This is a genomic window from Brucella tritici, from assembly GCF_008932285.1.
GTDB classification, from domain to species: domain Bacteria; phylum Pseudomonadota; class Alphaproteobacteria; order Rhizobiales; family Rhizobiaceae; genus Brucella; species Brucella tritici.
Window position 1 is genome coordinate 1 of sequence record NZ_WBVY01000007.1, and the last position, 57,671, is coordinate 57,671.

The window sequence follows — 57,671 nt, forward strand, 5'->3', positions numbered from 1 at the left end:
ATGCCGTCGATCCGCTCGACTGGCTATCCCAAACCCTGAACCGTATCGCTCAAGGTTGGCCTGTAACCGAAATCGAAACTCTGATGCCTTGGAACTTCAAGTCTAACGCCATCGGCTGACCGCTTACTCTATATGGCTTCGGTCATTGTTTTAGGTATGGCTGCATCATCCTTCGCGGCTTCGAATGTATCAATCGACGGCGAATGGACACATTCTTACAAGGTCGCAAAGAGTACCTATGAGCATTCGATGGTTCTGAAAGAAGCCAACGGTAAAGTTTCCGCAGACGAATGGATGACGGAATATTCGGGCGGCAAAAACGGCCGCAAGAATTCGGAAATAAGAATACCTAAAGAGCAATGGAACGGGGCGCGAGATGGGGACACGATCTCAAATGCGAGAGCAAACGTCACCTATACAATCATTGATGCAAATACGCTGAAAGAAGGCTCCGGAGACCTCTGGAAGCGTCAGTAAGGTCACAAATTCCTTTGGATTCTTATTAACTGGGCCATTGAAACGCCTATGGCCCAGTTAGCAAAATGCATCCCAGAGGGCCGAACGTCGACTCGTCTGTATTATGTATTCGATTGTCGCAATGTAGCACCCGCATTCTTAGTAGGATCTCAGCTACATGTTGATGCGGCTGATGCCTTCGCCTCGTTGGCGGCTTGGTCATGGACGATGGCTTGCTGGAGCGATTGTTCGCGTTCGCTACCGGATAGAATTGATGCGCAGTAACGTGATCTTTTTGCACCCTCGCGATTAATCAGCTCAGCTCCTCGTGAATTCAGGCAAGCTCCGCCAGAACTGGCCTTAGCCTGGACATTTTCAATCCATCGATTGAACGGCGTGTTGGAATTCCCTTCACAATCGGCGCGGTCGTCCGGTGGCACTGGGGGGAATTGTGAAAACGACGAGGATGGCGAATAGGTGTCGTAAGATCTCGATCCGCCGACGTTGTTCTTACCAACCTCAGTGAGCTGTTCGTTTTGCGCCCGTTGAGCGAGCAATTCTTTCAGTCGAGCTTGTTCCTCAGGGGTATGATGAGAGGGGTCTACCCCGAATGCGTTGTCCATTAGCAAATTGTTGTCGGAAAGCATTTCTCTTTTTACGCATCCGACAATTGTTAAAGACGCACACAGGCTTAAGACGACGCCAAGCTTGCCCATTTTCATTCCTCTTATCCCCAACGCTTATTATCGCTTCCAGACTAGAAATCGTTGGCATTTTTTCCCTCCCCCAATTGGGTGAGGTGCGTGATTACCGATTTTCATATATTCTGTACGACGGGGCATTACGGGCTGGGGAACCGTCAGAATGGATATCGACATTGTAAAATTGGATAGCGCCCTCGACAGAGCACTTGAAGCTGCCTTCGATACGTCGTTGTGGAAGGAAGTCATTGGTGGAATAGCGGATGCCACGGGATCGTTTGGTGCGAATATCATTCCAGCATCAAAGCGGAATCCCGATCTGGTGATACATACGGAATCCCTGTCGGCGGCTTTCGAAGACTATTTCAATGATGGCTGGTATGCGAATGAATGGCGGTTGCGGGCTTTGCCGTTTTTGAAGAGGGGAGGGACAGCCTGCGATCAGCAATACACGCCAAGGGATGTCTTTGAGAAAAGTGCATATTACAAATTCCAAGCGAAGTATGGCATTGGTCGCACATGCATGATTGGCTGGAATGCTGCTCCAGATGACCTCCTGGTTTTGACATTGCATAGACGGCTCGATCTGGATTTCTACGACGAAGACGAAGTCGCCATTTTCACACGGATGCGGGAGCGATTGATGATGTCAGCGGATCTCATGCGTCAATTACATGAAAGCCGACTTGGCGGCATGGCCGATGCATATGAGATGGCTGGAGTGGCGGCAATCTTCTTTGACCGTTTTGGCAAAGTCACTCAGGTGACATCGGATGCCGAAGCAATGCTGGGCGTCGACCTCTCTGTCTCAAACCGGGAATTGAAATCCCAACGCCACAACGAAACATCCCGGATACGCGAACTAATGCAATCCGTCGTCGACGAGAAATGGCTTTTACCGGATCCGAAGCATATGGGTCCGGTCTTGATCGAGCGGGAAGGCAAAAGCCCGTTGATGCTGCGTATTCAACGCCTCGGTGGAAATTTGCCCGACTTCTTCGCGAATGCCATCGGAGTAATTCTGCTGGACGATCCCGATAACGATAAGGTGGCATCGCCTGAAACGCTCAGAACTGTTTTCAAGTTGACGCCCAAGGAAGCCGACATCGTTAACAAGCTGTGCAAGGGGATGTCGCTGAAGGAGATTGCTGAAAGCTCTTTCCTGTCATACGAAACCGTACGCACGCATTTGAAATCGGCGTTTGCAAAGACGAAAACGAACAGGCAATCTGAGCTGGTCGCCCTGGGAAGCAAGATCCGGTCTCCTGATTAGATGGCCGTCAGGAGAGTTCTGTACCGACGACGGACATCCTACAGGCATTGAACCTGTTGAGGTAGATGGAATACGGTTCCAGCGACCGTTTTGATCGCAGCGCCTTCGAGATCGAGCTCGCATCCCGATACGTCGTCATCTCGGCAATGCAGCTGTCGAAGGTTGGCGCTATGGTATCGTCGTCCTTCGCTTTCTGGAGCAGATACTCCTCGCAATAAGACGCTGCGCATTGTTCTATACGTGTACGCATTTCTTTGGAGAGAGGAGCCGCCCGAGTGTCCTGGATTGCGTATGCGATGCACTGCACACCGGAGACCATTTTAGGCCGCGACCGTGAATTCTTCGGAATTCGAACGGTATGCGGGTCGTCTGACGGCAGCCTGGTGAAATAAGAATATCTGTCCACCTTATAATCGACAATTGCGCAGGTGGCGTCGGATTTTAGTTCGATAGTCGAAACGTTTTTGGTCGATTTCGATCTCAGGATTCGCGCTTTGGCATCGCAGTTTCCAACTGATTTCGAATAATCGCATTCGGACGACTGAGCCGGATACGAGCATGCGACGGCTGCTGCTATGAGAACAGGCCATTTGAAGTTGGACGCCATTTTCTTGTCCTCTGCCCCAAGAAGTTAGACATCAATCAAACTCCGATTAGACGGCTGACGCCTCACCCAATCGGGGCAGAGAAATGAAAAAAGAGGGATTGTTAGCATTCGTGACAAAGCGTTCCATTGCCCACAGCGTCGCAGTTCAAGGCGTCAAACGCAATTAAGGTAGAAAGTTATATAGCAATGGCATATTTCGCGAGCGCAAGTAGTTATATGGATATATATATATATCCGTATTAAGGTCATGGAGGGCGACATGATCGTGACATTGCATGCAAGCGAACGGATGCAGCAGAGGGCAATACCTCGGCGGGTAGTCGAAGCCATCATTCAATATGGGGCAGGGAAAATCGTCCGTGGGGCCGAGAGCATCATGTTGGACAGGAATTCGCTGAAGATGGTTGCAGAAACCGATAGCCGACTGGCTCTCCATCGCGAAGGCAATCAACAGGTCTGTTATTCCCCGTTCGATTATGTTGAGACGTCCGCACGTCTCGCAATCGTCGGCATCACGCCCGGCATGACGCAGGCTTTAAATGCCCTGAATGCCTCAGTGATGCAAAGCTGGCAGTCAGATCCATCGTGGAGCCCTCCGTACCGCAAAAATGACGGCCAGCTTTAGCGGAGCTATGCGCTCCAACCTGGTCGAGATGCTCGATTACATAAGCGTTGCTAATCTCTTGCACACTCCATCGACCGCTTCGCTGTTTGAATTTGGTTCCACAGACATGCACTTCACGTCTGCTCTGCAGTATCCAGTTTTCGTTGACGGCAACAATCACGCTGGCAAGCCGTCTATGCTCAAGACACCGCTGCTTCGGAGCATGGTTGAAACCCAGTTGGCTGAGGAAGCCAGACTGCTCTCTAATGCCATCTGGTTGCCGCTTGGACCACTGGCTGAGGAAGCAGTTCTTCATCTCGCAGGTAAAGGTATGCTGAAGCGGAACAACATTCTTAGATGAATATCCAGCAAGACGGTTTGAATATCCGGAAACTTTCACTTCTATCAGGGATGACCGAAGCAGTTTGTCGGGCGTCCTTAAGCAAAGAAGGCTTTAAGCTGGATGGCAGCCAGTTTGATGCTACCGATTCCCTTCTATGGCTTTCAAAACGTCGCAGCTTTATTCCCAACAGAGGGATCGCCGCCGAAGGGGAAAAGAAAGCAATTACGGAAGCATTGCTTTCCGACCACTCAATGGTTTTCAGTGATGTCATTACTGACCTTAACAGGCGGTTTTCAGCGGACATCAATGCGTTTACTCAATAGATGTCAGACAATGACAGAGACTAGATATACAAGCTTCTAAACGGTGTTAAGGTCGTCATCAACATCGATCTGCTGAAAGCCATCGCAGAGGAATTGGGAGCCCAGGAAGCTGTGTTCGTCGGCCGCGCTGTTACGCACCTGCTTTCGTTTGAGTGAAATCGAGGGCGGAGCGGATCTTTGTCTGATCTGCTCCGTTGAATTTCTGGCGACCAGCCGCATGCGGTGGTTTACCCCTTCGGCAACAAGCACAATTTGCTATGGTTTTTCACGCCTGACATGTTGCAGACGACGTATTTGACCTTCCACAGCGGTGTGCGCGTGTCACTCACAGATGCTATCTTGCCGCCCGGCTGTATACGACCTGGACTTCCCCATGCTCCGGTATTCGAAAACGTACATTTATTCTCGGCACCTTTATCATAGTAGCAGGCAATAACTTCGATTGGGAATTTGCATGTATTTGTGATTGCAACGCTGTCCCAGTCAATTTTTCCTCGATTGGCACGTGGCTTAATTTGTGCACACTTGGAATCCGCGTAAGGTGCACGACCGGTATCTGTGTCTTTCTTCGGAGCATTTCGGTTCTGTGCCCAAGGATTTGCAAATGAAGAGCCCGAAGTGTTCTTCTCTATAGAGGCCGCCCTACGGTCGGCACGATTGATTTTCTCACGATACTCACGAGCATTTTTTTTGATGTCCGCTTCTATATCGACTTCTGTGTTAGGGATGGATTGAAGAATGATTCCTAAACCATTTGCAATGGCGGCCGCAGATGCGCCCTTCCTATTAGTTTGATTCCCTCTGATAGAACAACTACTGCAACCATTGCTCTCGACCCCTTTTGTGCTCGTATCTGCTATAGATTGATCGATACCAATATATGCACTAGCAAAAAGTGTTATGATGATGAGGGATGAGCTGTGGATTGACCGCATCACTTTGCCCTTTCGGCTGTTACAAGATTGTTTCGGTCACTAGAGACGAGACTATCAAGAAACATAATGTATTGTTCGGGGTATCCACGTCGCTTGGCCTGAGCCAGGGCATTCTTTGAAAGTTCTAATTGTAGAGCAACGTTTTTATTATATTGTTTAACTGTCTTCGCTATTTGCAACCATCTTTCACTATAGGGAGTGGATATTTCCTTATCAAACCTGACCAAAGTTGTAGCCTCGTTGGACGGAAGAAAAGAATTAGATGATTGGATGTAATCATTTCGAGATAATGGAATCCCACTGATTGAAGAATAGCTGCTGCTATTATTGAAAAAAGTAAAACAGAGGTATCCGCTTACATATTGTTCTCTGGTGAGCACCTTGTGTCTGTTTAATCTATTGTTAATTATAGCGTATATCGTCCATTTATTCAATTGAAATGGTATACGGTGCGTCTTGTCATAGTAGTAATATTCCTCACAAAGTGGTGATGAAAAGTATTGAGGTAATGCATAGTTATTTACATAATACAGCGCTTGTTTGTAATCCTTAAGATGGAGAGAAGAAAAGATCGCACCCGAAGTGTCATGATAACATTGAGATGAATTCTTGTTGTTTGAGTGACATTGCCGTTTCAACAGTGCTGCGGAGCGATCCAATTGTGTCTTGGCTTCTGAGGCCGTCCAAGTTGGTAGTTTCCTTTCCGCTGCCGAGGAAAATGATGGCAACGAACAAACAGTCAGACCAACGGATATAACCGCTAACAAGGATTTGATATCTTTAAAGAGCGCCACTTCCTGCATTTTACTCTCTCATAATAGGCCGCATTTGGATTGGGCAGAGAATAAAGGCCACATGCAGACAAAATCTCCTCCCAAACGGGGAGAGTTGACCACATGGGTCTTCTTCTATACTCACGAAGCGGTACGGTGTTAAAAACGTGACGGCGAACAGGACTGGCCTTGGCACGACGAATATCGATAGCTGCCACGCATTTTTGTGATCGATGATCTGCCACCTGGACGAACGCTATCCATGCAACCACTGTTACAAGATCCGCTGTCACGCCAATAGACGGTGATGGGTACGTTGCAAATGTTGATAAGAAAGTCAGCAAGGTTGTTGCTAACGTGGTCAATTGTTAAGCAGTGGTTTGCACCTTGGGCGTTGGCATTTTGAGGTAGTACTGGAACTGCAACGCTACCCAATAGCATAGTTGCTGCAAACGATAACGTTAGCTTCCCCAAGTAAAGGTTTCGAAGAATTCTATTTGTTTTCGTGTTCATGGCTTCCTCCCTTTCCCGCACAGGATAGATGCAGAGCCAACTAGTTTACCTGCCCCAATTGGGGGAGTTATACTTAAGCGGTAGATATTGCACTGTCAGCATAAATGCCTGTGATCCGTCCGGTTTGAAAGAAAAAGGGAGCCGAAGCCCCCTGGAAAATTCGCTTACGATTATCAAGAACAGGCCGCTTTTGCCTGGGCCTGAGCTTGTTGAAGTGTGTTTACATACCGTGATCTCAACTGCATGAGGTCGGGCATGTGCCGACAGTTATCGATAAGTGCAATGCTCTTTTTCATTAACTTGATTTGAGCACGAGCAGTTGGGCAAATGCCAACCGCGTTTTGCGCCAGGTTTGCCTCATTCCGAATAGCGGAAGCCATGTACTCGTCAGAACAGACGTCCTTCGCATTGGACAGTGTCGGGATGCTAAGAATGCCAACGGTAGCAAGAATCACGATAGTTTTATTCATTTCATTTCTCCCCAGTTATAGGGAGATCATCTCTTTCGCACACATAATTTCCGCCCCCAATTGGGGTAGACGTGAATCTCAATGTTCTGGAAACTGGATGTCAGTGAGCTTGAGTTGCACAAACCATATCAATCTCCGCCCTCACATGCATCTGAAGCATTCTTGCACGACCAGCCTTCGACCAGTTCATGTCTCGCATCCCACATTCCCGGCTCTTTTAGCTTCTGGATCATTTGCTTTGGCGATACGAACTGACGGGGATGTTTGACACTTTTTTTGCACACAAGCGGGGAACTGGAGCAGAGTTCCGCAATGAATTGATACTCTCTACCGTTATTTCTATTCACAGCGGACGGCGAGGTTTTTGCATAGACGTTGCCGAGATCCTTCAGAAGCGGTTTTCCGTCGAAATTTGATAATCTGATATCCAGCGGAAATATATCGCCTTCGCCGACGCAGTCGACATCGGGATCAGCATTCATACCCTTCAACTGCGTTGCTACAATTGCATCTATTCGGCGGCCGTGTTTTTTTCTGTAACCTGCGATGCGCGCCTCTGCACCTGATGTAAGCGTGAAGCGCTTTGGACACGCTTCGATGAGAGCGTCGGCGTAACCGATTGCACTTAGACGATCTTGGTCTTCGCTTGAAATCTTAGCCGCGTTGGTGGGAGATGCAAAGGCAATCAATACCGTAAATGCAATCGCGCAAGGTATTCTGGTCTGCTTCGAAGTCAACTTTATGCTCCTCTCGTGCCGAGTATCATTCTGTCACTATTCCCAAAAACTTGGACATGGATGCCATTATCCCTGAGTTTCTTGTCGTGGCCGTTGGCAATAAATGAAACGCCTTTTGGGCCTCTGACATCAATGAGATAGCGAACGTCGGCATCGAGGGTGAGTGGGGCTTGAGGGTTCGTCCCTATTTCAACGATGCTTCTGTGAAGGGGCGCGATATCAGTATTTCCAGCGTATTTGGCAAGTGCATGCAGTTGCACCAGATATCTGCAACTCGCGCGACAACCCTCGATAAACGCTTCCGCATTTCCATGTTCTCTAAACCAGGCACTGTATGTCGCGTGTTGTGCCATCGTGGCCGGAACCTCCAACGCTCTCGCACCACTGTTCTCCGCGAGTTTTGCTTCCCAAAGCGCTATGCGCCATCCATCGGCATCGGGTTCCAGCGACGCGGCATCTAAACGATACGCTGAGGGCCTAACCTTGCCTGGGAGCAGAAAGGAAAGAGCAAGTTCTAGATCGAAGATTCCGGGGTTCAACCCAACGACTTCATCGACGAAGTCCTTCTCACCACCCTGCTTATAAAACGACCCAGAGATGCGTTTCGTGAGCAGTTCTTCTGCCGCGTTAGCACTGGGTGGAGATACGCGAATGTGGCTATTCGTACCCTGTTTGGGCAGGTCTAGATATTTATGGTGAGTTTCTTCGTAGAATGAACGGTAGGTGCATCCGACTTTAGCTATCTGATTTCCTGCGCAATAAAATGATAAATAGCCATCACGCACGGCAAGGCGAAGGGATGCAAATTTTCCGGCTGCTGTTCTCTCAGATGGCACTCCAGACGGCCGCCAACGTAGCAGCAGTTCGCGAAACCAGTGGTGTTCGTCAACGGTGGCAGATGTTAGTCGCGATGGGTCGACCCGACGTTTAAATTTGGACATAGATCATCTCGTTACTGGAATTATTTGGAAGACATGGGTTTTCGTTTACACTTCCATCCATTCACCGTCCTTTGAGGGAACGACATTGTCGAAGAGTTCGGAAAACCGCTCCGGGAAGAACGTATGAATGGGAACCAGCCTCTTCGGGGCTACGGCATTTGCGTATCGTTGTAAGTCCAGAATATCGGCATGGCCCGATGTATGGATTGTCTCCATAGGAACACCTAATGCTTCGCAAGTGGCGATAAACTTCAAACCGGATTCCTCCTGCAGGTATCCGTCCCATTGCGACCAGATAGCTCTCGCCCCTTCCAGAGCGCCGATCTGAGAAAGTTCTGTCATCATCCACGGACGAACGATCATTACTGAGCTCGAAGCGATATTCGTCAGCCCTTCGGGATAAATCCGGCGACCTTTGTAGCCGTCGACCAAATGGGCGATCCCGTTGCGAACAAGATGGCGTCGTTGAAATTGCGGAATGAAAACCTTCACATCGTCCCAGCCATCTGATGGCTTGGGAATAGACGCGGTCTCTGTCGCCTTTAGAACTTCGGCTCCGTATGCATCAACCAGTAGCTGACGACCATTGCGTTTGGCTGCTCGATAGACGCTCACCACGCGGTCGATATTCTGGACTGAACACGCAACCAACAGCATCCCGGACGTTCTCGTAATCGCTTCTCGCAGGCGCTCCTCAATCTCCGCTTCGGTTTCAAATCTTTCAGATGCGGTCAATCGACCAAGGCTGGACCCTTCCATCAGCATCACGTCAATGGCTTCAGGAGGATTGCCGATGAAACCTTCAAACATCCTGGCTTTCCGACCATGTCCGCGCACATCGCCTGAATATAGAACGCGTTTTCCAGCTGCTTCTATAACCAGGCTGTAGGCATCAAAACCCGAGTGATCCATGAGATGCGGCGTGATCTGGAATGGCCCAATTTCAAAGGTTCTTTTATGTGAATAGGTGATGGCATTCGGCGGGGCATAGCCGCCTGGCACAAATGGTTCTGCAGCCTTTAAAATGGATAGGGTTTTCTGCCCCAGATAGACAGGAATCTGCTTATCTACCTTTGGCAACAATCCCCAATGATCCCGATGCCCATGACTGAGAACGACGCCCTGAACGTTTTGAATATCGGATATGGCAGGTAGTTCGGCGTCCTCATATTCGACATCGAGCGGTTGCCCCAGATCAACGAGAATTCTTGCTCCGTCGTACTCCAGCTCGACGCAAGAGCCGCCAATTTGATCGCTTCCGCGATGAATGCAGATTTTCATATTTCCCCCAATAGCCCTGCTATATCGATCATCTGTTTCGATTGTCAGTCAAGCCAAGTTTTCAACACTTCGATAATGCGGGTCGCCATCAACTGTAACTTGCTCTTCGGGCAGCTTGAACGCACCCTTTATTAAGGACAACAAATCTTCACGCATGATCTTCCCATCGCACAGAAGGAGAAATCTGCGCGTGTTTCGGCAATATGAGACGCGGCCGCGTGGCCATTCCTCATATTCGAAGGCGTTAGCAATGCCTCGTTCTAATGGCGCTGCCTTGGATTTTCGCCAGCGGTTCCAGGTAGTATAATGCCCGGTGCCGTAGGTGATCATATCGCCATATGGCTCGCCTTCTGCAATCGGGCAGGACGCTGACAAAAGCCTGATACTGCCCTTCCACTGCACAAACCAGAAGATCCCCACTTTGCCGACGTTCATTTCATCCATGCTGAATTCCCCTTTCAGGCTGTAGATGTTCTTGCGGCACTGGGACGGGATTAATCCATTCGATCTCGCCCAACGTCCGGAAGTGACGGATGGCGTTTTCAATCACTCTGCGGTCGATGGAAGGTTCGTCGACAACGATGTCCAAGCCGACCTCGTTGGGAAAGCTTTGGTCGATCTTGAAATACTCGTAGATTTCGGAAGTATCGAAACGTTCCGACTGTTCAGCATCGAGAAACGCGGCACGGGCGGTAATAATGAAGGCATTCCAAACGGTTTGACCGTCAGTGCCAACAAATAGAAAATCGAACCAATCCGAGCTGTCATCCTGCTCATCTAATTGCAATTGGCTAGTGAACAGTCCGCCATAAATCGGGGTGTCCTTTAAAATCCGCCATCGCCAGCGAATGAAGGCATCGCGGCGCTTGGGATAGGGCAGGCTTATGAAAGGGCGTTTGATACGATCCAAATATGGATACTCCTGATCGAAATCGCGGGCAGGATCGCTCGCCCATGTAGATACATTTCAAACGCCGAGATATTTACACCTTTTTGTCAAAAAGATTCCGTGTGGCGGAAGTGCAACAGTTTTGGATGGGTTTGGGCGTCGTCTTTGACGAGTGTTCGAAATCCATGAAATGCTCTTTCAGTTCCGAACCACTCGATCAGACAACGCCCGTATACGACGTCATCCTGCCGTCCTCATCGAGATCGATGAAAGCACGTTTGCCGCGTTTCCCAACAGCCATGAAGACGAGCTTACCCGGATGGGCTTCCAGAAACCGCAATGCTTGGCCATCCGGTGCGTAATGCGTGATGTCCTTGCCATCAGTCTCGGTGAACCCGTTATCGCTCAGAAAACGCACGTTATGGCGATTGACGGCGAATGCACGGAGCCGCCTGGGTCGCTGATACAATCCAGTCAGCATGCCAATTCCCGTAAGAAATGCGGTGACTGCAGCGCCAATCATCACAGCCAGCATGATTGTGCCACCCGCTTCGCTTTCTTTTGAGGTGACGGCAAGGCCTTCAAATGCGAGAATTGAAGCGGCAATGAAGCCAATCGCAATCAACAAGATGCTGCCGATATAAGTCAGAAAGAGGGTGCCCAGGACACCACGATCATGTCCTCTTACAAGTCCGCGACCGCCAATGAAAGGGCAAAAGATGACAGCGAGCAATAGCAACAGGTTGCCGCCATTCTTTTTCGTGCCTTTGTAAATATCGCGTCCCAGCGAAAGCCCGAAGCCAGCAACGGCGGCTCCCCCGACACCAGTTGCAATTAATGCCAAGGTCGATTTATTTTTACCGAACTTCATGTTGATCCTGCAATTTTGTTATCATTTATTGCGAAATTGACGAGGGCTTGCTTGCAGTTCCGGTATGGTTCTCTTTTATTACATCCGTAATATTTACTACAGAAGCTCTATCGCTGTTTTTATTAACTTCCAGCTCCATCGACTTAAATTTTGTAATAAGTTCTTTATTTAGATGCCGCTTTTTCAAATTTAATAGTTTTTTGCATTCTTTAAGGTTTTTATTATCTTTTATATTGGAAATCTGGGTGTCGCTTAAAAATACACTATGAAGCCCCAGTATGTTTTTCCCGTTTAAAAGCACGCGATAACGCCGAAGGCTTTTATACGAAAAAACAAATAATATTATGGCTGCTATAAGAAGTATGGAAGTGGCTGTTCCATAATAGGATGGATTGTAATTTAATGTATGGGTTACGACGGAGCCAAATACCAAAAATATGCATATGCGGAAAAGCGAAATTAAAAAAGACGTAACTATGTTAAATCGACGAATAGTTATAGCATGATTTTTGTTCTTAATGAAATTGCAGGCAGCCTCCATCTCTATTTGCAACGAAATATGCTTAGAAATTCTATCGATAGTTGATAGTGCGTCATTGATCGCCTGTTGTTTACTGATATTTTTTAGAGAGGCACGTAATGCCTCATTCTTTTCCTTCTTTGACTTTTCAGAAATTAGATCTTCAAGATAAGGTACGACCTTCGTGTTGATTTGGTTCAAAGTATAGCCATAGCGATCCATAAATTTGATCGCATCGTCCACCCATTCTTCGCTGATATCAGCAGCTTCCAAACGTCGGCAGACAGCCTTCCAACGTTCGTTAGCTTTGATTTTCTTCTGCTTTTTTCGATGTGAATCCACACTGGAATTGTGAAGTGAAGTCATCACGATGTCTGCAGGATCCAAAGATCGCAAAGTGCGATAACGTTTAGCCATCTAATACCCCCTCATATCGTCTTTAATGACCGTGCGCTAATTGGTCATTGCAGTCCACGCCGTCTTGTTACGAGATTACCAATTCCCTTAGTCATCGAGTATGCCAGCCACGCAGACCACAAAACCCACCCCAGAACGCCAATCATAAGGGCTGCTAGCCAGTATGCCAGTTTGCCCAGTTTGATAGCCGATTTGCCCAGTATTTTGACGACAGCAGACGTCTTTTCTCCAAACCTGGATGTCAGCTTAGTAAACCGCGAAAGATCCTTGGCATCGTCGGCATGCTCCAGCACCCGAAAGGTTGTCTTCACTCCGCCGACCTTGGTGATCACAGTGGCATTGCTGACAAGTGTTCCCACTTCGGAAGCGACATTCGGCTTAATTGCACCCTTGAAGCTCATTTTGGCAGCGCTGACGTCAATGGGCATCATACTCTTAATCAGGGCACCGAAACCCGAGAAGTCGCCCTTCATGACGTCAGACCATTTTAAATTCGAAATGGTTGATCGGACTTCACGGATGGCTGGTGTTCGGAAGGTTGGCAGCTTGACTTCAGAAAGCCCCTTCCGGAGCGCGGTCACATCAACCATCTCCGATGCCAGCTTCCCAACGTGGTTTCGCAGCGGCTTCGAAAGCTTGCCCGCCTTGTTAGCCGTTTTCACTACGGATGCGCCTATGTCGACAGCGCCCGTACCTGGAATGACAGTCGCCAATCCGACGAGCGAGAGGCCGAGCGTAATCTTGTCGTAATCCTGACCTTGAATAAGATAGCCACCTTGGATGACGGCGTCACGGACATCGCCCACCCCGACATAATCGGCTGCCAGTGCTCCGCCAATGGCCGTCGCAGACGTAGCTTCACCGGTTGTCGCGCCGTTGATGAAATCCTTTATATTGCGTAGTCCATACTGGAATACGGACTCCTTGCTCTTTTCCACGAGTTCAGAAGGGATTTCATGGCCGCGTTCTAGGGCAAGGGCAACAAGGTTGCCAGCCTCAGCGATATCTTCTTCCGCGAGTGAGGCTTCGATTTCGGTAATGAAGTCGTTGGTCGACAGCTGGTTCAAGCGAAATTCTGTTATCGCCAGCGGATCCCAATAGTTGAATGCCAGCTTTACAGCGGCAAACTGCGAAGACGAATAAAAGGCCAGTGCTGACGCAACCAAGCAGATTCCGCTCGTAACTCGATATCCGTTTCGAATATTTCGCAGTATCGCCATCTGAAACCCCAACCCCTGAGATTTCGATAGCGCTAATTCAGACAGGCTTCAACGAAAATTGTTTTAGCAGTTCGTCGATCAGTTATGGCCGTCGTGTAAACATTGAAATCATTGTTCTAAAACCCCGTCAGCGTAGTCGCGACCAAACCGGATATAGCTTTCATCGCCTTCGGTGTGGACAGCAAGAATGGCAGAAGCTGGTAGTGCGGTCTTAATCGAAAGATCGAAACCGAGCCTGTCGGTTTGGAAGCCATGCCTTCGAGCGAAACCGTTCACGATGTCTTTGGCGGCAGAATAACAACCGAAAATTGGCTGACCATTTCCATCCGTAAGAGGAACGGCAATTTCGAAGATGCGTCCATGGCCGATAGATTGCACGCGTGTCAGCAGATCAGGATCTTGGCTCTCGTCTATCCAGAAATACCCGACCTCGCCGCCCCAGTTGTCCAAGAGCAGGCGGACTGAATTGTCCTCGGGACGGAAAGCGCCAGTGGTCATCCAGAAACCCTGTCGAGCACGCAATTGCTCGGGATCATTCAGCGGTGAAGATGAGAATATGCGATCACCTTCTTGGATAGTCAGATGTCCAGCACTTACAAGACGTCCAACCCGTTCCGACAAGCGAACAAATGAGTCTTCTGTGGTAGGCGCATAAAACCCGTTCGTAAAAACATCCTCGACCTCGAAGTCGACCATGCGGGTGAAATGGAACGCACGGATAGTTTTCGCTGCCATCAAATCCGAAAGGCTTTCTACAGTTCGATTGTAGGAGTCGGAGAAGGGGTTGCGAGGGCGGAGTCGCCATTCTTGAAGACGTTCTGTTTCTTCGTCGGTCTGCTGCTCGATGCGGTGGTACCTGATAATCGTTTCGGCGTGTTCTTTCAGGAATGCATGGATGTCCTCAGTGAAGGTCTTCGCGTTCCATGTGGAGATAATTTCTGTCTTCATGATTTACTCTGTCGGGTGTCTGATCGTTTGATTAGATGTCGGTGATTTGCCTGTCGGTGTCGATGGGTATTAATAGGTGTCGGTGATGATATTTTTTGACATCGGTGATGGTCGTTTTTGATGTCGATTTTGATGAAGTTTGATGTCCGATATTTTCTCCATGATTTCCCATGAGATTCATATCGACATCGGGGTTGAAATGGATGGATGCCCCGTTTGGGGCTTGGACTTTACACAGGACGCGACTGCGACGTGCCTGTGTCGCCTGCGGCGGGCTTTTGGGGTCGAAAACCCAGACTTTGTGGTCGAAAACTTAGTGTTAACACCTTGACTTTCTTGCCGCCGGTGGCCAACATTAAGAATATAAGCGTTAAATACTTATTGGTATCCGGTTTCAACCTCATTTTATTTATATAAAATTGTTCAACCTGATGTCCAACTGTAGCGCATCAGGAGACGAATATTATGGCTAAACAAATTTCGACTAAGGAGGATAAGTGGTCAACGCTTGGTTTGAAGCTGAGACCTGACGATAAAGAGATCGCCGACGAATATCTTTCCAACTGGGGTGCCCTACGTGGCGTCAGTAAGGGCGATGCGTTTATGCATTTGATCCGCAATGCTCAACGTAACGTAGACGAAACCGATAGCATGCGGTCCCGCATCCATGAACTGTCAGATTCCATGTTTTCGGTCGAGCAGTCGGTATCCGAGATTAAAACAGTGCTGAAGCTGATAGCATTCCGTGGCGATCCTGATGCGGTCATTCGTTACTACAATGAGGCCAACGGTTCCGCTTCTCATCAGAATTCGATTTCAACCCGTGAAGATACCGATCCCGTTGATGATCTGAGTCTGATCTCGATGTTTTCCCAGATCAAGACCTCAATTGATGATGATACGAGTTCGCAAACAGGTCTACACCATCGCGGAATTGGAACCGTTGCAGGTTCAAAACGGGTTGAACGCAATTTCATGAAGAAGCGGCATTCTGCCAACTAATTGATACATAATTGTAAAAAATCGAGTTTTAAAAGGAGATAATAATGATCACGATCTATAACAGAAACAGCAATACTGATACGCCTGAATGGGTTGCCGTCTTTTCTAATAGTGGAAGCTATTATGAGCGCTATCGGAGAGCGCAACTCGTCAATGTCGTCGTCGCAGAAATCCTGAAACAGGATTTCACTGATGCTGCATTCGAGACGCTTTATGCCGCCACACCGGAAGGCACAAGTTTCGAAATGGTCGAATTCAAGAATGACTCACTCTTCGAAATCCGATTTCGTATAGACGCAACGCTTGCGAAAGATCTGGAGGATTCCGGCACATATTTATTGGCCACCGAGTTGTTCGATAGCTGCCTTGAATTGGCACTGGAAGCGGTCGACAAGCGCAAGAAAACTCGGAGTCGCTAATATGGCAGTTGGGGTTAATCCGGTAAACTTCATTGGTTATCTGACCAAAAATCCCAGCGAGGAGACCGATGTCACGCGCGCGGATGAAGTGATTGATTTTAATTCGGAAACTGTAATCATTGAACAGGACATCGAGGCACTTAAAAAGTCGGATTCGCGCAATCAGACAGGCAGTGATTACTATTCTGCTGGTACATCGGACACCTATGGCGGCACGTTCTTCAGACCTGCTTTAACCGAACAGGCATTAGCCAGTGTCATGAAAGTCAAGGAAGGCACCAAAGCGAAGGTCGGCAACGGCTTGCGTATATTGGATGGCGTGCAATCGGGTTCTAAATTGTCATCTGCTGTTGTTCGTAGGCTGGCAGAAGGCCGTGATCCAGTCACCAATGAAATCCTGGCACCCAAGACCGCCAAGTATTTCGATGACCTTCGTCGACATCCAGAGAAGATGGTCGATAAAGATGGCAATCCTAAAAAACTGCCACGCGTCGGCGAGGACCTGACATTCAGCATCGACAAGCCGATTTCAGTGCTCTGGTCTTGGGCGCGTCTTAAGGGCAATCAGGAGCTTACCAAAAAGATCGAGAACGTCATCGAACAGTCAGCGGCGAAGTCTCTCCAGGCAATGTACGATGCCGGACAAATTCAGACGCGACGTGTGATCAAGAAGCCAATGTTCGACACGAATGGCCAGCCTGTCATCAATGAGAAGACAGGAAAGCAGAAGACGGAAAATATAGAATGGATGGAGCCTGTTAAGGACTTTACGGCAGCGCTCTATCTCCATCAGACGGCCAGACCTACAGGCGACGGTACATCACGTGGCGACCCTAATTTGCACGTGCATGCCTTGATCATGAAATCGTCAATAAGACAGGATGGCACGATTGGTGCTATAGAGAATAACGCTCTTGTACTCATGCGCCCAGTTATGGACGGCCTCTTTAAGACTGCGGTCATCGAAGGCCTACAGAAGATGGATGAGTTCCGCGATCTGGACTTCGAAATGGGCGAGAAGGGCCTCAAGATCAAGGCTAGCGATCAGGCTCTCTTTGACAGCGTCGTCGACAATTTTAGCAATCGCAAACGTGAAATCGACGCCGCTTTGGAAGAGCGAGGCCTAGACCGTTCAAACCGGGAGGCCGCAGAAATAGCCGCAAAGAGTACCAGAGGCTCGAAAGACGATCAGCCACCAATCGAGGAGCTCGAAGGCGATTGGAAGCGGGATTTTAACAGGCTGTTGGGCGATAACGATTTAATGTCGATCCTGTCTAAAAAAGAAGTCCGACAGGAAACGCGTGAGGAGAAAATCGAACGTGTCGCTCAGAATGCGATAGCGCGTCTTGGTGGGCATCGAACAATCGTCTCAGAGGTTGACGTGCTAGCCGAGACGGCTCGTGCGTGTGTGTCAGAATTCAAATTCGAGGAAGTCCAAGAAGTCGTTCGCTATGTGAAAGAGAAGCATCTCTATATCGCCGAACCGGATGCCGATCAGCGTATCCAGTGGGCGGTCAAGCACCTGGCTGAGAAGGAAACCCAGTTCCTGCTCGACATCAAGAACTCTCCAGAGATGAAACCGATGCGTTCAGATCAGGAAATCGAAGATGCATTGGCTGAAATGCAGGCCAAGCATGATGCCGATCCGAAGACCAATAAGATGCTCAATGAAGAGCAGGTTGGCATGTATAAATATGTGCTGTCGTGTAAACAGCAGGTGGTCTGCGTAGAAGGCAGTGCAGGCACTGGCAAGACGTTTTCGATGTCCACAGTCCACGAAGCTGTGAAAACCGCTGGAAGACGCATGCTTGGGCTCAGTCCGTCATGGAAGGCCGCGAGCATTTTGCGTGATGACATCTCACTTGGCAATGATGCATTTTTTGCGACCGCTAAGTTTATTGCAGAACACCGGGCTGGCAAGGTCATGATCGATGCAAACACCGTCATCGTTGTCGACGAAGCAGGTATGATGGGTATCGAAGACGCCCAGTACATTCTGGAAGCAGTTAAAGCTGTTGGTGGCCGTCTTATTCTTCAAGGTGATACCAAGCAGCTGGCACCAGTCTCAGCTGGAGATCCTTTATCGCTCGCTATCAGAATGAACGGCGGGTACCGCCTCAATAATATTGTCCGCCAGAATGACAATACCAATGAGGAGACTAAACGTCTGACCGCCCGCATGCGCGAGGCATCCGGCGAGTTCGTAAAGTCCGGCCTCGAAGGTCTTAATAACAAGAATCCAGAAGGTTCCAGGGACAACGCTGACGATCCAAATAAGAAGCCTGCGAAACACAAAGGCGACCCCCATATCGCCAAAGCTCTCGGTATCTATCAGGAAGAGGGCCGCATAATATTCGCCAAGACGGCGGGGGATGCCTATACGGAAGTCGCGCAGCGCTATCTGCGGAATGCACAATTGGAAAAGGGCAATCTTAAAGAATGCCTTGTCGTCACAAATCGAAACAAGGACGTCCATGCGCTGAATCAGAATATCCGCCGTGCCATGATCAAGGCAGGCCACTTTGGGGATGTGGAAGTCGAGTTTGATGCCTATCGACGCGATGAGAAAGAGGACACAGTCGGCCACAAGCTGAGGCTAAGGGCAGGGGAGCGGGTTATTTTCGGCGGCAAGCAATTTACTGTGAATGCGGCGAGCGGGCTGATGGTCAACAACTCTGACATGGCGACAGTTGAACGTGTGACCCCGCGCAAGGGTCAGGAACCACTTATCACACTGCGTTTCGATAAGACCCAAAAGCATCCAGAAATTCTTACAACTGTGACCCCATCACAATTGGCAGCCGAAGACCGTTTTGCAGATCGCAAGCCACTACCAGTATTGCAGCATGCATATTGCGTCACCGTGCATGCCGCTCAGGGAACAACGGTCAATAGATGTCTCGTCGCTAATATCAATGGCATTGATTATCGTCTCGCATATGTGGGCCTCACCCGTCATCGTCATGATGCTGAGATGGTCGTCAACGTCGGCCGCATGGAGGTCAACGCCATGGTGCGCGATGCCCTGATTATTCGGGATGAAGATGGCAAACTGATCATTCCACATCCAGAGGACAAGGAAGACGTCGTCCTCAACGAGGAGGATTATAAACTCACCGAAGAAGACTACATGAATCGTCTGATCTTCGAAGCGTCTACATCTGAGAGCAAATCGAACTTTTCTGACCTCAGTTTCTACAAGACCAAAGACGGCCTTGATGCTTTTCTGGCAGACGGGAACCGCTTTCAGACCCATATCGAAAAGTTGCGCGAGGAGGGCAGGCTGACCGAAGCCGATCTGGAACGCCGTATTATCGACAATAAAGCCCGTCTTGACAGCATGAGAAGTGCTGCATCGGTGTCAGGTACTTTGTCTCAATACGATATCCAGAATTTGACGAACGGCAAACCACAGTCTTCAAGCGATAACGCTAACCAGAATTATTCAAAATCATTTGTCAATGGTGTTGCTTCCAGCAATGCTAAAAACACGAATTCAATCACTATCAATCAGCGAACCATGGAGGAGCTGAACGACATCAAGAGGAGATACAACGTGACTGAGCAGACCTTAGAGAAAATGAGAATGGACATCCCGGCGTCGGGCGTGAAATGGGATGTCGATCTGGAAACCAGATATCGGAATGAACTGGAAATGTTCATGATTGAACATGGTGCGGTTCCAAATCCTAAGCAGAAATCGACGGCGATGTCACTGGCCTTCTGCGATGGCGTAACGAACGGGAAACCCAACAATGTCTGGAATATGTCCCGCATGAAGGATGGAAACTGGATCTACAACCAGTGGAATGATTCCGGTCAGAGTGGTCGTCTGGAAACCTGGCTGATCAAAAAAGGCGTCGTAAAAGATTACTTGGCCGCCGAGGCTCTGCTCTCAGAGAAATTCCCACTTCATGCTGTTCGTAATGGCCAGATGCAGAGTGAAGCGCTTGCTATGCGCATCGTCCAGGACCCCAAGCCCAAGGAAATTTGGGCGGCTTATGAGCATTCGATCAAGCAGCAAACATCGGTTTCGTCATTCAAGGCTGGGTACGGAGGTTTGGACGGCCTTGATAAGCTTCAGCAGGCAATAGAGGAGGGTAAGCTGTCAGGTGCCTTTGGCGATGTCGAGAAGAGGGCCAAGATTGCAGAAAAGTGGAACAGAGTACTGGTTGCAGGGCAGAAACCTGATGCCACGGAAAAAGAGATCAAGCGTGCGGATGCAGCCCTTGAGGTAATCAATGCTGGCAAGACGATGTTTGAATACGAATGGAAACACGTCCTCGAAGAGTCCCGTATCACCGATAAATACCCGAAAGAGCGCGCTCTCGACCGCACCACGATGTTGGTTTTCAAAAACGATGTTCGTCGATCTGCTTTCTACGACCACAGTTCCAAAGACTGGAAAGACGGGCTGTCTTTCGCTCATAGAGACGTCATCCGCTACGGCACGGTGACGGGCATAGAGACAAAACTTCCTCCGGCTACCACTCGTAGTGGCAATGACGCCATGACTTCAAGCTTCTCACAATTTGGCGGGAAGGGTGTCGCAATGATGGGATTTAAGAAGTCGCCTGATATCGAGCATGTAGTCATCTGCGAGTCCGGTGTTGATTCCTTATCTCATTGGCAGAAGAATAATTTGCCTGCAGAAGCCAAGGACTGGACAATCAAAGAGAGAAATCAGTTCTCCGATGGCTGGTGTGAGAAGAACAAGACCTTATACCTGTCAGTATCGGGTGGAATGTCCAATGTTGCCGAGGAAGCCATTGAAATCTTGGCGAAAAAGAATCCGAATGCGAAGTTCACGGTGGCAATGGATAATGACATCGCCGGATATGGTTTCCGTGACAAAGCCATGGCGGCCATCCAACGTGGAAACCCACAGGCAGAAGCCAAAGACGCATCTCTTCCAATTTTCTACAAGGATTGGAATGATGTTGTGAAGGCCGATGCTGGTAAGCTCAACGGCACCGTTCGTTGGCCAGCTGATATCGACAAAGACATCGTGCAGAAGGTCATGACGATGGCAACGGATCGGCCTCATGAGCTCCTGAAGGTGTCGGATACCGATCTCGAACGTTATAAGACGGAGAACATCGTCGCCGCCGCCAAGGAATTCAAGGCAGCACACCCACACTTCGACGATATGCGGAACGCCGCTTACGAGAAGGTCGGTATTGCGAAAGAAAATATCCGTCAATGGGAGCCTGAAGCTTTCAGGGATACCGGATTCAGCGACAAGCAGATTGCTTATATCCAGACTCGTCGTCAGGAAGTCTTGGATAAGCAGAAAGAGGCAGTTGCGGATCAGCGCAGGCTAGTCGAGGCCATAAGGAATTCGGAAAAGAAGTCAGTTCAGACGCCTGCTTTCACCAAGCCTGATTTCAAGAAACCTGCAGAGGTAGACGTCTCTAAGCCGACAACTCCGACGCCTGTTAGAGCATTCACGCGCCCAGAGCCAGAGAAGCGCCGTCCAGATGCCGCCAGACCATTTGGACGTCCGGCTGGCACGATTGAAAACAAAGTTCGTGAAGCTGACGCCAAGGCGCGAGAGAAGGCGGCCGCTGAACGGGAACGCCTGCGCAGAGAGGCCGAACGCGCTGCCGAGAAGGAGAAGCCAGCGGTGGCCAAATTTTAATTGAAGGGGAGATTGGTTTATCTCCTTTCAAATGGGGAAAGTTTCAATGACTATTGGTGATGATGGCGAGGTTATACATAGCAATTACAACTGCAATCGGACGTATATAAAACCCCTTCCAGGCAATAAGTTACCGAGGTTTGCGCCCAATATCGACGATTAAGTCTGCAAAGATATTGCCCCGTTCTCGGTATGAAACCTTGTAGACAGCCCCGCTATCTTCCAGGACCGCATCGGCACCATCGCTAGATCGCCCGAATTTCACTCTGTCACCGTAACGAGTGTAAAGGTCCCTGAATAATTTAAGGGCGACACTTCTTGTTTCAGCTGCCACAGCTGGGGTCACAGTCTTGTCGTCCTTGGCATAAGATAAAGAGATCCCACTCAAGAATGCAGTTTCGAGCACGCGTTTACCCATCCAAGGATGGATGATTACCGGATCACCACGCTTAATCCTGTTAATCGCGAACGAAAATGGCTCCATTTCCTGATTGAACTGGAACCGACCGTAAAACTTGACGCCTTCCCAATCGATATCAGCGGCTTCAATTACTGGAACGACAGTGCCAGTGAAAACGTTCTTGGGGCCACCTTGGACGTAATAGTCGAGTGATTGCCCTCGGAAATTGAAATTTTCACGATATGGAACATGTTCGACTTTGGAGCTCTTCGCCAGTTTGCCAGCGGATGCCCAGAATGAGTTCACTATTTCCTGATAGGTCCGTTTTCCAATTGTGACCGGTCTGGGTTCCAACATTCGGTAATTGTTGATGTCGAACGTTACTGTGCCGTTTGCATAGCCAGATTCACGAAGTTTACAAACCACCTCGTGTGGCCCGTCCGCAAAGGCGATCTTTCCAAAAAGGACGGGAGGCGTCGAAACGCGCTGTTCGGAGCAAGAAGCATTGGAAGCGTCAAACTGACCAGCTGATGCGCCAGATGAGAGAATGGCTGCCAGCATCAACAAATATGGAGAAAGCTTAGCCATTGGTCATCTCCTTAAGCAATGCGTTTCTGCACGCCTTAGCTTCTTTTTCGCCAGCAATTGCAACGCATCTGTCTTCATGCCTCTCACACATATCGAAGAGAGATTTCAACGGTTGCTTATTTGGGAAGATTGAAAAGAAATATTGCTGAGGAACCGTTTGGCCCGCTGCTGGGTTGCCCCATACTGTGCGAAGGCTATAACGGATTTCATCAAAATCTGACCATTTCGCGGGAACAAAATCGCGTTTTTTGAACGCTAGATCGGTTATACTGGCGTTATTTTTCTGAGCTGCTTTTCTAATTTGGTCAGGCAGCGATACGTCCTTTTGCTGACAGAAGGGGGAATTCGGTGCATATCCGGGGCCGCTCTGACAGAAGCCAATTCCCCAGTTGTTCGGATTGAACCCGATCAAGGTAAAAGTGCGCCCGAAAGACTGAGCGCCGCCATTAAACACCTCGTTGTCCGGGAATCCTGGTGGGGAGGGCAAAAAGCGGGTTTTGACCTCTGCCATATGCGTCGCAGCATTCGGAATATTCAGTTCATTTATAGCGTCTGTTCGATCAGTTGCGGAAAACAGAATCTGCTTCTTCGACGCATCGCACGATAGGGCAACCTCGATAGACGCTCCCTCGTAATCAAATATTTTCCTCGCAAACCGTGTGGTTGCCCCAGTTAATGGTTCAGGTTTCTCTGTAACGTCCCAACCGGTATCGGGTTCACTATTTTGGTCGGATGCCGAGGACTTACCTGCGCCCAAGCCGGACCAGAAATCGTTAAAAAATTTGGCAACCTCGTCTTGAGCATTTGCAGTCGAGTCTTCTTGTAGGCGACGAACAAAATCCATTGGCGATTGGTCGCTTGGATCATCAACTCGAAACGAACTGGCGGCCGTGTTGGAAACCGACTCTTCGGCAGGAATTTCCTCGCAGCCGTCACACTCTTCGTCGCCTTCGATATCAGAGACGTTTTCATAGAGTTCGTCGATACGCTTATCAAAAGACAACATTGCTGGCCCTTGAACAAAGTCCTGCATGCATGCCGCAGCAACCCTGGCGTTATCTGGTGGGCATAGTTTTTCAAGATCACCGACCAATGTGTAATACTCCTCGCGGAGCTTGATAGCCGACTCTTCTTGCGGGGAGGGCGCATACTTAAATCGTTGATGATTGTGATTAATCATATCGAATACGCCGGGATTCGAGCAAACGATGTTTTCGAATTTGGAAGCTGGATTATTGCAGTCGAAAATTTCGTCTTTATCGAGCTGCATGCCCGCGTTTGTTGAATTTGGCGCGGCAATGCCACACGTCAACGCCAAAACGGCGAGCTGGATAGTTCGCTTCATAATAAATTGCCCCGATGTATACCCAATTTTGTTGTAGCACTTACGCTAAAACTGGCAAGTGCTCGGCATAAGGTTCGTGCAAGTTTTGGTTGTTATCCGAGACATTCATGCTTCGGGGGTAGCTATGGGTTTGTACGGAATGATGCGTACGGGCGTTTCAGGGATGAACGCTCAGGCAAATAAACTGAGTGCGGTGGCAGACAATATCGCGAATGCCAGCACAAATGGTTATAAGCGCGGATCGACTGAGTTTTCGTCTCTGGTGCTGCCATCAACGTCTGGCAACTACAATTCCGGCAGTGTCCTGACGCAGGTGCGTCACAACATCGGTGCGCAGGGCGGATTAACATCAACGAGTTCAACGACAGATCTGGCTCTGGATGGCAATGGCTTCTTCGTTGTGCAGGACGCCAGTGGCATGCCTTATCTGACGCGGGCTGGATCGTTCGTTCCCGACAAGAATGGAGATCTGGTGAACGTGGCTGGCTTTACGCTCATGGGCTATCCCTATCCGTTCACTGGTGCGGGTAACGGTTTCGATGGCATGGTGCCTATCACACTGGGACAGAGCAGCTTTCCTGCAGAGCCGACCACCAACGGCACTTTCACCGTGAATCTGCCTGCGAATGGTCCAGACGTGGGGCAAGCAATTGTCAATGTTCCACCATCGGAGAACAGCCCGTATAGCGCGTGGAACCGCAAGCTGACGACGGCTAGCCTGAATAGCGCTGGCGAATTCGTGACCACGGAAACCTATTTCACCAAGATTGCTGATAATCGCTGGGAAGTGACCATTGTTGAAACGGATGGCGCTCCTTCGACAGGTTTTCCCTACGACCTGACGGGCGGCGATGTCGAGTTGCGTTCGGTCCAGCTCGACTTCGACCCGGTGACGGGGGATCTTATCGGTAGCAATCCGATTGTTGGATTCGATCCGAATGATCCCTTCCTCGTCGATCTGTCCGGATTCACGCAGGCAATAGCGGGTGGTTCGACGCCCGCTGCAAAGATCAATACGAACCTGTCCACGTTGGCACCGATCCTCGACACGGCAGCAGGTGAGCTGCCAGCATCCGCGAACAGCACCGCAAGCCGCCCGACTGAACGGATGAGCCTGCGAGGCTACGCAGGTTTCCCAAACAATGTCGGCCTCGACGTCTATTATACGCGTACAGGGCCGAACACATGGGAAGTGGCCGTTTATAACGCGGCTGACGCGACAAGCACCGGGGCTGGAGCTCCATTTCCTTACAGCAGCGCTCCGCTCGCCCAGACAACACTGCAATTCGATCTGGCAACAGGCGCTCTAATCAGCGGCGGCAGTCTCAATGTCACGCTTCCGAGTGGAGAGACTTGGCCAATCGATTTCAGCGACAGCATGTCTTTGGCCGACTCCAGCCTGATGGATAATGAGGGGGTATTTGCGGCGCTAAACCTTCCCGCGACTGATCCAGTTATCAAGCCTTCGGTGTTAGGCAATACGCCTGCCGACAATATGGCAAACAGCGCTTATTCGCATAAGACGTCCTTGATCGCTTATGATGATCAGGGACGAGCCGTGACACTGGATGTCTATTTTACCAAGGGCGCGGATTTCAACTGGGAAGTGGCCGTTTTCAATCGCGACGACGGGTCACCGTCTGGCGGATTTCCCTATGGCGCTCCGGGTAGCGCACCTCTTGCCACGTCGCTGATGCGGTTTGATCCCCAAAATGGCAGGCTTCTGGAAGGTGGTACGCTTGAGATAGCAATACCCAACGGTCAGACCATGACGCTTGATCTTGCAGCATCAACACAGCTTGCAGGCGATTATCAGATATCTGCGGCTGAACTGAACGGACAAGCGCCAAGCGCAACCGTCGATACCGTTATTGGAGAAGACGGCATCGTTTATGATCGCTCTGCACAAGGCGACATGCTCGCGCGTTATCAACTCGCGATAGCCAATGTCGCAAGTCCAGACAAAATGACTGTCATCAGCGGAAACGTGTTCTCTCCTTCTGCTGAATCTGGCGACGTCACGCTAGGAACTGCAGCATCGAACGGAAATGGCAAAATCAGGACTGGGGCGTTGGAAAACTCGAACGTCGATATTGCGCAGGAACTGACCGACATGATCGAAGCCCAGCGTAGCTACACGGCGAATTCGAAGGTTTTTCAGACAGGTTCGGAGCTTATGGACGTTCTGGTCAACTTGAAGAGATAACCGCTATTTCATAAAACTGCTGTTGTCGTGGAGGAGGGGGTCTCAATGCTGCGAGCGCTTTTACATAGCAAGGATTTAGGCACACAGACCATTGGTGCCGAAGGAAAGTTGAGCTGGCGACAAATTTTTAAAGCCTCAGAAGATTTTCTGACTGCCTCCGTTTTCAGTCGTCTATGCTATCTCGATGGCCCAGAGTTGTGGGAAATTTTGCGTGAAGCATCCGGTCACGCTCTTCCATCATACAAGCTTGCAACGTTACAAAATGTCGAATTCTGGCCGCGTTGGAGCCTGTCTTCGCGTGATTTCGTTGAACCGGACATTTTTCTGCAGTTCAGCCTGGGTGATCCGGAAGTGCTCGTTGACGTTTTGGTCGAAGCCAAACTAGGTGAGGGGCTTAGCCAATACTCTGATCAGTGGATCGCGGAAATCGAAGCATACACCGAACAGTTTCCAGACAACGACCGCCATCAACTATATTTTTTGGCAGTGGGCGGGCTTGGATCGAATATTAAACGAAGAACTGCAGACTTAGCAGCTCAGACCATAAAAGCTGTGGGGCATGCAAATATTTCAGGCACCAGTTGGTCGAAGCTCACTGATGTCGTTCACGCCCATGCTCACCGGAAGGGTCCAAAATCCAGAATTCTGGATGACATTCTTGAAGCGTTGGCTTTGTGTGGGGAACGGCGTATCGACGCGTTATCTACGCTCAAGAGTGTGAACCGTAATTGGTCTCTAGATCAGATTAAATTGCTAAAGGTGGCCTGAATGAGCCTGGATATAACGCTTACTGAAGTTCGTTATGCATACAGGTTTATATGGGAATTCCAGCAGCGAATTCTTGATACCGTCCGGCTGATATCTGAGCAGTTTGATGACCGCTTGTTTTATCAGTGGTCAAATTACAAGGCGTCACCTATCGCTCGGACGGGGACATCGCCATTCAATTTCGCCCCAGAGCATTTTCTGCCCCTATACGGGGCATCCTTTCTTTTCACGTCGTCTGACCCTGAGCGTGCTAAGCTTCAAAAGGGGAATTGGATGCTGGAAATATGTGTGGCTCCGGACACAGCGCATTTGAAATCCTATCTAGCTGATTTGCCGTTTGATCCGGTCGCATCTGAGTTCGGAACCCCCGAGACCACACAAAGCATAATTCGTCTGATCGTATGGAAATGCGAAAGCGAGTATTCAGATGGTTCAACTTGGCTTCATGATGTTTGGGGCAGCTTAGATTGGCCACCTCTGGATGCCGATGGTGAGATATTTACACAGCTTGAAGGCAGCATCATCAGTGTTGCAATGTCCGCAAATATGTCTCAGCTATCTGATCGACAGCAAATAATTGACTTTTCGTTGGAAACCAAAGAGTTGATATTGAGCAAGCTGAATTTATAGAATTGCCCTCAACCTGGAGAATGCGCCATGGACGAGCTAAATCTGAAAACCGATACGCGACAGGCAAATTGGCGGCGTCAGAATCCTCAGAAGTATCTCGCGCATGTGGCCGTTCAGCGTGCATTAGGGAGCGGCGAACTGGTCAAAGGATCATGTGAGATCTGTGGGAATCCGTCTGTGGATGCCCACCATGATGATTACTCAACTCCGCTTCAGGTAAGATGGCTCTGTCGCCAACACCATATCAGGGTGCACGCCAGTGGTTGTGACGGTGACTTGTTTCCGGTTGAGGTGCCATTACCCTAAAGGGCATGATGCTATTACCCTATTGATTTTAAGTTGGTTTTTGGAAGAAAATGACATCATTTTACGGTGATCGCCACAGTGTACAGTCCTTTTTGAAACAACATGGTGGCAAATTCTACGTCTACGTTCTATGTCGACCTGACGACACTCCATTTTATGTTGGTAAAGGTACCAATCGTCGTGTTCTTGATCACGAAATGGAAGCACTGCGAAATCACCCGATTGGTGAGGCAAATCCTTTTAAGTCGAACATCATTCGCAAGATATATCGAGATGGCGGAGCAATCCGATACAAGATAGACAGCGTGTTTGATGCCGCTGATCAGCTGAAATGTTTGGAGCGCGAGGCATCTCTGATCGCCGAATACAAGCGTTTTCACGAGGGCGGCACATTATCCAATCTTGCCGGAGGTCTTGGTAACTTGTCGGGAGTAGCTCCTTTCAGTCTTGAAAGACATGCTGCGACATTGGCGGGATCGCCCGAGGATAATCCTGACAGAGCTGTTCTGAACGAATTTTTGCTCGGCTTCGGGCACGTGGGCAGTGTACCGATAAAACCTCTAACGCAGATCAGCCGGATACTTCATACGCGTCCGCACAATAATCCACGGAAGCCAACACCGAGGACTGCATATGCTTTGCTAGCCAGTGCTGTAGCCCATGGCCTAGCTCTGAGTGATGGCGTTAGGATTCCAAGACGTTTTTCATATAAATCAGTTGAAGCAATAATAGAAAACGGCGTTGCCAGCGACCTTGTAAAAGCAGGTGTGGCGGAGCTTATACCATCACAGAATCCCATAGATGAGCTTTTCGAGATGTCGAGCGAGCAAGTCGCTATCTTAAAGTGTTTGGTGGGTGAGCAGGTTTTGCAAGATCGCGGTTTACTGTAATGAATTCAGCTACCCCAATACATCGAACCCTATCTCCCTGATGAGTTCCATAACATACGTTATGCCATTAAACCATTGAATCTATTAACTATTTTCTGCTAAGGCCATTTCAGAAACAATAACCAATCCCTCATCACATCGCGCCCTTGCTCAATTTCCGCCATTCCCATGGCTCGACAAAGGTGCCTTGCCAGATGCCAGCCTTTCGGTATTGAGCATCCTTTTGAGCGCCTGAATACGCTCCTTTTGAATACATTGGCCAATCGAGAGCGTGTCCATTCCGGACGAGCCACGTTGCTAAATCCTGGCCGAAGGTATTCACGCATGATGCTACAATGCGACTATATTTATCGATATCGCGTTGCGCGCAAATAATCGGCTGCGCCTCATCGAGATAGCTGGCCAGCTTCATCGAACCGATTTGTCCGCATCGATACTCGCTGCCGGATCCATCTTTACATGTCTGCGCACCCTCTGGTGCGTCGATGCCCCAAATCCGAATACGCTGACCATGAATTTCGATTGTATCGGCATCAATGACAGATGCGCGTCCCGCTATTGATCCACGGGGTTTCACAGGTTTTTTAACTGTCTTCGCGTCTGATGGTGCGTAAAATGAAGACGACGAGGAGGTTCCCCTGGCCTTCGCACCGCCGAGTTCATACGTGCAAAGGGCTTCTGAAGGTGGAGAGCCGCAGTTCTGAGCCAGATTTCGAAAACTGGCACATTGTCCAGTCGCATGAACACGCCAACCGGGACCGCCTTTGCAGCCGCAGCCACGGCACTTACCCGATATCTGTATGACTGGTCGCGATACCTGCTCAGCAGGCGGCTGCCAAGCCACGACCGATGCCGCCAAAATCACCCCCAACATGCCCCTGCCCCTTTTCCTTCCCTCAGTCGTTGAAATGCACTTGAAGTGCCTGAAGCCTTCGTTTCATCTCGTCTTGTGAAAGCTGTGCAGCCACGATTTCGGCCCTCGCCCGGTTTCGTATTATCTCATCGTTGGTGAGAGGCTTCGAAGTCGGCTTCACCTTGACTGCCGATTTTGTCGTTACCCCATCCATTTTGGCCTCCGACTGTCTCTTTTGTTCCGGTTTTGTCGATCCTTTGAAAATCTCCGACAGCAGAAAATAAACAAGACGTGGGTTCCAGAAGTCGCCGCTAGGCGTCTTTCTGCCAGCCTTATTCAGCAGCAATGAAACCCGCGCAGGTTTCCGCACCCCACCTTTTGCAAACGTGAGAATTGTAGGTTTTAGTTCCGCTGCGAGCTCCCGAAGGCGCTCCTTTGTGCCGCCCAGGAATGCTAAATCCTCGTTCCGGAGCTCAGGTCCCTTGTTCTCGTAACCGGAATTCTTCGTCGGCGGATCTCTGTCACGATGGTATGTACCACGGTTCATTGACCGCATTTTTGACTTCAAGCCCATCCCCTGCCCCGTAGACGTCAATTATTCGTTCGGATCGGTACCCGCATACCCGACTTGCATTCCTTTTGCGACTTCAGCGACCGCCCTCGCCGCCTCGTCGGCCGACCAGCCAGCTTCGACTGCATCATTGATCAAATCACGGATTCCAGGAATATCCGTACCGGACAGCGCAGCAGCTGCTTCGGCTTCCGATCCGCCTGACAGGGTTGCCTGTTCGATCAAGTCGGAAATCCCTAGAGAAACGGCTTCCTGACAATCTATATCGCGGTCTGGATAATCCCCTTCTTTCCGTGGTCCTAGCATTTCGGTTTCCTCCCAAGATTACCGCTATGTCGGCCGTCATTATTTCATTGAAGGGAGATAATTCAAGCTCAATAACTAATGCAGTCGACCCTTTCCTTTCTCGTCCGTGATTTCCTTCCATAGCCCCGATCTCATCTGCTCCAGAATATGGTCCGCAACTGGTATAGGAATAGCCCTGACCAGCCTGAGCTTATCGAGATCGATAGGTGAACCAAGGCGGTAGTAACGGGATCTGGTGCGCATCCAGCCCTCCGCCACATTGAATCCCATTAGAGGACTAGTCGTGACATAAGGATCATCGATAGATGGATGCCCATCAACCTGACCTCGCGCACGCAAAAAATGGCCTTCCTGAACGATCCACCAGCCGTCGAGAAACGGAGCGGATGCCAGCGCATCATCTGATGGCTTGGTGACGGCCTCTTCAAGTAGTTTTTCGATATCCATTACCAATCTCCCTTACATCATCATCGAATTCGAATTTTCGCGCTTCATGGCTTCCCCCAAAATGAACCGATACATGCGGTCGAACTGGCGCAGGGAGCCGCCCTTGGCCGTGAAGAATGACTTCAAGGCACCGTATTCATCGCCGTCCAGTGTTGGTAGGAACTCCGGAATGACTTCCATCTCGACAGCAATTCGCTTCCTCATTGATGCCAGAATAGTGTCGAGGTGCTCGACTGATGCCTTATGAACGACAAAGATCTGGAAGCGGTCGATCAATGCCTCTGGTAGGCCATCCAGACTATTCGCAGTCGCAATCCAGGTGACATGAGAGAGATCGACATTAGCCATCAGACAGCCGTCGAAACACATTTCTGGATTACTGAGCATACTGAGCAAGGCACCCGCTGCCGATCCATTTTGGCCGCCGACGCGAACCCCTTTGTCGATTTCATCGATGATAAGGCAGGCATCCGCGCTTTCGCTAGCATGGATAGCAAGAAATGGTGCAGACGGCCGCGATGCCGCCCAACCGCGATTTACGGGCGCAATGCCTGCGCTATCTGCACTTCCCCCAACTGAAATCAGAGTTGGCTTGTGGCCAAAAATTTCGCCGACACGACGAGCCAGCGACGTTTTTCCGGTACCTGGTTCGCCAACAAACAGCATCGGCTTCAGCTTCGGAACAGACACACCAAGCGATCTCTGCAGTTCGAGGGCAACCTCAATGGTCTCTGCGATTTTTGATGCCCATGGCCACTCTCTCTTAATTGCAGCTTGGAACTCACCCTTTTGAGGCATCACTCCCTTCAACGGAAGCGGAATTGCGATTGAGTTAACAAAACGCTTATGAATATTTTTACCTTCACCTGAGTCAGCATCACCGATTTCTTTCACAACGGTAATATCCCGGGCCTTTTTAGGCGCGCTTTTATATGATTTTCTAACAGGACGAAGCTCAGGCTTGGATGAATTCTCATCGAAATCCATCGCTGCCAGAATTGCCTCCACGGACTCGTCGTACCTATCATGAACAGCGCGATGAGTTGGCCGCAGTCGAATTCCTTTTGTCAATTCCCGTTCCTTCTCCTTCCAACGCCTGATGGTGTTGGTGAAGTCTGGCACCATCTTCAGGCTGTTTTTGACATCTGACTTTTTCCAGACCTGCAAGAAAGCGTTGATTTCGCTCAGATATAGAGAGAGTGCCTCAGCATTTCCGAAGCAGGCAGCGACCCATAGCAGGAAACGAGCATAAGACGTAAGCGCTTCAGCCTCGCGATTGTTGTCGCAAATCAAGGATTCAGCGAAGTGGACCTTCGCCATGTTGAAAGCGGAGGCTCCATCTGTAATTTCCATACTAAGCATGCTTGCAATTTCCATCGCACGAGATGTCGATTCTGGATCTGCAAGCCAGATAGAGGGATCGAGGACCTCATTCTGCCCTAGCTTTTCTTCTGCCTTCTTAGCCATTGGAAACTCCTTTGACCTCATCTGCCATTCGCCAATTGTGATTGGGAGGAGAGAGGATTTGGCTCCTCGTATCAGCTTCACAACAACTTGACAAGAAGCGATTATGAATTTAGTAAAGGCGCATCGTGATCGCAGTGGGGGCGCATTCTCTTTCATCTTCGATTGCAAAAAGGAGATGACGGATGAGTACATTTTTGACTGCCGACACGCATTTTGGTCACCCATTGATGTTGACCGCGCTAAACAGGCCTTACTCTCACGTGGACGAGATGGATGAGGCCATGATTTCCGCTTGGAATGCCGTAGTTCATCCAAAGGACACCGTTTGGCACCTCGGCGACTTCTCAATGAAGCACGAACAGCGTCGGGTCTCCGAAATCTGGCACGCGCTCAACGGCCGCAAGCACCTGATCATTGGCAATCATGATGTCGATAAGAAGGGAGATCTGCTCCCTGCTCTGTCCCGACTGGATTGGGTCTCGGTTTCCCATTTTGCGGAGATCAAGCACGATGGCCAGCGGATCATGCTGTCTCATTATGCGCCTTACGTCTGGAACCAGGCGCATCGGGGTTCGTATGCCGCATTCGGTCATAGTCACGGTCAGGTGGTAGGAATGCCTGGCACGATTGATGTCGGGGTCGACAATCAGGGCTTGAAGCCGATCTCGGTCGAGGAATTCATCCGACAGGCGGAAGACAGCATCATCAACGCTCAGGAAGTTGTGAATACCATTTCCGACCGCCTGATTGGCCTTACAGACGTCTGGAAAGAAAGGGCGAAGGCCATCAAACAGAACCGCCGTCGCATCAATGAAGAGGAGGAATCCTCAAGCTCATTCCGCCTCTAACCCTGGTGGTATGCAAGCCGACAGGTCAGCCTAGTCGGGACCAATACCAGAAAGGAGAAAACGGTATGCGACTTTGGGTGATTTCCGACCTTCATTTATTGAAAACAACGCCTTCCGAATTCGGATCAAAACTTCGAATTCCAGAGGCTGATATTTGCGTACTGCCAGGTGACATCTGTGATGACCTCGAAGCTGGCCTGCAATGGGTGGCAGCGATTATTGCCCCACACATGCCCGTCATCTTTGTGCCGGGAAATCACGACTTCATCGGTCGAAGTCTCACCGGTACCGTGCCTGAAGCGCAGAGTATTGCAGCGCATTGTAGCGGTAATGCACACGGACGGCATCCGATCCGTGTACTGGATAACGAGACCCTAGTCATTGACGGCGTACGTTTCATTGGAAGCACCCTATGGACTGATTTCGCTATCCTCGCGCCTCCAAATGCCGATGCCGAGACTGTTGAGAAATATAGAAACCAAGCGTTGGCCAATATGCGTGGCGCGATGCCGGAATATCAAGCCGTCTACGTCAATGAGGTCTTTGGAAACGTAATTCCCAAGCTGATGACGCCCAAAGATGCCTATTGGCTTCATCTCGATAGCCGTAGATTTCTGAAAGAGGAATTATCGACGCGGTTCGATGGGGAGACCGTTATCGTAACTCATCATGCGCCGCATCCAAATTCTATTTCAAGTTTTCATGGCCGAAACAGTCTGACGCCGGGGTTTGTGTCTGATCTGAGTGATCTCATTCATGACCATAAGATCGACATCTGGGTCCACGGGCATGTTCACGAGACATTCGATTATCGGGTCGGCGACACCCGCATCTTCTGCCATCCAAAAGGCACTGGCAATCCAAACTTCAGCTGGCAGGGCGGTCTGCTCGATATTCCGTCTGCAAGCCCAGCACCAACTTTTAGGAGCAGCAAATGAAGCTATGGATTTGGAGTGACCTGCACCTTGAGTTCAATTCTTCCGATTTCAGAACTCTCGACGATATTGTACCGCCTGCTGACGCAGACATCATCGTCTGTGCAGGCGACCTTGCTTGGGCAAGCCACTATCCACGTCTTACAAGGCATATAGTGGAAAAGTTTGACATGCCTCTGGTGATTGTTCCTGGAAACCACGAATACTATTCTCAGGATTCATTCGAGAGTGCGCTTCATCTGATGCTTGACGTCGCTCAACGCTCGATTGACGAAGACTGGGCGCACCCTGTTTATGTGCTCCAGCGCAAGACCCTTGTATTGGGCGACGTTCGTTTTGTCGGTGCCACGGGATGGGTCGATTTTGCATACGGTCTAGAAGGCCTTGATGATACCGAATTCGAGAAGGAGATCGCTCATCGTTTCCATGAGGCTCCGCATATTCTGAATGATTTCAAGATGATTTGGAGAAGGTTAGCTCCTTTTGTGTTCAGTCCGGGGAGAATGCTTCAGCTTCACCAAGAAGACCGAAATCACATTCTGTCAAAGATTGAGGAGCCGTTCGATGGCAACACCATCGTGTTGACGCACCACATGCCCTATCCGGATTGCACTCCAGAAATGTATAAGAATAACAAATACAACTACCTGTTTGCGTCATCAGAGAAGGCATTCGGTGAACTGTTTCATAGCGATATGGCACCCGATCTTTGGATTTGTGGCCATACGCATGAAGCCTTCGACATCGAGGTAGGCCGGACGCGGATCGTCTGCAATCCGCACGGATACGACCACGAAGCTTACACAAATGGCTTCACATGGGACAAGGTCATCGACACTGACGATCTCCGCCCCCAACCCAGCAGGAGCTTGTGATGCGCCTTTGGATTTTCAGCGATTTGCATGAAGAGTTAGGAACGGTCAGAGATTTTCCAGACCGGAAGCCTGATGCTGATCTGGCCGTCATGGCTGGTGATTGGACGCATGCTGATAAACTGGAAGAGACGGCGAAGGCATTCATTGAGCGATTTCAGATGACAGTAGTCTATGTCGCTGGCAATCACGAATTCTATGACAGCTTGGGGCGTCGCTCAGCGTTTGAAACCGATCAGCTAATCCTGAAGCTTGCTGAAGCCAAATCGAAAGTATGGGATCACCGCCTGTATGTCTTGGATGAAGATACGGTCATCATCGATGGCGTAAGGTTCATCGGGGCAACTCTCTGGGTGGATTTCCTGATGTCGCTGAAAGACAAAAACCTGTTGCCAACGCGGATGAGACAGGCCACCCATATGCTCAATGACTTTGAATCCATTCGTATGCGCAGCGGACTACGCTTCGAGCCTTCTGACATGCTGGAACTTCATCATTCGAATGCGGAATATATACGGCGCGAGCTGGCCAAGCCTTTCGATGGCAAAACGGTGGTTGTCAGTCATCACTTGCCGCATGAAGCATGCACGCCGGAAATCTATCGGGGCGCAGAAGCAAACTACCTTTTCGCATCCTCGGCCGAGGCATTTGGTGACATCTTTGAAAGTGAACATGCGCCAGATTTATGGATATGCGGTCACACCCACCATGCAATCGATATCCAAATCGGCCGCACGCGGATCGTCTGCAATCCGCTCGGATACTGGTGGGAACAACTGTCAGGCAACGGGTTTAGAAGCGATCTTGTGGTCGATCTGCAGGAAGGAAAATAGCCGTGAAATATGATGCACTGAACCCTTTCAGGGAGATCCAGCGGCTCGCTGGAGGTGAGACTGTGCAAGCTATTGTGCTGTCGTGGTCAACGATGAATCTGGTCTCAATGAATCTTGCATTATTGCCTGGCAATCTTCCTGCGCTTCCAAAAGAGAAAGCGGATACGCCGTTATCGCTGGAGGAGGCTCGCCAATATCTGGATTTCAACCTTCAGCCATATGAGCCCGGATATCATCCATTTGTTGCCTGGACAGAAAACTGGATCATCACGGTCACAGGTGAACGACCGAGTTATATTCGCTACCCACGAAACCCTTCGGCCTTCCTACCGCAGGCGTAATCTCAGTGAGGAGATAAGCAAATGTCTGGAAAATTGCACAAGATTGCGGGCGAACTCGGTGTCGTGGCTCAAAATCTTGATGGCAGATTCATAATGATGGACGTCCGATCTCTCGATGATCGACCGCCGCAGGATCAACTGTGGGTCGTCGTTGATTTCGACACCCCGGAACGCGAACAGGCCATCGAAAAGGCGAAGCAGATTGGCGACCAGTTTGACGTGCCGATCCGGACCTCGCTCTATGACGATATGGATCAAGACTTCATGGAAACCATGTCGGTCAGTGCAGCTGTCTATCAAATCGGTGAGCGATGGCAATTTGCCAAGCTAATACGCAAACACCCTCGCCTCTCGCGGCCTAAGCTCCACGGCTGGGAGATCGATGTTGGATGGGTGGACATCGTTGATAGATTTTTTGACGTCGTTGACTGCGTTGTGCCTGAAAGCGTTGGGTTTGATGTGATTCAGATTAAAGAGAAATTTGGTGGTCTCCGTCTTTATTGCCGCCCAGTTCGTCCGCAGCACAAAACAGAACAGATCGACGATGACGTCGTAGTCAATCTTCGGCCTCGCAAACTAGAGGCTTGGGAGAAGGAGTTCCAGTTGGCCAAAGTTCTGGCGGAGCAGCGGTCGTATTTCGTCTGCGAGCGTTGCGGACAACCTGGGCGTCTTCGAGTTCGTGGTGGATACTATTTTACGGCTTGCGACGAGCACGCGACAAAAGATGGCCATATTGCCGAGATCGTTGTTAGCCAATCAGTCATCCCCATCGACGGACGACGCTTGAAGTACGATCACAACCAAGATCAGATGGTGGAAATCGAACCCATTTTTGAAGATGTCGATGGCCTGACGGATATGGAAGTCCGAGCAATTCATCGCAATCTGCGAGAGCAACATGAACTCGATGATTTTACCGTGCTTTATGCCGTTAAGCGCCTCGATTGGGGCAACACGGGAGCCGGATATTTCGCTATTATTCGCCTGAACGAAACCAAGGAAATCAGACTGATCGAAACCGAAACGTGGGGACAACTCTCGCTTCCAGCTGAGGATGTAATGTCAGACATCGTCAAGGAATACCGTGATCTCGCAGACAAAACGGAGGCGATGCTTGAGCGGTATCGCGAGCTGAAGAGTTTCAAATGACCGATGTAAATGAAATCTTCCCGCCCATCGACTACACAGACATCTGCGATGTGGTGCAACGAATTCGCATGCTTAATTGGGCGGCAACTTTGAACTCAGTAAGGCAGACTCCAACTATCAAAGGCTGGCTGACTCACGACGATCTGGATTCCTTTTTACCGTTTATCGAAGCCTTGAATGCCCAAGTTCGGGAATTCGAAGATGGTAAAGCCAAAGACGTCGCGCGCCGTCTGATTACCGAAACCGAGAGGGTTTATGCAGCCCTTCAGATTGGTGGAATTCGCACACCACCCGTCGACGAAGTCCTGAAGCGGTACGTCAGTGGCAACATTGGTGAGAATACCGCTAAAATCGTGCTTGACCTCGATTCACGGCAACTCAGGGATGCTCTGCAGTCTCACGGACTGCCAACCATGCAGGAATCCAATTCCGAAGCCGAGGAGACTGTCGACTTCTCTTTTTTTGAAGAAGCCGAATTGATGCATATTATCGGAAGCTGGCGGCCATGATGTTCAGGTCGTCACCAGGAGGCTTGTTATGACATCGAAATCTGATGATGACCCCAAGATTGCAGAACTCGATGATTTGGAAGAGGCAACGAGGTTGGTAAAGGCTGCGAGGGCAGAAAAAAGGGCAACAAGGATTGCCAAATATGGTGCCGATTACCCACCTGATCAGCTTAAGACAATTACTGATAAGGAAACCGAGTGAGACAACGAAAACCCCACTATTGAGTGGGGTTGGTTATTGAATTCAATTGGCCTGCAATTTGTGGTCTTTGAAGAAGATAGAGAATGACGTAACTATTGTAATGAAATTTGGCCTATTAGCGGTAAGATTCCAAATGCCACCAACCATGTTAGCGACCAAACAACCGCATACCATAAGAGAATAGTGACACCGATAGTAAAGCTGCGCCTCTTTTTTGAAAATGTTCGCCCAGTATTCTTTATTGCATCGAACCAACCTTGTTTTAGTGGAACATGGTAAACCAACGCTGTTAGTGCAAAAGCTAGGCAGATCCATGTTAGATAACCCATATTGATTAATGTGAGAATTGGTCCGATTCCAGAATGCGGATTTCCAGCAAAGCAAATAGCCCATACAAATTCAACAACAAGCAACGGGATATGAAATAGGACTACGTGTATTAATAATTCTGCCCAGAAAACTAAACCTCTAAGCTCATATTTTGATAGTGCTCTTCCTTGTGGCATTGACATGACTTTTCTCCTTAGAAACTGTCGTCAACATGTGAACCAACGTCTGCTTTCGCTTCAGTTGGTGCAGCTGGCGATTTTTCTTTCGGATTGGGAGCAGTCGTAATCGATGCCACCGAGGTTTCACTTGAAGGCACTGATTTCTGAACAGGTGCGATCTCAGGCTCTACTTCGTCGACAATTGGTCCTGCAGCGCGTTCTGCCTCCACGTATTCTTCGTGTGACATTTCATCAGCCGCAGTAGCGTCAACGCTGGCAGTTGCCGTCTCAGTCACTTCGCTGACAGAAGTCTTGCCTACCTCCTTATCAATCCCTGCATCAGCAGGCTTCGACGCCAATTGACTACCGGTTTCATCTTTTGTCGCCGCCTGAGCAATCAACGCGATCATTGTGGCGTCCAGTGTTCCAGTCTCTGGTAGCGATCTATCTTTCTGGAATGCGAGAACTGCTGCTGAAGTCGCCTTGCCTGCAAAACCGTCAGGCTTTCCAACCTGCTCATAGCCGAGAGCGGCAAGATGCTCCTGCGCAGACAGGATAGATGGATCGGCGACTGGTTTTACGGCTTGGTTTGCGACAACGGCAGAACCTGCGGCGGCTCCAGCTTTACCTGTATTCGACTTAGCAACAGATGTTGCCTTACCATTATTACGGGACGCCGGGGCCTTCTGTTTGGCTGTGGCTTCTGCAGGCTTCTGCTTGGATTTTTTTTGAATGACATGTCCGGCACCACAACCGACAAGACCGCCCCCGATTTGAGCGAACTTGCGTGCGTTACCGCCAACAAACGATCCTGCAATAGCTCCTACAGCTCCACCAATGGCGCAACCGCTGCCTCCAGCAAACACACTTGGCACCGACGATACACTGACCGCCGATGCCATTAATATTAGTGTTCCTACCTTCAATAATTTCATGTGCCTATCTCCTTTAACAAATAGCATAATATGCAATTAAGCATAATTATAGTTCTTACCACTTGTCGGCGCAAGGCACCAATTATCAGCTTGCCGCCGATGGCCTATCAGCCTGCTGAGCTATCTGAGATTGTGAATGGGCAGCAATCGCCTTGGTTTCCTCGACATCCTGCATAGTCACGCGCACGGAATGACCTTCAGATTGCCTCTCTTCGACAGCCCTTTCGATGCCCGTCATTTCAGCATCAGGTTCAGACTTACGGATAGCTGACATCTGATCTTGCACTTCGCCATGGAATTGCTTCTCCATGGTGTCAGCATAGCTCTTATCGCCAACTTTAGCCTTGGAAACGGTGGCCTGTGCCTGATCATGGGCTTCCGCATACTTATCAGCGGCAGTCGCTTTCTCTTCATTGGTTTCCGCTTTGGCATAGTCGGCCGCCGCTTCACGAACTGCTGACATATGACCGTCGAAGGTCTTTCTATCGTTCATATAGTCGTTAAATTCCTGGTTGAGCGCCATCTTCTTGTCTTCGGCCTCCAGGATCGCATCGATGTCACCAGATTCCGTGGCTTGCTCGTATTCCTGATCCGCGCTGACAGAAGCCTGTTTAAAATCAGAGGTGATCTTGTCATCGATGGTCGATGCCTCAGATTCAGCCTGGCGATTTATTTCTTCGACACTGCTGGCAGCACTCGTATCCGCGATCTCAGATGCGGGTTTGGAGGCATCTACCTCAGCAGTTTCGATGTCCTGATCTGGCATTTCGGATTCAACATCTGTTTCGACTTCGGCGTCTGCCTCAGCTTCTGTCTCGATTTCCGGTTCGTCTGCATCGACGTCAGGCTGTTCCACCTCGACTTCGGGTTCCTGAATTTCGATGTCGTCTTCGATTTCGTCGACATCGGCTTCCAGTTCGATTTCTGGCTGTTCGACGTCAATTTCGGGTTCTTCAAGGTCAGCTTCGATTTCAGCCTCTTCAACATCCATTTCCATGGCGTCAATTTCGACTTCAGCCTGAATCTCATCATCAATGGACACCTCGGATTCCAACTCAGCTTCCTGGATGTCGACATTTTCGATCTCGGCATCGACTTCCACCTCGACAGGCTCCTCGACCATGCGACCGTGCATATCGTATGTCAGATCATGAGCTTCCTCAGTCTCTACATCGGAGTCCAAATCTTCCTGAAAACGGTCATCCGAGTCCTTGAGGTTGTCAGGATCTATTTCAACCTGATCCTCGTCAGCATCGGATTCCATCTTGCGAATATGTTCTTCCAGAGCTTGCTCTGCACGCAATTCCGCCATCAGATAATCGTCGTCATCAACCGGAGTTTCTTCATCGCCCACCAGTTTCCGGTTATGCTCTTCCAATGCCTGCTCGGCACGGGCTTCAACTAGATACGGGTCATCCTCATCACGGTCGGCATCGGCTGTCATGGCAACTTCGTATGCTTGATCGTGTTGATCGGCTTCATCTTTGCTCATTGCGTATTCGATGTCAGCAAATGATTTGTCGGCTTCTGCATCAGCAACTTCGAGATCATGATCAGCAACTTCGACAACGCGAGGCTGTTCGAGAGCGACCTCGTATTCCTTCATTGTCGCCAATTCACGCTGTATGGCATCCGCCTGTGCTTCGAGCTGTTTGATGTCCTCAAGTTGCTCTTTGCAACGATCAGAATCCGATCTGCCGTCGATGTGCTCGTATTTCGCAAGCACATCATGTGCCGTATCACGCTCATAGCAGAGTTCCTCGTATGCAATGCGCTTCTCGTAATATGAAGCCTGATCTTCTCGGTCGAACTTGCGAGCTTCATCGGCTTTCGATTTCAATTCGTTAACGCGCTCGTTGTGCAGATTCTGAATATGGCTCTTGCGCGCCTGCATCTGACGGATGACGATGAAAGCCGAAGCTTTGTCTGCCGCATGAATGGTCTTACCTACATCCTTGTTGAAGACCTTGGTGGCCCCTGGTTTGATGGCAGATGCGAAATTGGCATTCCTATAGTCAACGATGCGATTATCGACCTCTGCAAATGCCGTTTTCATATTTGCCTGGAGCTGTTTCCGCTGTTCGCTTGAGAGAGGTTTATTCTCTTTTTGACGAATGGATTCAATAAGCTGCCTATTGGATTCCAAATCCTTGAAAGGGGTCGGGTTCAAGTTATGATCTAAACGGCGCTGGCGCAATTCGTCTTCAGCCTTTGCAAGCCTTGCCTGCGCTTCTTGCGCCATCTGGCGTTCCATATTTGAGATACGGATGCCTTCGGTTCTCAAATCATTGGTGCGCTTTATCTGCTCACGCTTGGCGTCCAAAGCGGCATTCTGGGCGGCTGTTTCATTCATCTCGGCTTCGAGATTTGCCTGAACCTGCTCAAGTTCTTCCAGCGAAAGATCGTCTTCAATGATACTGTCATCAGACAACTGCTGATCACTTTCCACGACTGCGGCGTGAACAGTTTCGGCACGACGAATGTCAGCCGCCAGGGCTTCCTGTGTTGCTAATTCGACTTCGGCGTCTGCAACGGTTTGTGATGGTCTAAGTTTTAATGCCATTAAATACCTCCTTTTTAATATCTGCGGCTTTATGCAATTATGAATACTTGAAGTTATCGGCGCAATAGACAAGTATTCAATGCGCCGACAAAGTATGGCTTATGACGAGTGCATAGTCATATCGAGTTCTTCCATCATAACTCGACCACCACGAAGCCAAATCGCGAAGGCATGGTTCTGCGCCAGATTACCAATCTCATCGGCCGTCATATAAGGCTTCTCAGTGAATTCCTTATCCGCCTTCTCGATGTAGTCCATTCGCGAAACATTACGATTATGCGTCTCGTTCTGAGCCCCTGCCTCGTTGTCCTCATGTTGAGCAGCGTCAACCTGATCGCGATATCCAAGATCAAAATCACGGAAAGGTGTCGCAATACTGTTATTCGAAACAATTCCGCCTTTGAGATTTAGCGAACCGAATAATCCCCGCTTGAAACGATTAAACATTAACTTTGGTTTCGAAATACCCAGTTCGTTTATAAGTGCAGGGAAAGTTGACCACGCATTTGGAACCCACATGCGGTCATAGATGCCCATACCACTCTGTTCTTGGGCATATTTCTTGCTGGCCTCGTTGTTGGTCTTGAAGAACAGCTTATTGACGAAGTTCGACAGCAGAGTATTTGTTGCCGTTTCACCAATTGCATGAGTCAGGGCATCTATAGTCTGAACAGCTGCGAATACCGTTGTACCAGTTGAACGCGCAATCGACAGGAAGAAAGTATCAGCAGTTATACCGCCTTCACTTGTTGCATAAGCATGGAATTCATCAATCACACATAATAGCGAGCTTTCCTGCGTCTGATCACGTGTTTTGATCAATGCATCGATATGTGGCGTCGTAGCTTTTTCTATGGAAGTGGGGTCTTTCCCTTCAGATAAATACTGATCGCGAAGTTCTTGCTCTACCTTCCGCGCCTTCATCAATTCGCGGCCGTGACGACGGATTTCCTTTGTATATCTTGCACTATCGATATTCACTCCGGTTATCTTCTCTTCGACTATGTATTCGAACATATTCAACTTAAGACTATCCCAGTCACCTGTGATGTCACTTGCGGGATAAATCGAATTCATAAGTGTATTTGCTTGATCGCGAGTTTCTGGCTTCCGCAGGTAGTTCTTGACTTGGGTCAGTTTCTTGCAGGTTTCCTGCAGTTCGCCGAACATTCCATTTACGTAGTCATCGATACGAAGAAGTTCTTCGCGAGCGCGGGAAGAAGCTGAGTCACGCTGCTGAGCCATTGTATAGACAATGGTTTTGATGAGATTGGCAATCAGGAGACCGCCCTCTTGCTCATCAGCTGGCGAAATTGCGACGCCGACCATGCCGCCGTTGAAAATACAGTCAATAGACTGAAAGGTTTCCCCTTTAATTTCACCGGATGCGAAACGTCTTGCCAGATTGCCCGTACCAGCAATGATACCAATGACGTCCTGAATATTGGATGTATAAGACGTCTTTGTTTCAGGTGCGAGCGAGCCAAGTTTCTCAAGCCCGCGAGCGGACTCAATCACATCGGATGGGAAAACAGTTGGGTCTTGCTGCGCAACTTCCAGAATGCGGCGGACAACGGTATCACGCAGCAGGTCTTCGGTTGCTAAAGCCAGAATTCCAAGCAAGGAGTAGTAGGTGTACTCACGTGCACCCCAGATTTCCTTTAGAAACTCGGGATTGGCAGCGGCATATCTAAGGATTTCAGCAGCTTGCTGAACGTTGGACCCCGCACCGTTGATCCATTTTCCACCGTCTTTGCCGCCCGCTCTCTTGAAAGCCTGACCGATAAAAACCTGACCAATCTGCGGCGGCGTCAGATGCTTCAGAAGATCGAGTCCTACCCCTCCATCCTGGGTCGAATATGTGATGTAGGTACCTCGAAGGTCTTTCGGCATCGCCGCGCGAATGGCTGTCGCCAAAATGCCCTTGCCGTCAAAAACGATAATACCCGCCTTCTGACCAGTTTTCTGCGCAGCCTGAAGGAAAGCAATACTAATAGGCTGTATAGCGAGCGTGGTCTTGCGGGAGCCAGTGAAGCCCATCACCAGCATATGCTGTCGGAGTCCTTCAAAGTCAGGTCCAACGATGACGCCAGCACGTGGAGCAAATGGTTTTCCACGTTCCTCCAGACGTCCAGTTGATTTGCCAATACCAACAAAAGGCTGATTTTTGAGACGACCTACCAGCTGGTAAGCCATGCGAGTATAATTCTCGATCTGATTGAGATAATTGACGGTGTCGTTCTTATAGAGATAACGACCCTGCCTGGTCGGTTGCGAGTATTTTTCCGTCAAGTCGCGTTTAATGCGCGGCAGCATTTCATTGATCGTATTTGTAAACGCGATCTTCTGAGCAAGATTCGATGTCAAAACCGCAACACCGATGCCTCCAACGGCTGTGATGAGGCCTGAAATGGCAGCATGACCGCCTTCCATTGCCAGTTTGACTAGAAAAGCGGTAAAGTTAAACGCTTCCCCGATGACTCTCGTAATCGGGTCCAAATACATCCCATATTGAATTTCTGTATATGACGGCCAGCTGAAATTTTTGGAGATCACTGCGACCGACATGATGATGGCAATGGAGGACGTCGTGGCGAACATTTTCTTCCAAGCCTGACGCCCAGCACGATCAGCAGCTTCGAACAGTAATTGTTCGTCTTCGATATGAAAATCCTTGAAGCCCAGTTCACCAGGCGCACTACGATTAACATCCGGAAGGCGACCGTTCACAACAGGCACTGAAAGAGCATTAATCGGCAGATTGAGCCACAAATAGGGGGCGGTATCGCCAAAACGCGCTTGCGCATACTTTTCAAGTTCGCCGTTCAATAAGTAATCCTCTGGCGCACGGATCGTTTTCTTACCGTCATCGGACTGATTAACAAGGGTTCGAGCAGCGACCTGATCGACATGCGTGTAGAACTTTTCGAGACGCTTATTATTCTGATCGGACACCTTCTCTTGATGGAGGCCGAGGAAATAATCGAGCGTCTTCCTGAAACGAGACGGTTTCTTGTGTAAGGGTTCATTGATATCGTGATCGATAATTGTCATTGTAATATTTCTCCTTTTAAAACAGTGACTTGATTAATTCGGATTGAGCACCAAAATCGCCCTGCTTGCACTCGCTGACGTACTGCTGACCAACAATGGTTTGGCAGCTGAGACGATTTCCAAGGCTAACGACATCCAACTGCAATTTGCCATCGACATAGGCCGCCAGCAGAAACTGGTTTTTTGAATTCTCAGGAGCGATATAGACGCCCTTTTGCGAAAGAGCTTCGATGGCTTTCGGATTATTCAGGAAAGTATCCGGGCGCGTGACGAATGCGCCGTTCTTCCACTTAGAGACTTCATCACGTGTCTGGCCGCCGTAACGCTGAAAGTCGGTCAGAACCGTATTGAAGAAGTTGACATAATCATTGGCATTTTTGAAAGCTGACGGGCCATGGAACGGGACCTTGGAATAGAAAGTAAGATCGCTGAAAACTGGCTTCTCATTGGTAGTCGCAAAGGTCTGCTTAAGGCCTGCAACAACTTGTGACACGTCGCCATAATTGCAGCCATCCTGGGCCTCTCCAAATACCGTCACACAGCTATTGTCTGAGGCATTCAAAACGCGAGCAGCGGGCTTTCCATCAACTGATGCCGCTATCAGAAATCTCTTATCAGAAAGCTTCGAAACAACGCCGCTTGAAGTCATAGCATCAATGACTTCAGGAGTATTCCAGAAACCCTTTAGAGGCGCGAAAACTGGCAATGCCTGCAATTCGGATGCGAGAGTCCATGTGACGGTATCCAGAGCACCTCGATATTTCTCCCAGTAACTCGTCGAGGGCGACACATTCCTCGCCACGAATTTCGTCATCGCGTTGAATTCTTCAGGCGTCAATGTCGCTTTGCCTGGATCAAGTGTAGGCAGATTCAGATACCAACGGTCTGGCACCGTCATCTGGGCTACCGAATTGTTTTCCTGAGCGCCGCCAGCATCAACGACTCCATACATCTGCTGCAAGATCACAGGCGGCTCAGAGGCGTCCTTTTTGATTGTCTTGCATTCATCAGCAAGCGCTCGACCGAAGACATTCTGACAGCCATCGGAGCCGATGATATTGATACTCGGAGTCCCATCGACATATGCGGCGGCAATGATGTTTCCATCTGTGTTCGACTTTGCAATAACACCTGTCTTCATGGTTTCAACATTGGCATCGGATTTCCAGAAATCAGATACTGACACAATAGGCAGGCCGACATCTTCGAGGTCCAGCGTCAGGCTTTTGGCGTCGAGCCAGGCGTTCCAGATTTCAGTAGAGTTTTCCCGACCGCTGTTCTCAGCAGACTGGATTTTGGAGAGGCGTTCGTTGAGTTTCGATACTTTTTCAGAATTGTCGGCGACAATTCCCTGAAGAGACAACGCCTTTTCAGCGAAGGTGTCGAAGCCCTCCGCATTAGCAGCGAAACCGGATTTTAAAGGCGTATCTTGGGCAAATCTCCAACGTATATGGCCGACCTGCCCATCCGGAAGCGTTGCACCCGTATCGTAGTCGACGATATGGCTGATGACCCACGCCTGGAGGTCGAATGGTTTTGTGCGGGACGCTGAATCTGTCCCTGTTATAGCCTCATCTTCGAAGAAATTTTCGTCATCAACATCCGCAATTTCATCGTCGCTACCAACAAGGCTCGATACCAACGTGGAGGGTGCGGTGAAGATAACGCGTGGAAACGACAGGGCGGCCGATGAAATAACGGGGGAGGCAAAATATAAGGCCGGGAGACCAGCTGCGACCAACAAAGCCGTCGCCATAAGGCGTGCAGGCTGCTTGCCATTTTCAAAACGAGCCCAATTTGTCAGCTTCTGGAACTGCATGTGTCCGCGAGACACGAGCATATCAATCAGCCGTTCATACCCTTTGAAGAACTCGTATCCACTTGGAATGATTTTGTTTACGAGTGCCTCGACGGCTTCCTTTTCAGTCCTCGCAAGCAACTCCTCGCGGAGTTTCCTATCTTCTTCCAGATGATCGACGACCTCATTTTCATCAACACTTGGTTTCTGAAACTTGTCTTTTAGCTTATCTCTCATAATGCCTGACGCCTTCGTTGCGGCACCAGACAATTTATTAATTGCCTTCATGATTACTCCTTTAAACAATCACGTATTTTTACGGTTATGCATATGGTAAGATTGGATCATGAAAGTCACAATAGCCGACGAGAAAAAGAGCGAGATAACCCGCCCTGTTCAATCCACTATCAATATTATTTCAGTAAGACGTCGTCGATGTTGCTTGTGTGGAAGTCTGTCTTGCAGCCGCCGCTTGTAATTCTCTCTCGGCATCGACCTGCTGCGTCATGTGATATGCAGATTTAGCAGCAAGGGCGACGGATTTCTCCGAATACCGAGGCTTGTCTTCATTCACATGTCCGACCTCATATGAACCATGCTTGTCCTGACGGCAATATACACCCTTCTCAGATAGCGCAGACTTTACCTCTGCGAGATATTGCCTGCTGTTGTCTCCAACTGGGGTTACTGATTGACCTCCGCTTTTTGCAACAAGTTCAAACTGCGATTTGTTGTAGGCCAGTTTCACATTATCGCCAGTGACAGACGTCGTCTCCACCACTCGGTTCGGATTCTTCTTCAGTACCTCAGTGGCGTTTTCCAGCTTCTTCTGGTCGATGACGACAAAACTTTTGACGCCAAGCTGCTCGTGAACGGATTTCTGATCTTCAGCACGCTGCGTCTGTACATTTTTCGCTGCAGTGATCACCGAACTCATGTTCTGGAATTCGCGGTTTTCAAGCTTCAGATTTCCCGGTGTTGCCATAAAGCTCTTCACACCGTCTGGGCGTTGATAATGTTCCTCTTTGGCCGTCAGGACGTATTTCCCGCTATCATTTCTGGTTAGGTCGTAGCCTTCTCGTCCAAGCGAATTCTGCATACGCTCAAATTTGGAGGCCTCTTTCTGCTCGTGGATGGCAGCCGCCTGAGACATGATGGTTTTCTCGTTTACAGCATACATGTCCTGCTCGAATGCTTCGGCGAACGAACCTTTTTCGATAGCACGTGAATTCAAACTTGGACGCCCGTTGTCATCCAGAGAAACGAGCATTGCCATCTTGCCATCAGATACATTGACGCCATTGTCACGCAGGTACCGCTCATCATACTGGCTGGCGACCTCCTCGGGCACATCAAGTTTGATCCAGCCCTTTGAATTCATGGTGTCCTGTTTCAAAAAATGGAGATGATTTTCAACACGCGTCTGGCTGACGGCATCCGATTGCGCTGCCTGCTCTTTGTGAAAATTCGTCACCGAATTCTGGATACCATCCTTGTATTCAGCATGGATCTGATCGACGACAGAAAGCGCCTCATTGCCGAGCTTATTCTGAAAGGTGGATTCCACATCGTATGGCTCGATAATCTTCCCCTTGTCAGATACCTCGACCTGAAGCGTGGTCGTGCCATCCTGATTATCTTTCAGAATTCGTGTGTCGTGCAGCTCATCCAGAGCCTCGGATGAAGCGTCTGCCAAAACATGGGTTGGCGTCGGCATGGTGATGTTTACAGCGTTGTCTGTGTCCGGCAGTTCTGTAGCAACGAAACTGCTGCTATCGTTGGAATTCTCACGCCAGTACTCTTCCGGTGAGATGCCATTCATCAATAAATTTTCATCAAATAGTGAGACTCCATCGCGGTAAACCGTACGGTACTCTTCGACAGACATATCGTGATACTCAGCTTCTACGATTTCTTCTGCCTCAATCTCATAGCGGAGCTCCTCAAGCCGCTCCAAAGGGGACGGCTCGACCATGGAATATTCGTGATCGTCATGATCCGGCCTCAGATACTCATCAGGCGTGTTTTCAATCGACATCTGCTGATCGAATGAGGTTTTCTCACTTTCGATACTGTCGGCCACCATACTGGCGTTCACACGGCTGATATCATTGAGATAACCATTAGCTTCCGCGCTAAGCTGGTAGTCGTGTATGCGGGAAATGTTGTCCATCCCGCCAATTTTGTCAGCGTCATAGTATAGTGTATCGACACCCTGATCTGATTGAATCAGCGTATTAGACGCTATTAATTCGGCGCGTATGCTTTCAGGCATCTGGTCGAATTTGCCCATCACCCCGACAAGATAAGTATCTCTGGTCTCATCATAGTGAGCGAAGGTCGCCTCGCCCCGGAATTCCTGATCTTTGAGTAGCTCAGCAGTGAAATGAGCGACACCCAATGGGTCATATTGAGAGGAGGATTGAGGGGCGTCTTTTGCCCTGTTTCTGTCATTGTCCGGATCAAGCGCAGTTTTCAAATCAGCACGATTGGTGTCGATCAGATTCAGCAGGGCATCCTTGACCTCTGGAGTTTTGAAACCTTGCGAATTTGCGGGGTCAGCGTATCTGCGGATGCCAAAAGCTCCATTGCCTTTGTCGAGCAAGATCATTTCTACCCGCTCTTCACCTCTATGCGTGACGAACTTTGCATATCCTTCGGTGTCATTATTTTTAAGCGTCTGAACAATTCTATTATCCAGCATGGAAACCGGGAAATGCATCTTGTGAAGCGAAGGATTGCTTTTACTGGTATCGAATATGGTAATCATAAGTATCTCCTGAAACGATAAGGCAACTCTATTTGTTGCGATTATGAATAATTATGAGGAGAGACTTACTCAGTGAAAAGCCTTGAAGTCGAATATTTCCAATTGTAATAAATTCACTTAGTAAAATCGATGTCGGTCAACCTTTTGGTTGGCCAATAAAACTTGTATTGGCACCTGAGATATCCGCCGACAGACTTCTATGCAGCACTGTAGGCCGCTACATCCGATTGCACTCGCTCATATGCAACAATCGATTTCGTGATTTCGGTCGGTGATTTGAGCCCATTGGCAACGGCCTTCTGATCCGAAAACCGATGCAGGCTATATGTACCGCTTTCCACACGCAGAAACAGGCCTTTCTCAGCGAGGTCGCTCTTTAATGCGCGCAGGTGCTCGTCGCTGTCCTTCAGAACGATATCAACCGCTCTATCGCCGATTGATGCCACTAATCTTGCCATCTGCTTATTGATCGACACCCTGATGGCATGACGCGATATCGAATACACCTCGACGGATTTCGTGCTTTTCAAATTCAGGAGTCCTGCAGGTGCCAATTCCGAGGTCACTTTTTTAAAAGCAGCGGCATCTAGAACAGTATAATGGGTTTTGTCGTAATAATGTTGAAAAGCCTGCGCAAACTGCTCTGTGATGCCGTCTATCGCGTCGGAAACCGTCTTTGGGTGACAATTTGAAATTGTGACATATCCAAGATCGCTGTCCATGCTTGCAATGCGATAACCACCCACCTCCAGCTTTGTGATGCTGAAATTCAACTTTTCGAGCTGGCGGACAATTTGAGGAAAACGTTTGGTTTCCATCTGTATATGGCGGACAGCGGCCTCAGCACAGATCGTGACCACATTTGCGCTAAAGAAATCTTCTTTGAATGCGCGCGTGGTCAGACTATCGTGGTTAGGGAAGACTGGGTGCGGTCGACCGTCGACATCGATGTCGATCTTTATGGCAGCGCAATCTCCCAAAACCCAGACACCGTCTGCCCGCAAAAGTTCCTGAGCGCTATCGTCGATGTATTGATTGCCGATTTTCCCAAGAAACATGCCGCGATGATCGAGGGTATCGACCTTCATGAAACGAAATTGCGCCTTGATATTGTCTATCGAGACCGCGTGTTTGGTGACTTCAAAGGCAACCTCAGTCACGATGCGACTGCCCCGGTAGCTGATGGCTGGGTGACGGCCTGTCTGGATGTTGGACGAGTAAGCCGTCGCTTCAGATCCTCAGCCGTCTTATCAGCATCACGAATGGAAACTACCCATTGCGCGTTTGATGCCGTTTTCCACCGCTCATGGTCAGCAGGTAGATGATTGGTGTGAACGCCTACCCAATAACCATCGCGGTCGTCTTTAAAAATCACGATACCGTAGTCGCTGTAATACGCTTTCACCTCCGACAAATGTTTGGATGATTCAGCGGGGATGCAATCCCGAACGATCCGACCATCCCATGCGACGAGGAACAAGCCGTGCTTATCAAATTGGAACGTTCTCGGCTCATTCAGTATGTTAACGCCTGCATGCGAGGCACCCACATCGGTGGCGACAAGGTTGCGGCTAATATCATTGTAAGTACCATCCGAAATCACATCAAACGGTCGGTCATCCGGTGTACTTCCAACGACAGATGCCAGCCTTGTTCTCTCTTCAATTTTCTTGCGAGCAATCTGGCGAGCCTCTTCGATATCGAAGGCCGTCTCTTTGGACGATGGAAGCGAGGCACTGCCCTTCTCGAATCCGATACTCGTATCAGAGAAATCGACAACAATATCGCCGTCAGCATCACGCTCAAACTCGATGCCCTGCCCCTGAAATTCAGCTTCAAGGCTCGCGAAATCGGTTTCAGCCTGTGTCTTAGCTTCCTCTCTCAGCTTACTCCACGCATCAATAGCAATAGCCTTAATCGCCGTCAGGTGATCTTCGAACGCATCCTCCTCAAACGACGCCACGATGAAATCATCGCTTGAGACCAGTTCAGGCAACTGCGGATGCGTGACATCTACAGTCAGTGTCACAAAATACTGGCCATCCACGTGTTCAATTTTCGACCCCGAGGCCTTTAAATAGTCGATATCGTAACTCTCTATCAGCAACTCATCGATTTGAGAGCGGTATTCAATTTTTAGTCCTTTGGGATTCCTGTTTTCGCTTTCCATATATACTCCTTTAAGCAAATAAACGGTTATGCATTAATGGTATGTCTATCGGCCGCAAGTCGCAACTATTTGTTTCTTGCTAGTATTCTTCTTATCCTGAAGTCATCAACAGAAGGAGATACACATATGAATAATGCAAAGAAGAAACCGATACAGATACCCCAGCAAACGATGAAGAATTCCACGTCTGCCAATGCTATATCGGCGGGAAAGCAGAATTGGCTGCTGGCGATACCGAAATGGCTCATGAAGATGATGGCCGCTGTTTTGAAAATGGTGAACAGGGTACTGAGCGTCTTCGGCATCGGCCCAGTCGGCAATCCGCATTCGGCTGCAATGCCGAAACCAGCATCATCTGTAGCTGAATCCGATGCCTCACCGATGAATGAGCTTAAGAATGAGCCGTCGATGGCGCAAATGGCACAGTTGGTACCTGTCGCCACGGTAGCTAAAATATTAGAATACGCGAAGGCCAAGCCTGAAAATCGAAAGCAAGTTGACCTGTCACAGCTTTCCATGGATCACAAAATCTGGCTGTCGACATTGAACCAGGCGAAGCTGGATCAGCTGGCCACGATGAAACCAAATGATGCCCTCGCAGTCGTCTATAAAGGCGTGTCCGAGCTACAAGCCAGAAAGAGCGGCATACTCAAGTCTGATAGAGCAGCACCACAAGAACCGTCAATGGTCGAAGCAATTGCTGAAGAAGTCCGATCCAATCCGAAAGCGAGACGCCTTAAGGATCGATTGGAGGAGGAAAGAAAGTTGAGAAAGGAGCGCAGTGCTCCTGCCTTGAGGATGGCGATGGGGTAAAATGAAATCAATAAAAAAGGGCGGTTTCCCGCCCTGTTTTGTAAGCTAATACGAAATAATCAGCCACCAGTTGCTTCTTTAATCTTGTCATCGACATATGTGTAAATTAGAAGCGCTGACAATATAGCAATACCTGCACCGAAATACGACCACGCAAAGTTTGGATTTACACCATATTCTATAAAGGTTTGAACGACACCATCCTCTGGTCTAAACAGCTCAGCAAAATACAAAATCAACAGAGCTGAAACACTTTTCCTTAGAGAGAGGTTCTCCAAACCAGAGTCTATTGAAATTTGCCTGCAGAAATCCACAATATGAATAAGTGCATAAAAACACAGAGCCGCACCAAGATCTCCAATCAGCATAGATATTATTACATCCGATCCCGCAAACAGGAATTGGTGTGGAGCATGACCATAATATAGGCTAATTACGGCAGAGGTTATCACAGCCGCAGCTAAACTCACCTTCTTTGAGTGAATTGCTATGAGGTCGAGTACGGCACTGAAAAATGGGTATTCTCTTTTTGTTTTTGTTGACATTTAAATCTCCTTTTTTATCAAAAACAAATACAGCATTATTCGCGCTTATGCATAAATCAAATCATTAAAAAACCGCCGATGAAACACGCTGGCGGTCAAATATAATCAGACGTCAATAGCATTGAGCAAAGCAAGCACTTCTGCATCAGCCTGGTCATCCAGCTCATCAATCTTGTCCCGAATACGGATAGCCAGACCACGCAGCAGTTCAGCACGCTTAAAACCGTCACTGACATTACGGTAAGTCTCAAAGTGAATCTCAAATCCAAGCTGAGCCTCAAATGCCGCAATCTCAGTTGAACCAGAATAAATGTTCCGACGACGATCATCGAGGCGGTCAAGAAACATCTGCACCTGGGCCGTCAATTGAACAAGGTTGGTCTTCAATTCCGCCAAACGCTGCTCATTCTGCGCCAGAATTCTGTTTTCCGTACGCTCCCAACGGGCTTCCCGGATACCATGTGCCAGGTTAGTGAGACCTGATGCGATTACGGTACCGCCGACTGCCACGGATGCATAGAGCATGCTAAGATCGGGTTCTCCCTTGCGTGCCATGTTGAAATCTCCCTATTTGTTTCAGGTGCCAACATCACAGCTGGACATACTGAATTATAAGCGATATAGCATAACGCGGATAAAAACACAACTGATTTCAGGAGGTTCCCGTGATTTACGGATACGCCAAGCGCTCGATCAGCGATACTGATGCCGGATTCCAGGATCAGGTGCGAGTAGTAACGGATCAGGTAAAGCAGTACCTCTTTAGCCGACATTTTTCCATGTCAGAATCCGATGCTAGCTCGCGAGTTGTCGAGGAACTGGTATCTACAGCCCAGAAGACGCGGCCCAAGCTGGTTGCCCTTGTTAATCGCATGGAAATTGGTTCGACACTTATCATTACCTCCCCAGACATGGTCGCTGGCAATGTTCGCGGCTTCCTTGATTTTGTTCACGAGCTAAACAAAAGGGATGCTACCCTGATCGTTGCGCGGCCTAATATATTTGTCAATGCCAAGGACGCGCTTGTAGATCCCATCACTTTCGACCCCAATGAAGCTAGCTTGGTGTCACCGCTTAAGATAGTGAAAATGCTGGCGGCGATGGAGTCTGCCTTAGATGAAGAAAAGGACCGTGAGATAAAGAGCGCGAAAGTCGGGGCCAATAAGGGAGGACGGAAATCGGCACTCACAGATGATCAGATAGCTAGATTCAAGGAAATGCAGGCAGAAGGCTATAATCAACTCAGTATCGCAAAAACACTCGGCGTATCCCAGTCTACAATCTCCCGCTACAACTCGGACCTTATAACGAAGGTCGGTAGAGCTAAGAACGCCGCATACAAAGAGGATCCATCAGAGCGTCGTGCCAAGCGTCGCATCTATGAAGCTACGTACCGCGCGCGTAAGCGCGCACAACGCAACGCTGAAAAATCATCGGATTCCGAAACAGGCGGTGGCGAAAGCTGACATTGATAATGGTCGCATAAAGTGCTAGATGTCATACAATAATGACGTTTTGTGCTACATGGAGCATCAGCAATGCCTAAGGGACACGAAGAGCTTATGCCTGCAGCCAGCCCTGTTTCTCCGAGAAAGCGAGCAAGCTTGGCTGAGAAGCTCGCCACCATTCGGTCATTCCGCATCAAGGAAACGCTATCCGCAGCGCAGAAAAACGGACTGATTGGCGTTGGCAAAGAAGACCGGATCAGTGCGCGGGTTAGCCATGAATTGCTTGCGCAGGCGAAGTCACGCACTGGCATTGAGGGAACGTCTGAACTGCTCGAATTCGCTCTCGCAAGCGTAGCGCTCGAAGACCTGTTTGAAGAGACCATGACGCGCCTCGATGGCACCGTAGACAAAGACATCAAACTCGGATTCGATTGATCGTGTTTGATGTCGATGCCGCAACGAGGTGGATGCGCAGGTTTCCAACAAAGACCCTCGCCCGTCGTCCTGATGACCAGCTGCCATTCATTGACGAGGAACCAGTTGGTGGCCAACCCATTCTGCTGGATACCTGTGTCTATATCGACCGCCTGAAGGGCGATATCCCCGACCACATTCGGGATCGTCTGCGCGCGAGACTGAGCCACCATAGCTCGACCGCAATTCAGGAGTTGGCGCATACAATCGGTGTGCTTGATCCCAATGATCTCCGAACTGCAGCGGTACAGAAATCCATCAGCGACATCATCAAGGCAATGCCCGATCATAGGGTAATTATACCCGACCTCGATGTGCTGGGTCGCGCTGCTGTACTCAATGGCGTCATCTGTCGTATTCAGGGCTATAGCAATGATCAAAAGCTTCGGTGTCTGAATGACTGCACAATTTTCCTGCAAGCACTGAAGTTCGGCCTCGTTCTGGTAACAAGAAACATTTCTGATTTTGATTATTGCTTACAACTCGTTCCAACAGGGCGAGTTCTTTTCTATAGAACCTGACCCCGCAATTTGCTTTATTAATGGCCGACAACAATACTCTTTGAATAAGGAGTATTATTATCATGTTGGCCAGCAGCACTTCCCAATTAAATCGCATTAATAAGCAAATTGACCGGATATATCCCTCAATCGGCAAAATTGATTTCAGGGAATACCAAAGCGCTATCAAAAATGCCAATTCAGCGCTGGCAGGTCGCACTGACATCAACGCTATCATGTACCCATCCAGTTTCGACGGGAGGGTCGGCGTGAATCTCAATACAGGCAAAGTTATCTCCGGAAATCCATTGTTGCGACACATGCAACAGTCTTCGCAGGGATACCTGCTGGAATTCGAGCGGGCGATCAAAGAAAGCATGTCAGCAGGTGGTGGTCATTCCGGCCAAGAAGGCCATGGAAAACAGGCTTCAAGGCACGACGGACATGACGGTATCGTGTCAACTTGTGCGACGACAGCTTGGGAAGAGCGAACCCCAATAGAGTCAGCAGGCTCGTCTTTACCTCCGCCTGCCCCAACATTTTATGCACTTGCACCTCCGGGGTCTGAGGAATTCTGGTTAGTAACCCGCCATGAAAGGCAGGGATGATTTTATTGGAGGAGAGAGGCACAGGCTTCATCAAATTGAACAATAGGGAGGACGATACATGACAACTTGGAACCCGCACGAGAACTGGCGTCCGGTGATGCCATTTAGCGAGCTGATAAAACAACCGGATATCAAGGACATCATCGAAGGAGACAGCACCGATGACACTCTGATGCGCATAAATCGGCAAATTGAGAGGATACACCCGAATATAGGGAAATCCGTTTCAAAGGTCGAATTCACCTTAGCAATGGAAACGGCGACCGAGTTTACGAATGTCCAGCAAGGTCAGTCCATCCAGACTGAGCGCAACTTTCATCGAGGCTCGACGGCCACGCTATATCCAAGCGGATTCGATGGAAAAATTGCAATCGACCTGTCTTCTGAGAAATTCGGGAAAGTCACATCGACGTCTCGTGATATGCAGCAGTACCTGCGTTCAAGCCAATCTGAACCTTGGCTAAATTGCCACGTTTCCCGATCATTGGAACTGCGAAATCAGCGCGAAGACATCGAATACCGGAAAGAGCACACATTCAGCACCAATGATATGAAGGTGTTGGAAGCCTTTGTTGATGACTCATCGCGGCGCTTTTCTCAGGCTGTCAGGCACGTCATCACAGACAAGGAAAGAGGCGTAACGAAAACGGATGACCCGCAAATGTCGCTATCTCTGGTAACACCACGTGGTGCAAGCGGCGCTCGAAAGGCCTTGTGGGAAGATCAGATATTCAAACCGGAATCTCAATCATCAAGGTCTGCAGTCGCATCAGCCTGAGGTCTCTTTTCAAGAAATCGTTGGCAAATCTCATACGCTGCCATCCCGTCACCCTTCGATAGTGCGATTGCAAATCCACGCCACCAGTTTTCAGCCTGCGCAAACCGTGGATCATCGGCGACCTTTGCCATTACCTTCGAGATCAATCCATCCATCGCGGTGTCCGCACGGGCAATATGAGACCACCGATCATGCAGTAGCTCGACGTAATATTTTTGAATCCAATCTGGCCTGCTGCCTGAATTGATCAGATCGAGTGACTTATAGAATTCCTTTGTCTGATCCTTGAAGGCGGATGTCAGCATAAACTCGAATTCTGCTGGCACCTTCTTGAGATCAAGACTGGGTCGAACAGCCTTCTTATCCTGACCTGAAGT

Annotated in this window: 59 protein-coding genes (1 of these 59 running past the window's edge); 28 read left to right on the forward strand and 31 right to left on the reverse strand. The window is 49.3% G+C overall.

What is annotated here, in order from left to right:
- Positions 1-119, forward strand: a 119-nt coding sequence (locus F9K94_RS21085; RefSeq protein ID WP_151610493.1) for a transposase domain-containing protein, incomplete at its 5' end; no start/stop codon positions are given.
- 13 nt (positions 120-132) lie between these two features.
- A complete protein-coding gene (locus F9K94_RS21090; protein ID WP_151648239.1) occupies positions 133-477 on the forward strand; it encodes a hypothetical protein in 345 nt (114 codons plus the stop codon).
- Positions 478-626: 149 nt separating this feature from the next.
- Here the strand turns inward: F9K94_RS21090 and F9K94_RS21095 are convergent, their stop codons facing one another.
- Positions 627-1,178: a hypothetical protein gene (locus F9K94_RS21095; protein WP_151648241.1), complete on the reverse strand. Its 552-nt coding sequence runs from the start codon at positions 1,176-1,178 to the stop codon at positions 627-629.
- 142 nt (positions 1,179-1,320) lie between these two features.
- Between F9K94_RS21095 and F9K94_RS21100 the strand changes: the two genes are divergently transcribed.
- The 4 genes from F9K94_RS21100 to F9K94_RS21115 all read left to right on the forward strand — a co-directional run bounded on the left by F9K94_RS21100 (position 1,321) and on the right by F9K94_RS21115 (position 4,307).
- Complete coding sequence (locus F9K94_RS21100) at positions 1,321-2,430, forward strand: helix-turn-helix transcriptional regulator (protein WP_151648243.1); 1,110 nt, start codon at positions 1,321-1,323, stop codon at positions 2,428-2,430.
- Between the two features lie 866 nt (positions 2,431-3,296).
- A complete protein-coding gene (locus F9K94_RS21105) occupies positions 3,297-3,662 on the forward strand; it encodes a DUF4258 domain-containing protein (RefSeq protein WP_192799546.1) in 366 nt (121 codons plus the stop codon).
- A gap of 7 nt (positions 3,663-3,669) precedes the next feature.
- Positions 3,670-4,002, forward strand: a complete 333-nt coding sequence (locus F9K94_RS21110; RefSeq protein WP_151648247.1) for a hypothetical protein — start codon at positions 3,670-3,672, stop codon at positions 4,000-4,002.
- On the forward strand, positions 3,999-4,307 hold the full coding sequence (locus tag F9K94_RS21115) for a hypothetical protein (protein WP_151648249.1): 309 nt from the start codon (positions 3,999-4,001) through the stop codon (positions 4,305-4,307). Before F9K94_RS21110 ends, F9K94_RS21115 begins: the two co-directional genes overlap by 4 nt.
- A 227-nt stretch (positions 4,308-4,534) precedes the next feature.
- On the opposite strand, the gene F9K94_RS21120 is transcribed toward F9K94_RS21115, so the two are convergent.
- From F9K94_RS21120 to F9K94_RS21175, 12 genes are all read right to left on the reverse strand, one after another.
- Complete coding sequence (locus tag F9K94_RS21120) at positions 4,535-5,242, reverse strand: hypothetical protein (RefSeq protein ID WP_151648251.1); 708 nt, start codon at positions 5,240-5,242, stop codon at positions 4,535-4,537.
- Positions 5,242-6,045: a hypothetical protein gene (locus F9K94_RS21125; protein WP_151648253.1), complete on the reverse strand. Its 804-nt coding sequence runs from the start codon at positions 6,043-6,045 to the stop codon at positions 5,242-5,244. The genes F9K94_RS21120 and F9K94_RS21125 overlap by 1 nt, the downstream gene beginning before the upstream one ends.
- Before the next feature lie 656 nt (positions 6,046-6,701).
- Positions 6,702-6,998, reverse strand: coding sequence for a hypothetical protein (locus F9K94_RS21130; RefSeq protein ID WP_151648255.1), 297 nt, complete (start codon positions 6,996-6,998; stop codon positions 6,702-6,704).
- Positions 6,999-7,126: 128 nt separating this feature from the next.
- Positions 7,127-7,735 carry a hypothetical protein gene (locus F9K94_RS21135; protein ID WP_151648257.1) on the reverse strand — a complete coding sequence of 203 codons (609 nt, stop codon included), beginning with the start codon at positions 7,733-7,735 and terminating at the stop codon, positions 7,127-7,129.
- 2 nt (positions 7,736-7,737) lie between these two features.
- Positions 7,738-8,676 carry a hypothetical protein gene (locus F9K94_RS21140; RefSeq protein WP_151648259.1) on the reverse strand — a complete coding sequence of 313 codons (939 nt, stop codon included), beginning with the start codon at positions 8,674-8,676 and terminating at the stop codon, positions 7,738-7,740.
- Between the two features lie 45 nt (positions 8,677-8,721).
- Positions 8,722-9,957 carry an MBL fold metallo-hydrolase gene (locus F9K94_RS21145; protein ID WP_151648261.1) on the reverse strand — a complete coding sequence of 412 codons (1,236 nt, stop codon included), beginning with the start codon at positions 9,955-9,957 and terminating at the stop codon, positions 8,722-8,724.
- Between the two features lie 48 nt (positions 9,958-10,005).
- A complete protein-coding gene (locus tag F9K94_RS21150) occupies positions 10,006-10,401 on the reverse strand; it encodes a hypothetical protein (protein WP_151648263.1) in 396 nt (131 codons plus the stop codon).
- Positions 10,394-10,867: a hypothetical protein gene (locus tag F9K94_RS21155; RefSeq protein WP_151648265.1), complete on the reverse strand. Its 474-nt coding sequence runs from the start codon at positions 10,865-10,867 to the stop codon at positions 10,394-10,396. The genes F9K94_RS21150 and F9K94_RS21155 overlap by 8 nt, the downstream gene beginning before the upstream one ends.
- Positions 10,868-11,063: 196 nt before the next feature.
- Positions 11,064-11,717 (reverse strand): hypothetical protein, encoded by a 654-nt coding sequence (locus F9K94_RS21160; protein ID WP_151648267.1) that lies wholly within the window; start codon positions 11,715-11,717, stop codon positions 11,064-11,066.
- A 25-nt stretch (positions 11,718-11,742) separates the two neighbouring features.
- Complete coding sequence (locus F9K94_RS21165) at positions 11,743-12,654, reverse strand: hypothetical protein (RefSeq protein WP_151648269.1); 912 nt, start codon at positions 12,652-12,654, stop codon at positions 11,743-11,745.
- A gap of 44 nt (positions 12,655-12,698) precedes the next feature.
- Positions 12,699-13,820 (reverse strand): hypothetical protein, encoded by a 1,122-nt coding sequence (locus tag F9K94_RS21170; RefSeq protein ID WP_151648271.1) that lies wholly within the window; start codon positions 13,818-13,820, stop codon positions 12,699-12,701.
- A gap of 162 nt (positions 13,821-13,982) precedes the next feature.
- Positions 13,983-14,822 carry a hypothetical protein gene (locus F9K94_RS21175; protein ID WP_151648273.1) on the reverse strand — a complete coding sequence of 280 codons (840 nt, stop codon included), beginning with the start codon at positions 14,820-14,822 and terminating at the stop codon, positions 13,983-13,985.
- A 465-nt stretch (positions 14,823-15,287) separates the two neighbouring features.
- Between F9K94_RS21175 and F9K94_RS21180 the strand changes: the two genes are divergently transcribed.
- The 3 genes from F9K94_RS21180 to F9K94_RS21190 are packed head-to-tail and all read left to right on the forward strand — an operon-like array spanning position 15,288 to position 21,884.
- Positions 15,288-15,824 (forward strand): hypothetical protein, encoded by a 537-nt coding sequence (locus F9K94_RS21180; protein WP_151648275.1) that lies wholly within the window; start codon positions 15,288-15,290, stop codon positions 15,822-15,824.
- Positions 15,825-15,868: 44 nt separating this feature from the next.
- A complete protein-coding gene (locus tag F9K94_RS21185) occupies positions 15,869-16,243 on the forward strand; it encodes a hypothetical protein (protein ID WP_151648277.1) in 375 nt (124 codons plus the stop codon).
- A gap of 1 nt (position 16,244) precedes the next feature.
- Entirely contained in the window at positions 16,245-21,884 is a 5,640-nt protein-coding gene (locus F9K94_RS21190) for an AAA family ATPase (protein ID WP_151648279.1), read from the forward strand.
- 130 nt (positions 21,885-22,014) lie between these two features.
- Here the strand turns inward: F9K94_RS21190 and F9K94_RS21195 are convergent, their stop codons facing one another.
- The gene (locus tag F9K94_RS21195; protein WP_151648281.1) at positions 22,015-22,872 is read right to left on the reverse strand and encodes a hypothetical protein; all 858 of its coding nucleotides are present in this window, start codon (positions 22,870-22,872) and stop codon (positions 22,015-22,017) included.
- The gene (locus F9K94_RS21200) at positions 22,865-24,217 is read right to left on the reverse strand and encodes a hypothetical protein (RefSeq protein WP_151648283.1); all 1,353 of its coding nucleotides are present in this window, start codon (positions 24,215-24,217) and stop codon (positions 22,865-22,867) included. Before F9K94_RS21200 ends, F9K94_RS21195 begins: the two co-directional genes overlap by 8 nt.
- Before the next feature lie 124 nt (positions 24,218-24,341).
- Here F9K94_RS21200 and F9K94_RS24720 point away from each other — a divergent pair, with 124 nt between their 5' ends.
- Genes F9K94_RS24720 through F9K94_RS21225 form a run of 5 tightly spaced genes read left to right on the forward strand, consistent with a single transcriptional unit; the run spans position 24,342 to position 29,017 of the window.
- A complete protein-coding gene (locus F9K94_RS24720) occupies positions 24,342-26,423 on the forward strand; it encodes a flagellar hook-basal body complex protein (protein WP_151648285.1) in 2,082 nt (693 codons plus the stop codon).
- 45 nt (positions 26,424-26,468) lie between these two features.
- Entirely contained in the window at positions 26,469-27,191 is a 723-nt protein-coding gene (locus tag F9K94_RS21210; protein ID WP_151648287.1) for a hypothetical protein, read from the forward strand.
- Positions 27,192-27,821: a hypothetical protein gene (locus tag F9K94_RS21215; protein ID WP_151648289.1), complete on the forward strand. Its 630-nt coding sequence runs from the start codon at positions 27,192-27,194 to the stop codon at positions 27,819-27,821.
- Positions 27,822-27,848: 27 nt separating this feature from the next.
- Positions 27,849-28,127, forward strand: a complete 279-nt coding sequence (locus F9K94_RS24725) for a hypothetical protein (protein ID WP_151648291.1) — start codon at positions 27,849-27,851, stop codon at positions 28,125-28,127.
- 50 nt (positions 28,128-28,177) lie between these two features.
- A complete protein-coding gene (locus F9K94_RS21225; RefSeq protein WP_151648293.1) occupies positions 28,178-29,017 on the forward strand; it encodes a GIY-YIG nuclease family protein in 840 nt (279 codons plus the stop codon).
- Positions 29,018-29,150: 133 nt separating this feature from the next.
- On the opposite strand, the gene F9K94_RS24730 is transcribed toward F9K94_RS21225, so the two are convergent.
- The 5 genes from F9K94_RS24730 to F9K94_RS21250 form a co-directional block, all read right to left on the reverse strand.
- On the reverse strand, positions 29,151-29,891 hold the full coding sequence (locus F9K94_RS24730) for a thermonuclease family protein (RefSeq protein ID WP_235920662.1): 741 nt from the start codon (positions 29,889-29,891) through the stop codon (positions 29,151-29,153).
- Between the two features lie 22 nt (positions 29,892-29,913).
- A complete protein-coding gene (locus tag F9K94_RS21235; RefSeq protein ID WP_151648295.1) occupies positions 29,914-30,438 on the reverse strand; it encodes a hypothetical protein in 525 nt (174 codons plus the stop codon).
- 27 nt (positions 30,439-30,465) lie between these two features.
- Positions 30,466-30,747, reverse strand: a complete 282-nt coding sequence (locus tag F9K94_RS21240) for a hypothetical protein (RefSeq protein ID WP_151648297.1) — start codon at positions 30,745-30,747, stop codon at positions 30,466-30,468.
- Positions 30,748-30,822: 75 nt separating this feature from the next.
- The gene (locus F9K94_RS21245; protein ID WP_151648299.1) at positions 30,823-31,194 is read right to left on the reverse strand and encodes a DUF6634 family protein; all 372 of its coding nucleotides are present in this window, start codon (positions 31,192-31,194) and stop codon (positions 30,823-30,825) included.
- A gap of 12 nt (positions 31,195-31,206) precedes the next feature.
- Positions 31,207-32,661: an AAA family ATPase gene (locus F9K94_RS21250; RefSeq protein ID WP_192799547.1), complete on the reverse strand. Its 1,455-nt coding sequence runs from the start codon at positions 32,659-32,661 to the stop codon at positions 31,207-31,209.
- Between the two features lie 182 nt (positions 32,662-32,843).
- On the opposite strand from F9K94_RS21250, the gene F9K94_RS21255 reads away from it, so the two are divergent.
- From F9K94_RS21255 to F9K94_RS24505, 8 genes are all read left to right on the forward strand, one after another.
- The gene (locus F9K94_RS21255) at positions 32,844-33,509 is read left to right on the forward strand and encodes a metallophosphoesterase family protein (protein ID WP_151648304.1); all 666 of its coding nucleotides are present in this window, start codon (positions 32,844-32,846) and stop codon (positions 33,507-33,509) included.
- Between the two features lie 65 nt (positions 33,510-33,574).
- A complete protein-coding gene (locus tag F9K94_RS21260) occupies positions 33,575-34,447 on the forward strand; it encodes a metallophosphoesterase (protein ID WP_151648306.1) in 873 nt (290 codons plus the stop codon).
- A complete protein-coding gene (locus F9K94_RS21265) occupies positions 34,444-35,319 on the forward strand; it encodes a metallophosphoesterase (protein WP_151648308.1) in 876 nt (291 codons plus the stop codon). The genes F9K94_RS21260 and F9K94_RS21265 overlap by 4 nt, the downstream gene beginning before the upstream one ends.
- Positions 35,319-36,149 carry a metallophosphoesterase gene (locus tag F9K94_RS21270; protein WP_151648309.1) on the forward strand — a complete coding sequence of 277 codons (831 nt, stop codon included), beginning with the start codon at positions 35,319-35,321 and terminating at the stop codon, positions 36,147-36,149. Before F9K94_RS21265 ends, F9K94_RS21270 begins: the two co-directional genes overlap by 1 nt.
- 2 nt (positions 36,150-36,151) lie before the next feature.
- Positions 36,152-36,490 (forward strand): hypothetical protein, encoded by a 339-nt coding sequence (locus F9K94_RS21275; protein ID WP_151648311.1) that lies wholly within the window; start codon positions 36,152-36,154, stop codon positions 36,488-36,490.
- A 21-nt stretch (positions 36,491-36,511) separates the two neighbouring features.
- On the forward strand, positions 36,512-37,639 hold the full coding sequence (locus F9K94_RS21280) for a hypothetical protein (RefSeq protein ID WP_151648313.1): 1,128 nt from the start codon (positions 36,512-36,514) through the stop codon (positions 37,637-37,639).
- Entirely contained in the window at positions 37,636-38,148 is a 513-nt protein-coding gene (locus F9K94_RS21285) for a hypothetical protein (protein WP_151648315.1), read from the forward strand. The genes F9K94_RS21280 and F9K94_RS21285 overlap by 4 nt, the downstream gene beginning before the upstream one ends.
- Before the next feature lie 28 nt (positions 38,149-38,176).
- A complete protein-coding gene (locus F9K94_RS24505) occupies positions 38,177-38,350 on the forward strand; it encodes a hypothetical protein (RefSeq protein WP_192799548.1) in 174 nt (57 codons plus the stop codon).
- Positions 38,351-38,442: 92 nt separating this feature from the next.
- Here the strand turns inward: F9K94_RS24505 and F9K94_RS21290 are convergent, their stop codons facing one another.
- The 8 genes from F9K94_RS21290 to F9K94_RS21325 form a co-directional block, all read right to left on the reverse strand.
- Complete coding sequence (locus F9K94_RS21290) at positions 38,443-38,862, reverse strand: hypothetical protein (RefSeq protein ID WP_151648317.1); 420 nt, start codon at positions 38,860-38,862, stop codon at positions 38,443-38,445.
- 11 nt (positions 38,863-38,873) lie between these two features.
- Entirely contained in the window at positions 38,874-39,773 is a 900-nt protein-coding gene (locus tag F9K94_RS21295) for a peptidoglycan-binding domain-containing protein (RefSeq protein WP_192799549.1), read from the reverse strand.
- A gap of 85 nt (positions 39,774-39,858) precedes the next feature.
- Positions 39,859-42,336, reverse strand: coding sequence for a hypothetical protein (locus F9K94_RS21300; protein WP_151648321.1), 2,478 nt, complete (start codon positions 42,334-42,336; stop codon positions 39,859-39,861).
- Between the two features lie 99 nt (positions 42,337-42,435).
- A complete protein-coding gene (locus F9K94_RS21305) occupies positions 42,436-45,390 on the reverse strand; it encodes a type IV secretion system DNA-binding domain-containing protein (RefSeq protein ID WP_151648323.1) in 2,955 nt (984 codons plus the stop codon).
- Between the two features lie 16 nt (positions 45,391-45,406).
- A complete protein-coding gene (locus F9K94_RS21310; protein ID WP_151648325.1) occupies positions 45,407-47,476 on the reverse strand; it encodes a hypothetical protein in 2,070 nt (689 codons plus the stop codon).
- A 130-nt stretch (positions 47,477-47,606) separates the two neighbouring features.
- Positions 47,607-49,958 (reverse strand): hypothetical protein, encoded by a 2,352-nt coding sequence (locus F9K94_RS21315; protein WP_151648327.1) that lies wholly within the window; start codon positions 49,956-49,958, stop codon positions 47,607-47,609.
- A 197-nt stretch (positions 49,959-50,155) separates the two neighbouring features.
- Complete coding sequence (locus F9K94_RS21320; protein ID WP_151648329.1) at positions 50,156-51,118, reverse strand: hypothetical protein; 963 nt, start codon at positions 51,116-51,118, stop codon at positions 50,156-50,158.
- Positions 51,115-52,128 carry a hypothetical protein gene (locus F9K94_RS21325; protein WP_151648331.1) on the reverse strand — a complete coding sequence of 338 codons (1,014 nt, stop codon included), beginning with the start codon at positions 52,126-52,128 and terminating at the stop codon, positions 51,115-51,117. The genes F9K94_RS21320 and F9K94_RS21325 overlap by 4 nt, the downstream gene beginning before the upstream one ends.
- A gap of 126 nt (positions 52,129-52,254) precedes the next feature.
- Here F9K94_RS21325 and F9K94_RS21330 point away from each other — a divergent pair, with 126 nt between their 5' ends.
- Positions 52,255-52,941, forward strand: a complete 687-nt coding sequence (locus F9K94_RS21330) for a hypothetical protein (protein ID WP_151648333.1) — start codon at positions 52,255-52,257, stop codon at positions 52,939-52,941.
- Between the two features lie 59 nt (positions 52,942-53,000).
- Here the strand turns inward: F9K94_RS21330 and F9K94_RS21335 are convergent, their stop codons facing one another.
- Positions 53,001-53,486, reverse strand: coding sequence for a hypothetical protein (locus F9K94_RS21335; protein ID WP_151648335.1), 486 nt, complete (start codon positions 53,484-53,486; stop codon positions 53,001-53,003).
- A 105-nt stretch (positions 53,487-53,591) separates the two neighbouring features.
- Complete coding sequence (locus F9K94_RS21340) at positions 53,592-54,041, reverse strand: hypothetical protein (RefSeq protein WP_151648337.1); 450 nt, start codon at positions 54,039-54,041, stop codon at positions 53,592-53,594.
- 110 nt (positions 54,042-54,151) lie between these two features.
- On the opposite strand from F9K94_RS21340, the gene F9K94_RS21345 reads away from it, so the two are divergent.
- The 5 genes from F9K94_RS21345 (at position 54,152) to F9K94_RS21365 (ending at position 57,294) form a co-directional block, all read left to right on the forward strand.
- Positions 54,152-54,952: a recombinase family protein gene (locus tag F9K94_RS21345; RefSeq protein ID WP_151648339.1), complete on the forward strand. Its 801-nt coding sequence runs from the start codon at positions 54,152-54,154 to the stop codon at positions 54,950-54,952.
- A 138-nt stretch (positions 54,953-55,090) separates the two neighbouring features.
- Complete coding sequence (locus F9K94_RS24510; protein ID WP_192799550.1) at positions 55,091-55,369, forward strand: hypothetical protein; 279 nt, start codon at positions 55,091-55,093, stop codon at positions 55,367-55,369.
- Between the two features lie 2 nt (positions 55,370-55,371).
- The gene (locus F9K94_RS21355; RefSeq protein ID WP_235920663.1) at positions 55,372-55,929 is read left to right on the forward strand and encodes a type II toxin-antitoxin system VapC family toxin; all 558 of its coding nucleotides are present in this window, start codon (positions 55,372-55,374) and stop codon (positions 55,927-55,929) included.
- A 62-nt stretch (positions 55,930-55,991) separates the two neighbouring features.
- Complete coding sequence (locus F9K94_RS21360) at positions 55,992-56,516, forward strand: hypothetical protein (protein WP_151648343.1); 525 nt, start codon at positions 55,992-55,994, stop codon at positions 56,514-56,516.
- 58 nt (positions 56,517-56,574) lie between these two features.
- Positions 56,575-57,294 (forward strand): hypothetical protein, encoded by a 720-nt coding sequence (locus tag F9K94_RS21365; RefSeq protein ID WP_151648345.1) that lies wholly within the window; start codon positions 56,575-56,577, stop codon positions 57,292-57,294.
- Here F9K94_RS21365 and F9K94_RS21370 read toward each other — a convergent pair.
- Positions 57,261-57,671 carry the 3' portion of a hypothetical protein gene (locus tag F9K94_RS21370; protein ID WP_151648347.1) on the reverse strand. The gene runs 393 nt beyond the window's last position, so 411 of the gene's 804 nt are visible here — the last part of the coding sequence; its start codon lies off the right edge, out of view; the stop codon is at positions 57,261-57,263. The two genes, F9K94_RS21365 and F9K94_RS21370, sit on opposite strands and share 34 nt — an antisense overlap.

Bases quoted from the DNA above. Each gene is read 5' to 3' on its own strand.
- F9K94_RS24725 (WP_151648291.1), top strand. From the start codon at position 27,849: ATGGACGAGCTAAATCTGAAAACCGATACGCGACAGGCAAATTGGCGG.
- F9K94_RS21240 (WP_151648297.1), bottom strand. From the start codon at position 30,747: ATGCTAGGACCACGGAAAGAAGGGGATTATCCAGACCGCGATATAGAT.
- F9K94_RS21245 (WP_151648299.1), bottom strand. From the start codon at position 31,194: ATGGATATCGAAAAACTACTTGAAGAGGCCGTCACCAAGCCATCAGAT.
- F9K94_RS21115 (WP_151648249.1), top strand. From the start codon at position 3,999: ATGAATATCCAGCAAGACGGTTTGAATATCCGGAAACTTTCACTTCTA.
- F9K94_RS21110 (WP_151648247.1), top strand. From the start codon at position 3,670: ATGCGCTCCAACCTGGTCGAGATGCTCGATTACATAAGCGTTGCTAAT.
- F9K94_RS21165 (WP_151648269.1), bottom strand. From the start codon at position 12,654: ATGGCTAAACGTTATCGCACTTTGCGATCTTTGGATCCTGCAGACATC.
- F9K94_RS21195 (WP_151648281.1), bottom strand. From the start codon at position 22,872: ATGGCTAAGCTTTCTCCATATTTGTTGATGCTGGCAGCCATTCTCTCA.
- F9K94_RS21140 (WP_151648259.1), bottom strand. From the start codon at position 8,676: ATGTCCAAATTTAAACGTCGGGTCGACCCATCGCGACTAACATCTGCC.
- F9K94_RS21305 (WP_151648323.1), bottom strand. From the start codon at position 45,390: ATGACAATTATCGATCACGATATCAATGAACCCTTACACAAGAAACCG.
- F9K94_RS21120 (WP_151648251.1), bottom strand. From the start codon at position 5,242: ATGCGGTCAATCCACAGCTCATCCCTCATCATCATAACACTTTTTGCT.
- F9K94_RS21150 (WP_151648263.1), bottom strand. From the start codon at position 10,401: ATGGATGAAATGAACGTCGGCAAAGTGGGGATCTTCTGGTTTGTGCAG.
- F9K94_RS21295 (WP_192799549.1), bottom strand. From the start codon at position 39,773: ATGAAATTATTGAAGGTAGGAACACTAATATTAATGGCATCGGCGGTC.
- F9K94_RS21360 (WP_151648343.1), top strand. From the start codon at position 55,992: ATGTTGGCCAGCAGCACTTCCCAATTAAATCGCATTAATAAGCAAATT.
- F9K94_RS21255 (WP_151648304.1), top strand. From the start codon at position 32,844: ATGAGTACATTTTTGACTGCCGACACGCATTTTGGTCACCCATTGATG.
- F9K94_RS21270 (WP_151648309.1), top strand. From the start codon at position 35,319: ATGCGCCTTTGGATTTTCAGCGATTTGCATGAAGAGTTAGGAACGGTC.
- F9K94_RS21160 (WP_151648267.1), bottom strand. From the start codon at position 11,717: ATGAAGTTCGGTAAAAATAAATCGACCTTGGCATTAATTGCAACTGGT.
- F9K94_RS21225 (WP_151648293.1), top strand. From the start codon at position 28,178: ATGACATCATTTTACGGTGATCGCCACAGTGTACAGTCCTTTTTGAAA.
- F9K94_RS21125 (WP_151648253.1), bottom strand. From the start codon at position 6,045: ATGCAGGAAGTGGCGCTCTTTAAAGATATCAAATCCTTGTTAGCGGTT.
- F9K94_RS21365 (WP_151648345.1), top strand. From the start codon at position 56,575: ATGACAACTTGGAACCCGCACGAGAACTGGCGTCCGGTGATGCCATTT.
- F9K94_RS21340 (WP_151648337.1), bottom strand. From the start codon at position 54,041: ATGGCACGCAAGGGAGAACCCGATCTTAGCATGCTCTATGCATCCGTG.
- F9K94_RS21200 (WP_151648283.1), bottom strand. From the start codon at position 24,217: ATGAAGCGAACTATCCAGCTCGCCGTTTTGGCGTTGACGTGTGGCATT.
- F9K94_RS21100 (WP_151648243.1), top strand. From the start codon at position 1,321: ATGGATATCGACATTGTAAAATTGGATAGCGCCCTCGACAGAGCACTT.
- F9K94_RS24505 (WP_192799548.1), top strand. From the start codon at position 38,177: ATGACATCGAAATCTGATGATGACCCCAAGATTGCAGAACTCGATGAT.
- F9K94_RS21265 (WP_151648308.1), top strand. From the start codon at position 34,444: ATGAAGCTATGGATTTGGAGTGACCTGCACCTTGAGTTCAATTCTTCC.
- F9K94_RS21250 (WP_192799547.1), bottom strand. From the start codon at position 32,661: ATGGCTAAGAAGGCAGAAGAAAAGCTAGGGCAGAATGAGGTCCTCGAT.
- F9K94_RS21315 (WP_151648327.1), bottom strand. From the start codon at position 49,958: ATGATTACCATATTCGATACCAGTAAAAGCAATCCTTCGCTTCACAAG.
- F9K94_RS21190 (WP_151648279.1), top strand. From the start codon at position 16,245: ATGGCAGTTGGGGTTAATCCGGTAAACTTCATTGGTTATCTGACCAAA.
- F9K94_RS24720 (WP_151648285.1), top strand. From the start codon at position 24,342: ATGGGTTTGTACGGAATGATGCGTACGGGCGTTTCAGGGATGAACGCT.
- F9K94_RS21285 (WP_151648315.1), top strand. From the start codon at position 37,636: ATGACCGATGTAAATGAAATCTTCCCGCCCATCGACTACACAGACATC.
- F9K94_RS21330 (WP_151648333.1), top strand. From the start codon at position 52,255: ATGAATAATGCAAAGAAGAAACCGATACAGATACCCCAGCAAACGATG.
- F9K94_RS21145 (WP_151648261.1), bottom strand. From the start codon at position 9,957: ATGAAAATCTGCATTCATCGCGGAAGCGATCAAATTGGCGGCTCTTGC.
- F9K94_RS21215 (WP_151648289.1), top strand. From the start codon at position 27,192: ATGAGCCTGGATATAACGCTTACTGAAGTTCGTTATGCATACAGGTTT.
- F9K94_RS21335 (WP_151648335.1), bottom strand. From the start codon at position 53,486: ATGTCAACAAAAACAAAAAGAGAATACCCATTTTTCAGTGCCGTACTC.
- F9K94_RS21280 (WP_151648313.1), top strand. From the start codon at position 36,512: ATGTCTGGAAAATTGCACAAGATTGCGGGCGAACTCGGTGTCGTGGCT.
- F9K94_RS21130 (WP_151648255.1), bottom strand. From the start codon at position 6,998: ATGAATAAAACTATCGTGATTCTTGCTACCGTTGGCATTCTTAGCATC.
- F9K94_RS21325 (WP_151648331.1), bottom strand. From the start codon at position 52,128: ATGGAAAGCGAAAACAGGAATCCCAAAGGACTAAAAATTGAATACCGC.
- F9K94_RS21210 (WP_151648287.1), top strand. From the start codon at position 26,469: ATGCTGCGAGCGCTTTTACATAGCAAGGATTTAGGCACACAGACCATT.
- F9K94_RS21260 (WP_151648306.1), top strand. From the start codon at position 33,575: ATGCGACTTTGGGTGATTTCCGACCTTCATTTATTGAAAACAACGCCT.
- F9K94_RS21105 (WP_192799546.1), top strand. From the start codon at position 3,297: ATGATCGTGACATTGCATGCAAGCGAACGGATGCAGCAGAGGGCAATA.
- F9K94_RS21090 (WP_151648239.1), top strand. From the start codon at position 133: ATGGCTTCGGTCATTGTTTTAGGTATGGCTGCATCATCCTTCGCGGCT.
- F9K94_RS24730 (WP_235920662.1), bottom strand. From the start codon at position 29,891: ATGTTGGGGGTGATTTTGGCGGCATCGGTCGTGGCTTGGCAGCCGCCT.
- F9K94_RS21175 (WP_151648273.1), bottom strand. From the start codon at position 14,822: ATGAAGACAGAAATTATCTCCACATGGAACGCGAAGACCTTCACTGAG.
- F9K94_RS21185 (WP_151648277.1), top strand. From the start codon at position 15,869: ATGATCACGATCTATAACAGAAACAGCAATACTGATACGCCTGAATGG.
- F9K94_RS21290 (WP_151648317.1), bottom strand. From the start codon at position 38,862: ATGTCAATGCCACAAGGAAGAGCACTATCAAAATATGAGCTTAGAGGT.
- F9K94_RS21300 (WP_151648321.1), bottom strand. From the start codon at position 42,336: ATGGCATTAAAACTTAGACCATCACAAACCGTTGCAGACGCCGAAGTC.
- F9K94_RS21310 (WP_151648325.1), bottom strand. From the start codon at position 47,476: ATGAAGGCAATTAATAAATTGTCTGGTGCCGCAACGAAGGCGTCAGGC.
- F9K94_RS21180 (WP_151648275.1), top strand. From the start codon at position 15,288: ATGGCTAAACAAATTTCGACTAAGGAGGATAAGTGGTCAACGCTTGGT.
- F9K94_RS21095 (WP_151648241.1), bottom strand. From the start codon at position 1,178: ATGAAAATGGGCAAGCTTGGCGTCGTCTTAAGCCTGTGTGCGTCTTTA.